We start from the raw sequence: 41,875 nt of genomic DNA, 5'->3' as shown, positions 1-41,875 counted from the left end.
TTCATTCGAAATCTCCTCGTTCATCTTGCCGAGAAAATTCTACGTTTGCAGCCCCTTAAAATCGGGGGGGATTACCAGGCAGCGGAGGCAGTCGCGCGCCCGTTAACCAGAGTTTGGTACGATTCGGCGCGAGTTTGGTACGAAACCCAGTCTGGTGATGATGAAATTTGGCGGGCGCGGCCTGACGTTGCGGAAGATCAGGTTAAAGCCGGTTTTGCCGGTCCAGAAAGATGTGTTGACGTACCTGATTAATTTAGTCAGATTAAAGTACGTGAAGCCAACCGAGGGATGCCATGCGGTATTCGGACATCGAGAAATCGGATACGGGTCTGCGCGGGCCGGAGCAGCGTCTGATCGCCATGCTGAGGCTATGGTCCCAAGGGCCAAAAGAGCAGGATGCGGCGTGGCGCGATCTCGCCCGGAGGCTTGGCGCGCGGCGGGCGCGGGCCTGCCTGAAAGGCTTCGAAGATATGCTCGATCTGCTGCACAAGCACGGCTGGCATGTGCCCATGGTGCTGAGCCCGGAGGCGACGGGCTATTCCGAGGATGAACTGGCGCTGGCCCGGTTTGTGATGGCCGCGACGGAGCAGCGCCGCGAGGTAGCGCTGGCGGAGGCCAGCTTCCTCGTCTCGCCCGCCGCGTTGCTGCCGCTGATGACCGCAGCGAGCCGCGCCGGGCTGCCCTTGCTCTGCGAAGAGTGCCGCTCGCGGGTCATGGGGCCCGGCACGGTGCATTGAGCGGGGCCGAGGTCATTCGAAGACTTTGGGCCGGACGCCATCATATTCCTGATCAGTCGAGCCAGCCGCTCAGATTGCTTTCGATCACGGCGGAGAGCGCGGTGATATGCGCATCGTCGTCATTGAGGCAGGGGATGTAGGTGAACTGCTCCCCGCCCGCATGCTCGAAGCTTTCCTTGATCTCTTCGTTGATCTCTTCGAGCGTCTCGATGCAATCGGCGGCAAATGCGGGGGCAATCACGGCGATCTTTTTCTTGCCCTGCTGCGCCAGGTCGGCAACGTGATCGACGGTGTAGGGCTTGAGCCATTCCTCGCGGCCAAAGACCGATTGGAAGGTTGTTGTGATCTGGGTGTCGTCCCAGCCAAGCCGCTCCTTGAGCAGGCGCGTGTTTTTCTGACACTGGCAGTGGTAGGGATCGCCCTCCAGCAGGTAGCGCTTGGGCATGCCGTGATAAGAACAGACAAGCATGTCGGGCTTGTCCTCCAGCGCGGCATAGGCTGTCTCGACGGATTGGGCGAGCGCGTCGATATAGAGCGGATGGTCGAAGTAGGGCGGGATGGTGCGCACGGCGGGCTGCCACTTCTCTTCCATCAGAGCGCGGAAGAATTCATCGTTCGCCGTGGCAGAGGTGGCCCCGGCCTGCTGCGGATAGAGCGGAACGAAGAGGATCTTCTGACAGCCGGCCTCGACCATGGCGCGAACCTTGGATTTGGTCGACGGGTTGCCATAGCGCATGCAGAAATCGACCATGACCTGATCGCCGTAGCGGGCCTGCATCGCCGTCTTCATCTTGGCGGTCTGATCCTTGGTGATGGTCATCAGCGGGCTTTCGCCCTTGTCGTGATTCCAGATGGATTTGTAGTTCGCACCGGAGGTGAAAGGCCGTTTCGTCAGGATGATCAGCTGAAGCAGCGGCTGCCACTTCCACGAGGCGATGTCGATCACGCGTTTGTCCGAGAGGAACTCGTTCAGATACCGCCGCATCGGCCAGTAGGTGTAATCGTCGGGGGTGCCGAGATTGGCGAGCAGGATGCCGACCTTTGCCGGTTTGATCGCCGGGTGATCGGCGGGCGCATGTGTGGGGCGCGTGGCGGCATTGGTGGCGTCAAGCATCGTGCAAATCCTGTTGTCCGTCGGGCTCTGGCGTAAGTATCGCCTTTTACGGATGGGTCAATCCTTGAGGGGCTTTTCAAGGGTGCCAAGTGCGGCAGCGAGACTTTGCGTCGCGGAGCCGGGGCGCAGCGGCTGTGGCTGGCTGGCGTCGGGGGCCCATCCGGTGAGGGTGATGATCTCGAATGTCGCGGGGATTCGCCCGTCCTCGGTGCCGTGGGTTTCGGCATAGATCTGCGCGGCACGGAGCAGAACGGTGCGGCGTGTGGGGCGGCGAAGGCGCTGCTGCAGGGCGTTGGTCTCGCCCATGGACCGGAGTTCGCGCATCAGGTGGAGCGGCGATTGATAGCTGGTGTTCAACGGCATGGCATCGGCCACGGGCAGGGCAAACCCGGCGCGTTGCATCAAGGCCCCGAGGTCGCGGATCTCTCCCATCGGCAGGACACGGGGCGACAGGCCGCCGGTTATCTCCGCCTCCGCGGTGGCGAGCGCGCTGCGCAGCTCCGACAGGGTGTCGCCGCCGAAGGTCAGGCAAAGCAGCAGCCCGTCGGGCCGGAGCGCGCGGCGACACTGGATCAACTGGCCGACGGGATCATTGGCCCAGTGCAGGGCGAGGGCATGGATGACAAGGTCGTGGGCGCCTTCGGTCAAATCGAGCGTATCTGCGTCGTCGAGGAAGCGGGCACCGGGCAGGGCATCTTTCCAGATGGTCGGGAAAGGGGTGATGACGGCGGGGTCCGTAAAGCTCCTGTTAACCATGGAGAGACGATCCTGCGCCTCGTCCCGCGCCAGATCATGCAGGAAAAGCGCGGCGGGATCGTGGACGCGCGCCCGATGCAGGGCGAGGGTCTTCCGGTCGGTCAGGAGAGGCGGCTGTGTCATGAGGATTGAGATATGAGCTGGGCTCAGCGGATGCAATCCGTCGTGCAGATGGTCTATCCCCCGCGCTGCCTGTCCTGCGGCGGGATGGTGGGCGAGGATTTCGGCCTGTGTACGGAGTGCTGGAAGGAAACGCCCTTCATTGCCGGGCTGTGCTGCGATCTGTGCGGGCGGGGTCTGTCGGGGCGGTCCGACCGGCAGGAGATTTGCGATGATTGCCTGACGGTCGCGCGGCCCTGGGATCGGGGGCGTGCGGCGCTGAGCTATGAGGGCCGGGCGCGGCGCATTGTTCTGGCGCTGAAGCATGGTGACCGGCATGACATTGCCCGCCCCGCAGCCCAGTGGATGGCTCGGGTGACGCGGCCCATCGTGGAAGCGGATACGCTGATCGCGCCGGTGCCGCTGCACATCGGGCGGCATCTGAGGCGGCGCTACAACCAGTCGGCGCTTCTTGCTGCGGCGCTGGGCCGTGTGTTGGACCGCGAATTCGTGCCGGATTTGTTGCGGCGGGACAGCCCGACCCCGATGCTCCGGGGGCGGTCCTATGCGGAGCGTTTCGACATTCTTTCCGGACGTTTGAGCGTGACGCCCCGCCATGAGGTGCTGGTGCGGGGGCGCAGTGTGCTGATTGTCGATGATGTCATGACCTCCGGCGCGACGCTGGCGGCGGCGGCGGAGGCTTGTCTTGCATCGGGCGCAAACGCGGTATTCGTGAGCGTACTGGCGCGGGCAGGCAAAGACGCCTAAGTAAGACGAGAGACAAAACGGGACAGGCGCCATGCAAGACGTTGAAATCTATTCCTCCCCACTCTGCGGGTTCTGCCATGCCGCAAAACGGCTGCTGCAACAGAAGGGCGCGGAGTTTTCCGAAGTCGATGTGCTCAAGGAGCCGGGCCGCAAGTCCGAAATGATGGATCGCGCCGGAGGCCGGCACACGGTTCCGCAGATTTTCATCGGCGGGACGCATGTGGGCGGCTGTGACGAGCTTTATGCATTGGAGCGCGCGGGCAAGCTGGACGCCATGCTGGCCGGCTGATGCGTGTCGGGCTGCTCCAGCTCTGCGCCACGGACGATGTGAGCGAAAACAGGGCAATGGTCCGGCGGATGCTGGACGATGCGGCTGTGCAAGGGGCGGACATGGTCCTGACGCCGGAAGTGACGAATATCGTTTCCATGGACCGCGCGCATCAGGCCGCAGTCCTACAGGCGGAAGCCGAGGACGAAACGCTGCAAATGTTGCGGGAGGTCGCGGCGGAGCGGGGTATCTGGGTGCTCGCCGGATCGCTTGCCCTGAAAGCGGAGCCGCCGGAGGAGCGATTTGTGAATCGCTCGCTGTTGATCGGCGCGGACGGGGCCATAAAGGCGCGATACGACAAGATGCACATGTTCGACGTGCAGGTCAGCGAGACGGAAACCTATCGCGAATCCAGCGGATACGCGCCGGGATCGCGTGCCGTCGTGGCCGAGACGCCGTGGGCGAAGATTGGTCTGAGCGTGTGTTATGACCTCCGTTTTGCCTATCTCTACCGGGCGCTTGCGCAGGCGGGGGCCGAAATCCTGACGGTGCCAGCGGCGTTTTCGCCCGGAACGGGCCCGATGCACTGGCAGCCGCTGTTGCAGGCGCGGGCCATTGAAACCGGCGCGTTCGTTATCGCACCGGCGCAAACAGGCACACATGCGGCGAGGACCGGACGGTCGCGCAAGACCTATGGGCACAGCATGATCGTCTCGCCATGGGGCGAGGTGCTGCTGGATGCGGGGACGGAGCCGGGGGTTTTCATGGCCGATCTGGATCTGAGCGCCGTGGCGGAGGCCCGTCGCAAGGTGCCATCCCTGACCCACGACCGCAGCTTTGAGGGGCCGATACGATGAGCGACGGCAGCCGCACCCTCGCCATTTCGCTGTTCAGCGAGCTTTTGACGGCGGATCAGCTTTTGCGCGCGCGGCTGAACAAGGTGCTGCCCAACCGCATGGAAATCTCGCATTTCTCGGTTTTGAATCACCTCGGACGCGGCGGCGAGCGCACCCCGGCACAACTGGCGCGGACGTTTCACGTCACGCGTGGCGCGATGACAAACACCCTCGGCAAACTGGAAGTGGCGGGTTTTGTGCACATTCGCCCCGATTGGGACGACGCGCGGCGCAAGCTCGTGTCCGTCTCACCGGCGGGCAGGGCCGCGCGGGATGCTGCACTGGCGGCGATCACGCCGCTGATCACGGAAATGGTCGGAGAGCTGGGCGAGGACAAGGTCCGCGCGGCGCTGCCGGTCCTGCGCGAACTCCGGGTCAAGCTCGAAGCGGAATAGGACGGGCCGATGGGATGAGGCCGTCGCCCGAAACACCGTTTCAGCCAAAGATCGCGCTGGAATGGGTGTCCAGATAAATCCGAAGCCACGGCGTAAAGGCTTCGGGGTCTTGCAGGACGCGGCGTTTGAGATCCCCGAGGGCAACCCAGTCCGTCGCCATGACTTCGTCAGGATCGGGCCGAAGGGGCATGTCCGGGCCTGCCTCCGCGATGAAGATATCGACCACTTCATGCTCGGTCAGGCCGGCGCCGACATCGGCACGGTATTCGACCTGCTGGCGGAAGATGGGCGACAGCGCGGTGATGCCCAGCTCTTCGCGCAGGCGGCGGGTGGCGCAGTCCAGGGGCGTTTCGTCCCAATGCGGGTGGGTGCAGCAGGTGTTCGCCCAGAGGCCGGGTGTGTGATACTTGCTCTGCGCGCGCTGCTGGATCAGCACCTGACCGTCCCGCATGACAAAGACGGATACGGCTTTGTGCCGGAGCCCGCGCCGATGCACGTCGAGTTTCTCGACCGGCACCAAGGTGTCATTGATCCAGGCGGGGATCATGGTGTTGATAGCGGTCGTAGACGTGTCGGGCATAGGCTCTCCTCCTCTATCGCGGCGGATAGGTCAAGCGCGGCATATTGAGCCGTATATCGTTCATGTATGATATGTTAGCACGCCTTGTGCGTATTGACTTCACGCCATGCGCCATAGGTAAAGGCGCACCCCGTTCTCAAGGAGACACCACATGAAACTGACCCTAGCCACCTTCTTCGCCACGGCTGCGCTCGCTACGGGCGCCTTTGCGGAAAGCCATGCGTCCGGTGATGCGGAAGCCGGCGAGAAAGTCTTTGGCAAATGCAAATCCTGTCACATGATTCAGGACGCGGATGGCACGGATATCGTGAAGGGTGGCCGCACCGGGCCGAACCTTTACGGCGTGGTCGGCCGCACCGCTGGCTCTGTTGATGGGTTCAGATATGGCGACGATATCGTTGCTGCGGGTGAGGCCGGGCTGGTCTGGGACGAGGAGAGCTTTGTGAGCTACGTGCAGGACCCCAAGGGCTTCCTCGCCGAGTATCTCGACAAGGGCAACGCCCGGTCCAAGATGTCCTTCCGTCTGCGCAGCGGCATGGAGGATGTCTATGCCTATCTCGTGTCGGTTGGTCCGGCGGCTGAGTGAGCCGGTTTCACGGCTGATCAAATGGAAAAGGCGCACCGCCTGGGTGCGCCTTTTTTCTGTTCCGTATCCCCGGAGGGAGCTTAGTTGCCAAGCGCGGCCGCGCGGGCGGTCAGCCCGAAGGCGGAGCCGACAAGGGCAAAGACGGTCTGGACCGCATTGACCGGGCTTTCGGTCGCGAGAACCGTGTCATCCGGATGGATCGGGAATTTCTTGGCAGCGAAGAGGCCGTCGGCGCTGGTCAGATCGAAGGTGAACACGACCTGCTGCAGATCCGGCCCCGCGCCGCTGTGCGAGAGGTGTTCCGGCGCATATTCCCGCAGCACCAGCACGCCTTTGGGATCGGCCCGGAAGTCCGACAGGCCGCCCATCAATGACATGGCTTCAAGCGCGGTGACGTTGTCCTTCGGGAAGTAGATCAGGCTCTCCTGTCCCGATGCGCCGAGCGCGGTAAAGGCGCGTTCATCCGCTTCCACGACGACCGTATCGCGCGGCTGCAGCAGGGCATTCCGGGAGCCGTCTTCAAGCAGTTTGTCGGCAGAGATCTCGTAGGTGCTCGACCCCCGGATCAGGCGAACCTGCGGATTGCGCATGGCGCCAGGAATGCCGCCCGCATCGGAAATCACGTTCAGGATCTTGTAGTTGCGCGAGGGCATTGGGTAAGCGCCGGGCTGGGCGACGCCGCCGACCACGTCGACCGAATGATCCCGGCCCTGACGCAGGCTCAGCTGGACCTGTGCTGAGGGCACGATGGGTTCAAAGCGGCTCTGGATCTTGGCGCGGGCGCCAGCGGTTGTCATGCCGCGCACGCCGACCTTGTTGACGTAGGGCAGGTAGATCGAGCCGTTGCTGTCGACTTCGAGATTTTCGATCTTGGTGAATCGCTGGCCGGGGTTGGTCAGCAGGGAATTGTCCTGACTGTCCCAGATGGTGACATCGAGCTTGTCACCGGTGCGGATGGTGGAGGAGGTCGCGCCATTCGACGTTTTCGGCCAGTGGTATGTGCCATAGCCGCTGTGCGCGGACCATGCGAGGATTCCGGGGATATTCTCGCGCGTGACGGCCACCACCTGAAACGTCGGATTTTCCGTTTTTCGCTCTTTCAGGATTTCCGATTGCAGGGCCGCGCCGCGCGGAAGACTACAGGCGGTCAACGCCAGAATCGCGGCGAAAACCGTCAGGAGTTTGAATCTAGCAGCCACTGTGCCCCCGGACATCTTTTACCGAATGTGTTGTCACGCTCATTGATACCGTTGATAGATAGTCCCGGTCCAGATTGGAAGAAGAATGACGGGCGCCGGGAGAGCGGACAATTGGCCAAGCGGGTACTGATGTTGGGGGCGAGCGGTCGCCTTGGGCGCATGTTGCGCCGGGTGTGGCAGGATGATCCCTCGCAAGAGTTTGAAATAAAACCTGTTTTTCGGGGATTATCGCCTGTGCGTGATGGTCTGCAATGGCAGGTTGGGGACGATGCGGCACAATTGCCACGGGTCGACGCAATTCTTGCGCTGTGGGGCGTGACGCGGGGCGATGCGGAGCAGCTTGACGCCAATGCCGAACTGGCCTGTGCGGCGATGGAGCTTGGCCGGGTCCTCGGCGCCGGACGGGTGCTGCATGCCTCGACCCAAGCGGTTTATCAGCCGTCAAATGTGCCGATCCCGGAGACCGGTGCAACAGAGCCTGCCGGGGCGTACGGGCAATCAAAACTGGCAGCGGAACGGGCCGTGGAGCGCTGGTGCGCAGAGCATCCGGACGGGCCAAGGGCCGTGCAAATGCGGATTGGCAATGTGGCCGGAGCCGAGAGCCTGTTTGCCAATCTCAAACCCGAAGGCACGGTCACGCTGGATCAGTTCGGGGACGGCACCGGCCCGCAGCGCAGCTATATCGCGCCGCAGGATCTGGCGCAGGTGATCGCGGCGTTGCTGAGGGCGGACATTGCGGGGGCGGTCAATGTCGCCGCGCCGCAGACCACCGCGATGGCGGCGATCGCCCGTGCCGCCGGGGCCGGGGTGATCTGGAAGCCGGCGCCGCAGGGCGCGATGCAATCCATGAGCCTCGACACCCGATTGCTGCAAGGCCTCTGTGCGCTGCCCGACACCGCCGCGGACCCCGCCCGCCTTGTCGACGGGGCGCGTGCATCAGGGGTCTGGCCATGACGCCTTTTCGCCGGTTGATCGATATTCTCAGCGCCTTTGTCCTTGGCACGGTGCTCATGCCGCTGATCCTTTGGGTAACGCTCCTGCTCTTGTTCAAGGAGGGGCGTCCGTTGCTCTACAAGGCAGAGCGCATGAAGACGCCGGACAAGGCGTTTTTGCTCTGGAAATTCAGAACGATGCGACCAGATGACGGGGATCGTGGCGTGTCCGGCGGGGATAAGGCAGACCGGATTACGGAAACTGGCGCGATGCTCCGGCGCAAGCGGCTTGATGAGTTGCCGCAACTCTGGAACCTGCTACGCGGAGACGTGAGCCTCGTCGGTCCCCGGCCGCCGCTGCGCCGCTATGTGGATATGTATCCAGCGATCTATCGCGAGGTGTTGAAATCGCGGCCGGGGATCACCGGCCTGGCCTCGGTGGTCTATCACAAACGTGAAGAGGTGCTGCTATCCCGATGCAGCACGCCAGAAGAGACGGAAGCGGTCTACTGTCGCCGCTGCATCCCGACCAAGGCGCGCATCGACCGGCTCTATGCGCCCAACCGCAACATATGCACGGATTTCCGCGTGATGTTTGCGACGGTGTTCAAGAAGATCAAGCCGCATTGACGTGAGCGACAGGGCCGCCGCGCGGGGTTGGGCCCGGCCGGATGACGCGGTCATCCGTAACCGGACCGCATCACAGGTTCAGCGCCGCAGGGCCTGATTCCCCACGTAGCCGATTTCGAAACCGAGCCACTGGCGACCGGCCAGGATCGTACCTTGCGGATCAACGACGTAGGTGTTGGTGAAGGTCACGCCCTCGCCCTTGCAATCGGCGGTCATGGTGATGCCGGCGCTGTCGATTTCGCCCGCCTTGATGATCTGCCGTCCCCCCGGCGTCACGCTGCAGGTAAAGTTCAGGGTGCGGGTCAGGTCTTCTGGCGTCAGGAAGCGCAGCTGGTAGGATGCCGAGCCGGGCTGCCGCGCCTGCACTGCGCGCAGGAGGGCGTCCTCTTCGCTGCTCATCAGATCCCCGCCGAGGCCCCGGGTGGCGGTGATCATGCCGCTGCGCAGAACCATGCCCTGCCGCGCCGCGCTGCCGTAGCTGTAGTAGGGGCCATTGCGTTCGATCCCGACCAGCAGACCCTGGCTCTCGCGCTTTTCGATATTGATGAATTCGACGGGTGCCGATGTGGCGGCAAGCATCCCGACCATCTGCTGTGCGATGGGGGCGGGGGCCGCGCCATCCGGGGCCTTTTTCAGGTTTGCCTGGGTTTTGAAGTATTCGAGGGCCGGGTTCTTCTCGGTGCCGCAGGCACTGAGTGCGAGGCCGGCGATGAGCGCGAGGCCGAGGCCAAACCGGCGTTTTTTCATGATGTTCATCGCCAGAACCTCCCCCAGGAGCGGGCCACGTCCGGTTCGTGATACTCGCGGACCTTGTTGTAAAGCCGTCCGCGAACGGCCAGTTTCGCGCCGCCATCGCGGGACAGGGACCGGAGCGTCGTGCTCTCGGTCTTGCGATCGGCCGATCCGATGAGCGAAGCGATCGGTATGGTGAAGCGCAGACCCTTGTCGAACGAGCCTTCGCCGAAGTCCTCTGCGGACACGTTGGTTTTGGTTGCGTAGGCCCCGATGCTCCAGCCGTTGGCAAATTCCTTGTCGATTGCGACCGTCGCGCCGTAGTCCCCGGCGAGGTAGCGACCGACGTCAAGCGTTCCGTGGAAGCCGTTTCCGAAGGCATAGTAGGCGGAGACGTGGCCGTTGACGTTGGGAATTTCGCGGCGGATGCCGGTGGCGGGATCGACCGTGATCATGTCCTGAAGGCCAAAGCCCTGGTCGAAATCGCGGCGCACGATGTAGTTCAGTTCTGCGCCCAGCGCGAGGCGGCTGTTGACCGGCTTCCAGAGAAGCTCGCCCGAGACGCCCGCGTACATGGTTTCGAGATAGCCGAAGGTCATGCGCGAGTAGAGGTTGCGCCCGGGGCGACCGTACATGGCGACCTGCAGGAATTCGATCGAATTGTCGGCTTCGAGATAGGCGGCGGCATCTGTCCGGACGCGGGGAAGCGCGCTGGAGCTGAGGCGCAGTTTGTCGTCGCCGTTGGAGAACAGCTTGCTGCGGACGGCGCCCGATATTTCGATGTTCGAGGTCACGTCGACCTTGGCCCAGGCCCGCAGGCCGCCGCGCAGGGCGACGGGGTTGTCCGGATCGAACAGCGTGCTTGAGATATAGGGGGCGAGGGACCAGCTGAACTTGGGATAGAGGTCCGGATCGACCTTTGGCAGCCGCCCGTAGGCATCGGTGATCGCGGTGCGCGCCAGCATGGCGTCGGCGCTTTCATGTTCGAGGCGTTCGAGATCGGAGCGGCGCAGCGTTACGGCGGACATGGCCATGCCGTTGACCACGGGGACGATGACGAATTCCTCGACCGACGTGGGCATGGTGCGGCTCATGGCGCGGGCGGTGCGGCCAATGGCCTGACTCGGGGCGCCGTAGGTCGGGTTCACGAGACGCACGGTGGCGCGCTTCGGCTCCAGCGTCAGGCCTTCGACCTTCAGTCCATCCTTGTCGGCGATGGATCGCAGAGACTGCCTGGCGTCGGCAACAACGGCGTCATTGCCGACCCAGCCGAGATTGGACGCCGAGCCCGCCGGACGCACGCGCAGTGGATAGGAGGCGGCTTCGTTGCCGCCGGGAATACCGAAGGTTTTCGGGTTCAGCGCGATGGTGACCTGCGCGCCGATCTCATTGCCGTTCACATGGTAGAGAGACAGCTGCGAGCCGCTGTTCCAGCGGTAATCGACGCCGAAGTTCCACGGGCTGTCCTTGGACATTTTTCCAAGCCGGGTTTCCTCGGTATAGTTGTCCGAGGAATATTCGAGCGAGAAATTCCATTTCTTGTTCGGGGCATAGGAGATGCCGCCAAATCCGGACACGGGTCCGCGGAACCAGCGGTCGTAATTCGGCACACCCCCGGTGTCGAGCACCACGTTGGGGCGGCTTCCGGTGGTTGCAAAGCTGTTGTAGCTGCCAAGGCGTCCCCAGCCGAGGCCGCCGGTCAGTTTGAGCCCCGGCGCGACGGATTTCGTGGCCACGATGTATTCGCCGCCAAGGATGCCGGTGCCGACAAAATCCTGCAGGCCAATGACGACGGAGGGCAGGATGTCGCCTTCGCGGATCAGCTGGTAGCGCAGATCGAAGGAGCGGTCGTAGTAGACGCCCGCCGAATTGCTGGCCGGGTGATTGAAATTGTCGATGCCGGTGTAGCGGAAGGTGCCCGACAGGCGCGGCGTGATCTGAAATCCAATGGTGGTTTTCGTGCTGTCGCCGACCTGCGATACGGTCGCGGTCAGGGTGCCGTCGGGATCGACCTCGCCGGTCGGCATGTCGACAAGGCCCGGCACACCATAGGTATTGTGGCTGGGAACGTAGGGTGCGTCCTGCGCAAGGGCACTCCAGGCGGTCAGTCCGGCGATGGCTCCGACGGCGGTTCCGGACACTTGCAGGGCGCGCCTTGCCCGTGCCGATTTACGTTTCGGCATGCCGTTCCCCCTTTGAAACTCAGTTTGCCTTTTCCTGTGCTAGACATTTTGCGGTGCGCTGTCCATTCCGGACCCTTCCACGGTGCGGCGATGTGGGAAAATCAGTACGGGATTGTTGCTCTTTGGTTTGGCCCGCCCGGCGCAGACCTGGACCCCGGCCCGCATTAACGAGACATTTTTATTTGTTAAGTCGCTGGTAAAGCGCGGGAGCCTATACCCATTCCGGTGGGAAAAGAGGTGGTGAGATGAGTGGCGACAACAAGGTTGCGCCGATCATAATCAAGCGGAAGAAAGTGTCTGGTGGCGATGGCCATCACGGCGGGGCATGGAAGGTGGCTTATGCTGACTTCGTGACCGCGATGATGGCATTCTTTCTCTTGATGTGGTTGCTGAACGCGACAACGGAAAAACAGCGCAAGGGTATTGCGGACTACTTCAGCCCGACGATCGCGCTGTCGCGCGTTTCAGGTGGCGGCGATGGTCCTTTGGGCGGGGAATCGGTTTTTGCCGAGAATGTGCTGCCTCGCATGGGAACCGGCTCAACGAGCCTGCGTGCAACGGCCGAAAACCGTCAGAAGGGCAGCATGTCCGAAGGCGAGCAGGCCGAGCAGGATGCGCAAGACGAGGTCTTTGAGCAGGCGGAAGACATGCTTATGGGCCGCGGCGGCGAAAGCATGGTCGCAGATGAGCTGATGAAGCACATCTTTACGGAAGTCACGGACGAAGGGCTTGTCATAGAGCTGTTCGGCACGCGCGAAGCGCCCTTGTTCGACGAGGACGGCCTTCCGACGCGGCTGTTGCGTGATCTTGCGGTTGTGCTTGTCCGGGCCTCCGCATTGGTGAAAAATCCGATTGCCATCGAAGGGCATACGGCGGCCTACCCCGTGGTGATCGCACGCAATCCCAAATGGGATGTCTCCGGGGAGCGCGCCGCGATGTTCCGGAAGCTCATGATCGAGGCGGAACTGCCGGAAAGCCGCGTGGCTCGCGTGACGGCACATGCCGACCGCGAACCGAAGGTGAGCAACAGGATGGATGCCCGCAACAATCGGCTGGAGATCATCTTCCTGCGCAGTGCCGCCAGCATGGAGTGAGGGGCCCGGGCGCTCGGGTAAGATTGGATTGATTTTTAGCTGTTAGCGCCCCGGTAACCTAACCGCACTATTTGTTGTCCTCGGATTAGAACCGAGACAGCAGAAAGGCGTGTCAATGACAATCTCCTCCTCCCTCAATGCCGGTGTATCTGGGCTTGCAGCCAATGCGACCCGGCTTGCGACGATCTCTGACAACATCGCCAACAGCTCGACTTATGGGTATCGCCGCTCAGAAACCGAATTCAACTCATTGGTCATGAGCAATGGCGGTCGCTCTTACACTGCCGGCGGTGTGACAACGTCGAACATTCGCCTGATCGACCAGAAGGGCTCGCTTGTCAGTACGGACAACGCGACGGATCTCGCAGTGCGAGGCCGCGGCATGATTCCCGTAGTGTCCCAGTCGCAATTCAACGCGACTGGCGAGCCTGATCTGCTGTTGACCACGACCGGGTCCTTTCGCCTCGATGAAAACGGGTATCTGGCGAACGAGGCCGGGTACTATCTGATGGGATGGCCGGCGTCTCCTGACGGAACGATCCCAACCTATCCCAGGGATACAACGGAAGGTTTGGAGCCGATTCGGTTCAGCCAGAGCCTGACCGGTGACCCGACGACGGCCGTTGAGGTCGCGCTCAACCTTCCGGCGACAGATACGGTTGAGGGTTCGAACGGCGATTCCTACTATCTGTCGGTAGAGTACTTTGACAACCTCGGCGTTTCGCAGTCGTTGGCTGTGAGTTTCACACCGACAGTGCCGGCGCCCGGTGGTGGCCAGTCGAACGAGTGGACCATGACAATTGCCGACTCGGCTCAGGCCGGCGCAATTATCGGCGAGTATACGATCGAATTCGACGACAGTCGTGCGAATGGCGGTCAGATCTTGGCCGTAACCACCGTGTCCGGCGGCGCGTATGATCCGTTGACCGGCGTTTCCATTGTGGACGTGGCTGGTGGACCGATCGCATTCAATATTGGTGCCGTCGGTGAAAACAACGGGCTGTCACAATTGTCCGACGGTTTCGCACCGATTTCGATTTCCAAGGATGGCTCTGAGGTGGGGAATATGGTGTCCGTCGAGGTGGACGCGAACGGTTTTGTCAGCGCGATGTACGATACCGGTGTGAGCCAGGTCTTGTATCAGGTGCCGCTGGCGGATCTGCCCAATCCGAATGGCATGATACCGATGGACAACCAGACGTTCAGACCATCGACGGAGAGTGGCACCTACTTCCTTTGGGATGCCGGTGATGGTCCGACGGGTGACATCAAGTCCTACTCCCGTGAAGAATCGACCACCGATGTTGCCCAGGAGCTGACCTCCATGATCCAGACCCAGCGGGCCTATTCGTCGAATGCCAAGGTCATTCAGACCGTGGACGAGATGCTTCAGGAAACCACGAACATCAAACGCTAATCCGTTTGATGTCAGCCCCTTAAGGAGGCAGTGTCATGTCGTTATCCGGAGCCTTGATGAACGCGTTCAGTGGCCTGAAGGCCACGTCGCGGGGCGCGGCCATCGTGTCGACCAACATCGCGAACGCCACGACCGAAAGCTACGGTCGGCGATCTCTGGCGCTATCGTCCGCTTCCGCGGGAACGATCGGAGGTGTTCGGATCGATGGCGTCGTTCGCCATACCGACCCCGCATTGGTCTCTGACAGGCGGGTGTCGGACTCCAGCCTCGGCTGGGCCGACAGCATGCTGGCCTTTGCCAGCCGTCTTGAAGCGACGGTCGGGGAAACCGGCAGCCCCGGCTCTCTGACCGATCTGGTAACCGCTTTCGAGAACGCCCTGGTGACCGGGGCGGCCAATCCCGCCTCGACCCAGCGATTGGAGACGATTGCAACTTCGGCAGACGATGTGGCGGAGAAGCTTAACGTGCTGTCTAACTTTGTTCAGGATGAGCGCGTAACAGCGGATACCGCGATATCCAAACAGGTCCAGACCCTGAACGACACAATGGTCCGGCTTGAAGAGATAAACAATGACGTGGTCAAGTCCGGAACCACCGGCGCGGATATCTCATCATTGCTCGACGAACGGGCGCGCCTGCTTGATTCGGTTTCGGACATCGTGCCGCTGCGCGTGATCGGCCGCGAAAATAACACCGTTGCGGTCTATACGCAGGGTGGGGCGGTGCTTCTCGACGGCAAGACCTTCGAAGTGGGCTTTTCGAAGACCAATGCCATCAGCCCCTATATGACAATGGCGGCCGGCGATCTCAGTGGTCTGACATTGGACGGTGTCGCGGTCAGTTCGCGAAATGGCGGGCAATTGTCGGGCGGGACTCTGGGCGCGGCTTTCGAGCTGCGGGATGTCACCTCGGTTGAACGGCAGGCACAACTTGACGGCATTGCACGGGATTTGATTGACCGGCTTGGCCCTGGCGGTCCGGACACGACGCTGGGTGCCGGGGATCCGGGCCTGTTCACGGATGAGGGCCTAGCTTTCGATCCGTTGCAAGAGACCGGCATCGCCCAGCGCATTCAGTTGAATTCTCTGGTTGCCCCCGGCAGCGGCGGGAGTTGGCGTCTACGAGACGGGCTTGGAGCGTTAACGCAGGGGGAGGTCGGGGATTCGACGATCCTGACAGCGATCTCAGCCGCGCTCGAAGAGCAGGTGGCTCCCGGTTCGGCGTCGCTCGATGCCATTCCGAGTAGCTTCATGAACCAGATTTCGGATTTCGCATCAGATGTCGTGGGGGAGCGGGTCCGGGCGGAAAATCGCCATGTCTTTTCGTTGTCACAGAACACAAATCTCAAGGAGGCGGAGCTAGCCAAAGGGGTCGATACGGATTTCGAAATCCAGAACCTGATGGAAATCGAGCAGCTTTACACCGCCAACGCCAAAGTGATGCAGACCGTCGACGAATTGCTTGAACGTCTGATGAGCATCTGAGGAGAAAGTAAATGGATTCAGTAGGTAACCTGGCGCGATCCCTGGTGCTGCGTACCAATCAGGTGCGACTGCGTGAAGAAATGGACAAGCTCGCCGTCGAGGTCTCGACCGGGTTGGTCAAGGACCCTGGTAAACATCTGAAGGGTGACCTCAGCAATCTGCTGGCCATCGACCGGACCCTGTCCAAGCTTGATGCGTTCAAGGTCAATGTGACCGAGGCCACCTATATAGCCAGCACCATGCAGACGACGCTGGATGAGATGCAGGTTCGGACGCAGTCGCTTTCTCAGACGCTGACCTCTGCCGAACTGACGCCGTCGGGCGAACTCCTGTCGACCATGTCCGAGGATGCGGAAAGTGCATTGGGTCAGGTCATGGGCGCATTGAACCGCTCGGTTGCCGGGCGCACGTTGTTCGCGGGCACGGCTACGGACCGGGCGGCGGTTTTGCCGGTGGAAGACATGATGACAGCTCTGACCACGGCGCTTGCCGGCCAGACGGATCTGGCGGGAATCGAAACGGAACTCGATCTGTTTTTTGGCCCTGGAGGCGCTTACGAGACAACGATTTACCTAGGTTCGAATACCGGTGTCAGCCCGATCCGGCTTGGCGAGAACGAATCCGCGAATGTGGACATTCGCGCAACGGACGACACATTCCGCGAGTTGTTGAAGCCACTGGCGTTGGCGGCCGTCGCATCGAACCCCTTGCTCGCGCTTGATGAGAACACGCAAGTCGATCTGCTTTCCAAAGCCGGACGGGACTTGCTCGCGGCGCAGGAGCCGCTGGTCGAGTTGCGCGCAGGCATTGGTTCTCTTGAGGCCCGGATCGAGGAGACGAAGACCCGAAACTCGGCCGAGCGAACCGCAACCAGTCAGGCCAAGCTCGAACTGGTCGGTGCCGAACCCTATGAAACCGCATCGCGGTACGAAATCATACGCGGTCAGCTTGAGAGCCTTTACACCATCACGGCCCGCTCCCAGCGGCTTTCGCTGGCGGAGTTTCTCTGATGCCAATTCAGAAAATTTTCATAGTTTTTTTAACACTTCTTCTTACCGCCGGCGTCGTGCATGCGCAGTCGGTACGGATCAAGGATCTGGTGGAAGTGGACGGGGTTCGCGCAAACGATCTGGTTGGATATGGCCTTGTGGTCGGTCTCAACGGGTCGGGCGACGGGCTGCGGAATGCGCCGTTCACAGAAGAGATCATGTCGAACATTCTCGAGCGGCTCGGCGTCAACGTCACGGGTGAGCAGTTTCGGCCTAAAAACGTGGCGGCTGTAATTGTCACAGCCAAGTTGCCCGCGTTCTCGCGGGTCGGCAATCAGATCGATGTGACGGTTTCCGCGATTGGCGACGCCAGCAGCTTGCTTGGCGGGACGCTGATCATGACACCACTTAACGCCGCAGATGGCGACATTTACGCGGTGGCGCAGGGCGCTGTTATCGCGGGCGGGGTTGCGGCGCAGGGCGATGCCGCGGCGGTTGTGCAGGGCGTTCCGACGGCTGGTGTGATCCCGTCGGGCGCACGTGTCGAACGGGAAATAGATTTCGATTTTACGCAGCTTTCGAGCTTGCGCCTCGCCCTGCGCGAGCCAGATTTCACCACGGCGGCCCGGATTGAAGACGTTATCAATCAACGCGTTGGAGGCAGGGCCGCAATGATGTTGGATGCGGGTACGGTCCAGGTTAATCTTGCTCGCACGGGTGCCTCGTCGCCCGCGCGGGCCGTTGTCGCCATTGAAAACCTCTCCGTGGAGCCGGAACGCAGGGCCCGCGTGGTGGTGGATCAGAGGTCCGGCACCATTGTCATGGGGTCCGACGTTCGTATTTCCCGCGTAGCCGTATCGCAAGGAAACCTGACATTGCGAATCCAAGAGGCCCCGTTGGTCGTTCAGCCCAACCCGTTTGCAGAGGGTGAGACCGTGGTGATTCCGCGCACGGCGGTGGGGATCGAGGATGAGCCCGGAATCGGTCTTGCGGAGGTGCCAGAGGGTACGTCCTTGTCCGAGGTGATTTCCGGTCTGAATGCGCTTGGTGTCAGCCCGCGCGACATGATCGACATCCTCAAGAGCATCAAGGCGGCGGGTGCCTTGCACGCTGAATTTGTCGTGATGTGACGGGATTTATTGCTGCTGGTGAGAGGTTCTTAACGGCTGCGTGGCATCGTCATCTCTAGGTTACTGTCGGGAGTCCGGAATGCTTGGAATCATCGGTATTGCCGTGATATTTATCATGGTATTTGGCGGGTATATATTGGCGGGTGGCAAGCTGGGGATTATTCTCAAGGCATTGCCATTCGAATTCATGATGATCGGTGGCGCCGCTGCGGGAGCGTTTCTCATCAGCAATGATGGCGGTGCCGTCAAGCACACGCTCAAAGATGTCGGAAAGGTGTTCAAGGGCACCAAATGGAAGCCGAGCGATTATCGTGATCTTCTGTGCCTGCTGTTCGAGCTTATTCGCCTGGCGCGGAGCAGCCCGGTGGCGATCGAAGAACATATCGAATCCCCTGAGGAATCAGCAATTTTTCAGAAGTACCCCAAGATCCTTGGCGACAAATACGCGATCGAGTTGATCTGTGACACTATGCGATCGGTATCAATGAACTATGACGATCCGCACCAGGTTGAAGAGGTGCTGGACAAGCGGATCGAGGGGATGCAGCACCATGCGCTGCACTCCAGTCATGCAATCCAATCACTTGCGGACGCTCTTCCTGCCTTGGGAATTGTTGCGGCGGTTTTGGGTGTGATCAAGACAATGGCATCCATCGATCAGCCGCCTGAAGTCTTGGGAAAAATGATTGGCGGGGCGCTTGTTGGCACCTTCCTAGGTGTGTTCTTGGCTTACGGCCTCGCGGCGCCTTTCGCAAGCAAGGTAAAAGCGGTGGTGGAGGAGGATATGCACTTCTATCAATTGATCCGGGAGGTCCTGGTTGCCAACTTGCACAATCATGCCACGAATATCTGTATTGAAGTCGGCCGTCAGAACGCGCCGTCTCACTCTCGACCGAGTTTTATCGATCTCGAAGAAGCTTTGAAATCTGTCAAGCAGGACGCAGCATGAGGCGACTGGCTTGTGCACTTCTTCTGGCAGTTTTTCCCATTCGAGCCGTGGCCCAAGACGTCGTTGTGCGAAGTGGTGAGCATGGTGACTTTACTCGATTGGTGCTCTCGGTTCCGGAGGGCACGGGATATGAAGTCATTGAACAGCCAGAGGCTGGGATCGTGCGCGTAGCGCTATCCCGCGCTGGCCTTAGCTTCGATACATCGACAATTTTCAACAAGATCAACACAAATCGAATTTCAGCGGTAACGCCTGTTCCCGGCGAGTCTGCAATCGATATCTCGCTGAACTGCCCCTGTGGAGCCGATTCGTTCACGCTTCGCGGGACCATGATTGTGGTTGATCTCAGTGAGCGGGAAGGTGCTACAATGCCTGCTCCGACAAACCAACCCGACCCGGCTCCTGAGGTCGTTCGGCGACTGCCGACAGCATCCGAACTGTCGCTGGCGCGCGAGTTGTCCACTGTTCGCGTGGATGGTTTGCCCAGCATTGGACCTGACCGATCACCAGAGCCCCTCTTGCCCAGCGTCGGTATTTTGCGTCCTCAAACCAATCGTTTGGATCAAGACCCGAAAGATCAAAGGGACTCAGATCCTTACGCCTTGGGGGATACGATCGCCGAACGATTGGCGCGTGCGGCAACCGAAGGTTTGCTCGATCCAGCGCTCGCCGCCAAGCCTGATGTCGCCAACCTGTCGCTGCGTCCGGTATCCACTCCGGAGCCAACTGGCGAAACGAGTGATGCAGTGAGTGACCTGGCTCGTCAGTTGACAGGTCTGGAAGCGACCGGAACAAAGAAGGGTGTCGTGTCGATCGGCGCAACGGAATGCACGCCAGACAGAGAGCTGACGGTGTCCGATTGGACTGATGTTGAGACTGTTAACGAGGTTCTTGCGGGAGGCCATGCAGAGCTCTTCGGTGAATTTGACGTCGTGAATGAACGCGCGGTCCGTAATTACGCGCGCGAATTGATATACTTTGGCTTTGGTGCGGAGGCGCGGGCGGCAATGCAGGCTTTGCCGGATGGAACGGACTCGGCCCTGCAGGCCATCAGTTATCTCGTGGATGGAGAAGTGGATCCGACGCGCTGGTTCGAATCTCAAGCGGATTGTGATGGTTATGCCGCCTTCTGGTCGGCGTTAAGCGGGGGCCTCCGCGTTGAAAACACCCATTACAACGCGGGAGGAATCTTGCGAGGTCTTGAGAACCTTCCGGAACATTTGCGGGATTTTCTTGGCCCGATAGTGGCTCAGAAGTTGTCGACGTCGGGCAAGACAGATCTTGCTCGTGACGTCCTGCGACGCCTTGAGCGGCTGCATGGCGGACCCACTGATAGCCTGACGCTGGGAGAAGCGCAGATTGCATTTCGCGAGGGGAAAATTGATGAGGCGCAAGAAGCGTTGCAATCCATCAGCGCGCTGAGTGAGCGCGACGCACCAAGCGCGATCACGACATCTGTTGACATTGCTCATGCCCGACAGGAGCCGGTCTCCGAGGGGGTTGTCGAATTGACGGCAGCCTATGCTTCCGAGCTACGGGATAGTGATCAGGGTCCGGATCTCTGGAAAGCCCATCTTCGCACTCTTCTGCTGAACGATCACTTTGCCCAAAGTTTTCAAACGCTGGCTGAAGGCGATTTCGTCCCTCGAGAGATGCAGAAAGATATGGCTATAGAAGTGGTTGCCGCGGTGACCGAGCGCGCAGATAATCTGGCTTTTTTGAAGTATGTCATGAGCGATGCGCTTGATACGACGCGTTTGGATAGCCCGGAACTAGAGTTGTCCATCATCTCACGTCTCATCGATTTGGGCATGCCTGATATGGCGCTCGACAGAATAGAAAGGCGACCTGATCTTGCGCCGGAACGGGAGTTTCGTCTGGCGCGTGCAAAAGCACTTCTTGCGCTGTCCAGACCTGAAGAGGCCGAGATTTTCCTCGTCGGGCTGCGCGGGGAAAACATCGACATTCTGCGCGCAGAAGCGCGTCGCAGAATGGGAGATTATTCTTACGCGCGAGAGCTTTACGACGGTATGGGTGAGACAGAGCAGGCGTTGAGCAGCGCTTGGCTTTCCGGCGATTGGGAACGTGTCTCGCAAGAGGCGGATACACCACTTGGGCAGGCGGCCCGGCTGCTCGAAGCCGATACCCCCGCGCCGGAGAGGCCCAGCCTGAACTACGCCGAAGAGTTGTCAAGCGATGCGGCAGAGACGCGCGAGACTCTGAGGGCCTTGTTGGAGGCGACGCGTATCGGTTCAGGCGGTTGAGAGAAACTTACTAAAAATCAACGCATCGGAATTAGCGTCATCTGTGAAATGCGGATGTTGGAAAAGGCCAAGAAATGGCGATAACACTCACTGTAGCCGACCAGCGTCGCGGAGCGCGGACCGGTCGGTGTAATGGCTGGCGCGTTACTTTCGGAGTACGCCGGACATGAAGCTGACACTGTCTTCCTTCACCCGGCCGACGATCCTTTTCGCGCTGGCTTTGATGGCAATCATTGTCATGATGATCCTGCCGATGCCGTCTTGGGTCTTGGACGTCGGGCTTGCGACGTCTTTCGGCCTCGCGATCCTGATTTTTACCGTCACGCTGTTCATTGAGCGGCCTCTGGATTTTTCCGCGTTTCCAACGATTCTGCTGACGTCCTTGATGCTGCGTTTGTCCTTGAACGTCAGCTCAACCAAGCTGATCATCGGAAATGGTCACACGGGGACTGGCGCGGCGGGCGAGGTTATCGAGGGGTTTGCGAGCTTCGTGATGGGGGGCAGCGTTTTCCTCGGTCTCGTGGTTTTTGGCGTCCTGATGATCGTCAATTTCACTGTCATCACCAAGGGCGCGGCCCGCATGGCCGAGGTCTCTGCACGGTTTGCGCTTGATGGGATGCCGGGCAAACAGCTCGCGATTGACGCCGATATGGCCGCAGGTGCAATCGACCATGCCGAAGCCAAGGCGCGTCGGGATCGGGAGCAACAGGAAACAACGTTCTTCGGCTCACTGGATGGTGCGTCGAAATTCGTTAAGGGCGACGCAGTGGCGGGCCTGCTGATTACCGGTTTGAACCTGATCATGGGCGTTGCCATGGGGGTTTTCGTCCATGGCATGGGGTTTGGCAATGCGCTTGAAACCTATGCGATTCTCACAGTGGGCGATGGGCTCGTCACGCAGATCCCGGCGGTGATCATTTCGATCGCGGCCGGCCTGCTGCTCGCGCGCGGGGGCACCACCGGAGCGACTGATCTTGCGATTCTCGGGCAGCTGGGCCGACACCCTTCGGCGCTTGCCACGGTTGGTATTCTGATGGCGCTGTTCGCACTGGTCCCTGGTCTGCCCTTTCTTCCCTTCATCGCCGGGGCAGGTGTGCTCTGCTTCTCGGCGTGGTGGTTGGCCAATCGACCGGAACCGGAAGAGGAGTCCGAAGCGCCGGAAAACGAGGACGATGGTCCGCGCGAACGGCGGATGGGCGACGTGCTGGATCTCGACGATATCCACGTGGAATTTGCACCGGATCTTGTGAACATGGTTCTGGATCCCGGCACTGGGCTCGATGCGCGGATTGCGAATATGCGCACGCATGTCGCCTCCCACTACGGTTTGATCCTGCCTGAAATGCGGTTGACGGACGCGCCGGAACTGCGGCCGGGCACCTATGTTGTAAAGATACACGGGGTAGAAATGGCGCGGGGCGAGTTGAATGCCGATCTTGTGCTTGCCCTGATGCCGGAGGATCGGTCGTCGCTGCCTGCCGGGCGTGATGTCACAGAGCCCGTTTACGGCGCACCGGCGCGGTGGATTCGACCTGAGGATCAGGAGCGTGCGGCGATCACCGGGGCGACCATCGTGTCTCCGACCGAGGTGCTTGCGACCCACCTTCTTGAGGTCATCCGCCGTAATTTTGGCCGCCTGCTGACGCTGAAATCGCTCCGCCGTTTGCTCGATGAAATGGCGACGCTGAGCAATCCGGCGCGGGCGGAAGCAAACCGCAAGCTGATTGATGAGCTGATCCCAGACAAGGTGCAGATTGACACGTTGCATCAAGTCCTGCGACTGCTGCTGGATGAACAGGTCTCGGTTCGCAACCTGCCCTTGATCCTTGAGGCGATCGCGGAAATGCGGGGCCATCAAAACCAGCCGGAAGCCATTTGTGAGCATGTGCGGAAACGCCTTGGGTTCCAGCTTGTTGCCGGGTTGCGGCGTGAAGACGGGACGATCCCGCTGATCCAGCTGGCGCCGGAGTGGGAAGAGACCTTCTTGTCTTATCAGATTGACGGCGGGCAGGGTGCGCTTGATGTTGCCTTGCCGCCGGAGCGGTTCGAGGCGCTGACAGAGGGTCTCGCTGAACAGATCGGCGAGGCTGGCAATCGGGGCGTGATCCCGGCGGTGGTGACCACATCCAGGCGTCGGCGATTCCTGCGCACCGTCATGGCGTCAAAGGGAATGACCAATCCGGTGATGTCCTTTGAGGAAATCGGGCTGGAAGCGCGTCCGGCGTTGATTGGCGTGGTGGCGGCGTGATTGCCGGGCTGGATGGGCTCGTCAATCTGACGATGTCGGCGCTTTGGGGCAGCCTGATCGTTTTCTTCAGGGTGGCGGCGGCGATGGCTGTCTTGCCTGGCCTTGGGGAGCAAATGCTCTCTGTGCGTATCAAATTGGTGCTGGCGATCGGGCTTACCTCTGTTGTTGCGCCGGCGGTTCTTCCGGAAATTTCCCTTCCAGAGCCGAGTTTTGGAAATTTCGTCGCTGCCTTGATGACAGAAACGCTGGCAGGTCTGTTCATTGGTCTGATGCTGCGTTTGTTCATTCTGGCGATTCAGATCGCCGGGTCGATCGCGGCGCAGTCAACCTCACTGGCGCAGATTTTCGGCTCCCAAGGACTTGATCCCCTACCGGCCATTGGACATATCCTCACGCTGTCGGCGCTGGCTTTGCTGATGGCGACAGGCTTTCACGTCAAGGCTGCAGCTTATATCGTGCTGTCTTATGATCTGCTCGCACCGCTGCAGTTCCCGGACCCCGTGGCCGTGGCGGATGCGGGGCGGCAGCGGATTGCACACTGTTTTACTTTGGGATTCAGCCTTGCGGCTCCCTTTGTGATCATGTCGGTGCTGTACAACCTGACCCTCGGCGTCATCAACAAGGCCATGCCGCAATTGATGGTCGCCTTCGTTGGCTCACCTGTGATCACTTTCGGGTCTGTCGCAATGCTGTTGCTCTGTTCGCCGATTATCCTGTCGGTGTGGCTCGCTGCGGTCGAGGCATTCCTCGCCAACCCGTTGCGGTAGACCGATGGCTGATGAAGAGGACAGTGGCGAAAAGAGCCACGAACCATCCCCGAAAAAGCTCGAAGACGCTCGCAAGAAAGGTGAGATTCCCAGAGCGCCAGATCTTTCGACGGCGATGTCATATCTTGGCCTGCTGCTTTGCGGGATAACGCTCGGTGGGCCGGTGCTGCGCGAATTCGCCAATGCGCTGTTGCCATTGATTGAACAGCCCGACCGGTTGGAATCGCTGTTCTTCCGGGATGGCGCGACCGAGGTCGCGGGAGAGGTGCTCAGCGCAACGTTGGTGCCGACGCTTCCGATCTTTCTTGTCCCGGGAGCGATGGTCTTGTTGACGCTCCTGGCATCGCGCGGGATTTTGTTCACGCCGTCAAAGCTGGTTCCGAAGGGGCAGCGGCTCGATCCGATTTCCAATGCCAAGAACAAATACGGCCGGCGGGGGCTCTTCGAGTTCTTCAAGAGCTTCGTGAAGCTGGTGGTCTATTCAATCTGCCTGGCGCTGTTCTTGCGAAACAAGCTCGGGGAGATCGTCGGTAGTATTTACGCCAGTGCCGCGGAAAGTGCGGTGATGATGATGAACCTCATGATGGATTTCCTCATCCTCGTGGTGATTATCGCGATGGTCATCGGCGGGCTCGACTTTTTCTGGCAGCGCGCCGAACACATGCGGAAAAATCGTATGACACTCAAGGAGTTGCGGGACGAGTTCAAGGAATCGGAAGGTGATCCGCACTTCAAACAGGCGCGCCGCAGCCGCGCACAGGAACTGGCCATGGGGCAGATGATGGCTGAGGTGCCGAAGGCGGACGTCATTATTGTGAACCCGACGCATTATGCGGTGGCGTTGAAATGGAGCCGGATGCCGGGCGCTGCACCGGAATGCGTGGCCAAGGGTGTGGACGAAATTGCCTTGAAAATTCGAGAGCTCGCAGCAGAGAACAATGTGCCGATCCACTCCGACCCGCCGACGGCGCGCGCACTTTATGCGACCACGAACATTGGCGACCAAATCGCATCAGAGCATTACCGCCCGGTCGCGGCGGCGATCCGCTTTGCTGATGCCATGCGGGCCAAAGCACGACAGAGAGGCTGGTAAATGACTGATAAATTTAGTGATATTATAAGCGTCAGCAGCATCTTGCAGGAGCGGGCGTTGGATAAGCACCGGCAAAACCTTGCGACAAGCAAGAGGCTTCAGGATGAGTTGACCCAAATTGACACGCTGCGCCAGGCGATTCAGGCAGACGGGGCATCGCTGGGTGCGCGGCAGCTTTCGGGAGCAGACACCCTTTGGCAGACGTGGCTGGTGACAAAACGGGCGCGGCTGCTGCAGGAAATGGCCATGGCGCGGGCGCTTGAAGCGGATAGCCTGGCGCGGGCCCGCACTGCCCAGGCCCGGTATGATGCCGCTAACGCTCTGGAAAAAGAGGAAAAAAAACGTATTCGCGACAGGCGCATATTGGCCCAGACCGAAGCGCTTGAAGATATGGGCCGTTTGCGGCAAGCCCTGTCGGACAATCTGTAACAGCGAGGCCTCTTGGCGATCGCAGCGAAAGCGCCTACTTGCAGACCATGCGCCTGTTTCGAAAAAAGAAATCAGATTTGCCCGCCTTCGATGCGCCGGTGGCTCCCGATGTGCCGTTTTATGCCGTCGGGGATCTGCACGGTTGTGATCGGCTTTTTCAGAAACTGATGGCGCAGCTTGAAACGGAAGCGCATCCTGATGCGCGGCTGGTATGTGTTGGCGACTATGTCGATCGCGGCGATGACAGCGCCGCGCTCTTGCGGCGGCTCTTCGAACTGCAGGTTGACTCAGATGGGTTGATGATTTGCCTTATGGGAAATCATGAGCGTATGTTGCTGAATTTCCTGTCTGATCCGGCGCAACAGGGATTGCGCTGGCAACGGAATGGCGGTCTGCAGACGTTGGCCAGCTATCATATGCGGGGCGTACCGGAGACGGGACGGCCGAAGGAATGGATTGATCTCGCGGCAGCACTGCGCGCCAAGATGGGCGAGCCTCTTGTTGCATGGCTTGAGAATCTCCCGCTGTTCTGGCGGTCAGGCAACGTGATTGTAGCTCATGCTGGCGCAGATCCAGAGCGGCCCGTTGACGTGCAGGGCGAGAAAGAGCTGCTCTGGGGGCGGTCGAAATTTTATGAACGAGTGCGCACGGACGGGATTTGGGTGGCCCATGGTCATGTGATTACGCGCAGCCCGAAGGCTGAAAGTGGTCGAATTCCCCTTGATACCGGCGCTTATGCCACCGGGCGCCTGACGGCGGCGTTGGTCGAGGCGGGCAAGGTGCGGTATCTGAGTACCTGAGCCGCCGACCTCAGAGTCCAGGAAGCCCCTTCAGCGTCAGATCGCAGACGAGCCGTGCATAGCTTTCGCGTGCTTCACGGCCCGCACCGGTGTTCCACATATGGTACCAGTTGAGCATTCCAAAGAGTGACATGGTCGCGGCGCGGCGCTTTTCCCTGTCATCGGCGAGGCTCGGCGGCGCGCAGGCGCAAAGCGTGTCAGCGGTAAACCGAACGAGATCGCGCTGATAGCTGCGCAGCAGGTCCTGCTGATCCTCGGGCAGGGAGCCAAGCGCATTCATCTGAACCTTGTGCTCGTAATCCTGGCCTTGATAGGCCATCAGAATTTCACCCACGACCCTGCGGAAGCGGGCCTCTGCGTCCATGCCTTCGAGCGGCAGAGTGCATATCCGGTCGCGCAGAGCGGATAGGTAACTATCGAGAATATCGAAGAGAATCGCGTCCTTGGATTCGTAATAATGGTAGATGTTCGCCTTTGAAATCCCACATTCGCGGGCGAGCAAGGCCATGGAGGCGCGATCAAACCCCTCCGTGGCAAAGACCTTGGCCGCAGACTTCAGGATCTGGCCACGCTTCTCATCATAGTCTTTTGCAATGGTGCGCGCCATCAGCCGGCGCCCCGGTTGTCGATCACGCGGCGGGCTTTGCCCTGACTGCGTTCGACGCTGCCGGGATCTCCAACGAGGATTTCAGTGGAAACACCGACGATGTCCTTGATCCGCTTGGACAACATACGTGCGGCAGCATCCCGCGAGGCGCCATCGGCGGCCTCGACCTTGGCTTCGACCATCACGCGCATCGCATCCATACGCCCGGATTTATAAAGCTCGATCTGGTAGTGTGCGGCGAGGCCGCCAGTGGCCATGACCTGCTCTTCGATCTGGCTGGGGAAGACGTTAACCCCGCGCAGGATCATCATGTCATCGCTACGACCGGTGATTTTGGCCATGCGGCGCATGGATCGGGCGGTACCGGGCAGCAGGCGCGTCAGATCGCGGGTGCGGTATCGCACCATGGGCAGGCCTTCCTTGGTCAGCGTGGTAAAGACCAGTTCCCCCATTTCGCCATCGGGGAGGGCTTCGCCTGTAACCGGGTCGATAATTTCGGGATAGAAATGATCCTCCCAGATCACCGGGCCGTCCTTTGTCTCCACACATTCGTTTGCGACGCCAGGCCCCATGATTTCGGAGAGACCGTAGATGTCGACGGCGTGCATGTCGAAGGCCTCTTCGACTTCGCTGCGCATGGCATCGGTCCAGGGTTCGGCTCCAAAAATACCGACCTGCAAACTGCTTTCACGCGGATCGAGGCCCGCCTTGTGGAAGGCTTCGAGAATGTTGAGCAGATAGGACGGCGTGACCATGATGGTGGTCGGTTTGAAATCCTGAATGAGTGTGACCTGCCGTTCGGTCATGCCGCCGGAAACCGGAACGACCGTACAGCCGAGCCGCTCCGCGCCATAGTGCGCGCCAAGACCGCCGGTGAAGAGACCGTACCCATAAGCGATATGAACGATGTCGCCCGGGCGCGTGCCCGAGGCGCGCATCGACCGGGCTACCAGATCGGCCCAATTGTCGAGATCGGCTTTCGTATAGCCGACAACCGTGGGCTTTCCCGTGGTGCCGGAGGAGGCGTGGACGCGGGCGATCTGTTCGCGCGGTACGGCGAACATGCCGAACGGGTAATTGTCCCGCAGGTCGGCCTTGTAGGTGAAAGGGAATTTCGAAAGATCTGAAAGAGTTTGCAGGTCGTCGGGGTGCACGCCGGCCTCGTCGAACCGCTGTTTGTACATCGGAACGTTCGTATAGGCGTGTGTCAGGGACCATCTTAGGCGGTCCAATTGTAGAGCGCTGATTTCATCGCGGGAGGCGATTTCGATCGGGTCTAGTGTGCGGCGATCCGGGGTGAGATCAATCATGTTCACTCCTCCTCAGTGAAAAGTTGACCTTGGATGGTGCGGGAAGCGCCGCGAAATTCGGCGATTGTTTCGCCGGATTCGGTGCTGACGGTCACATCATAAAGCCCGCTACGGCCACGGAGAGAGACCTCTCGGGCGGTGGCCGTGAGCGTGTCGCCGCATTTTCCGGGCGCTACGAAACTGATGGTGTTGTGCTGGGCGACGGTGACGGCGTTTCGGCTGTTGCAGGCGAAGGCAAATGCGCTGTCGGCGAGTGTGAAAATGAAGCCGCCGTGGCAGATGCCATGGCCGTTGCAATGATGGGGTTCGACCGTCATCGAAAGCGTGGCGGTGCCTTCGTCAACGGCCTTGATTTGAAGGCCAAGCCATTGACTTGCCTTATCATTTTTCCACATCGTATCGGCTGATTTCCGGGCGCGGTCTTGCGGGGTCATTGGCCTTTGAACTCCGGGGGGCGTTTGTTCAGAAACGCGCTGACTCCTTCGGCGTAGTCCTGGCTTTCACCGCAGCGTTTCATGAGGTCTGCTTCGAGTTCGAGATGGTCGTGGAGCGAGTCCGCTGCGGAGGCCTGAATGGCCTGTTTGGTCAAGGCAAAGCCGAGTGTCGGACCGCTGGCGAACTTTGCCGCCATGGCGCGGGCCTCGGAAAGCAGATCCTCGTCCGGCAGCGCTTTCCAGATCAGGCCCCAGTCTTCGGCCTTCTGCGCGGGCAGTGGCTCGGCAGTGAAGGCCAGTCCTTTGGCCCGCGCCTCGCCAAGCAGACGTGGCAAATGCCAGGAGCCACCGGTGTCGGGAATGAGGCCAACCTTCGAGAAAGATTGGATGAATTTCGCAGACCGCGCGGCAAGCACGATATCGCAGGCCAAGGCGACGTTGGCCCCGGCGCCTGCGGCAACACCGTTTACCGCGCAGATGACCGGTGCCTCGATCGAGCGGATCAGGCGGACAAGCGGGGCGTAGAAGTTGCGAATTGTCTTGGATAGGTCCGGGGGGCCGTCCATTTTTGATGGGTCGCGATCGGACAGGTCCTGACCGGCACAAAACCCGCGACCGGCGCCGGTGATCAGGATGCAGCGCTTGCCCTCTTCGGCAGCCGCTTCCAGCGCGGCGCGCAATGCCAGGTGCATTTCTTCGGTGAAACTGTTGAGGCGGTCGGGGCGGTTGAGCGTGATTTCCACCCAGTCCCCATGGTCCGCCACCAGAATGGTGTCGCTCATCATCAAGTCCTCCCTGCACGCATGAGGTTGCATAAACCGAACGGTTGGTCAATAAATAACGCAAGCCAAAAGGGAGTACGGCATGGGACTTCAGGATGTTCAAAGTTTTGTGGCAGGACGCTGGGTCCAGCCGGGTGCGGGCGCCCGCGAGATTGCCTGCGCCTTTGATGGCCGTTTGATCGCGCGCGCTGGCGACGGGGATTGGGATGTTGCGGAAGCCCTTGCCCATGGGCGGAGCGTTGGCGGGCCGGCGCTGCGGGCGATGACGTTCCATGATCGCGCTCGGATGCTGAAGGCCTTGGCTGTTCGGCTGCAGGAACACAAAGATGCTCTGTATGATCTAAGCTATCTGACGGGTGCGACGAAGAGCGATCATGCCTTTGATATTGATGGCGGGATCGGAACGATGTTCGTCTTCGCCTCCAAGGGGCGGCGAGAGATGCCCGATGCGACGGTGTATCTGGATGGCGCTCCGGAACAGCTTGGTCGGACGGGGGGCTTCCTTGGGCAGCATATCTGCACGCCGCTGACGGGCGTCGCGGTTCATATAAACGCGTTCAATTTTCCGCTTTGGGGCATGCTTGAGAAGCTCGCTCCGACGCTTCTGGCTGGTGTTCCGGCGATCGTGAAACCGGCGACGGACACCTGCTATGTCACCGAACTCGCTGTGAAGATCATGATGGAGAGCGGCATCCTGCCGGATGGGGCGCTGCAGCTTGTGACGGGCGGGATCGGTGACATGCTGGATCGGCTGACCTGTCAGGATGTTGTCGGGTTTACCGGTTCTGCTGCGACGGCGGGCAAACTGCGGGCCAATCCCAATCTGTTGACGCAGGGTGTGCGTTTCGTCGCGGAACAGGACAGCCTGAATGCGTCGATCCTTGGGCCCGATGCGCAGCCCGGATCGCCGGAATTCGACCTCTTCGTCAGGGAGGTCAGCCGTGAAATGACCGTGAAGGCGGGACAGAAATGTACCGCGATCCGGCGTATCCTCGTGCCGGAGGCGAGGATGGAGGCGTTGCAGGCGGCATTGAGCGCGCGGTTGGCGAAAGTGACCGTCGGCGATCCACGGCAGGCAGAGACGGGCATGGGCTCTCTCGTTTCTCTGGCACAGCGCGCGGATGTCCTTGAAAAAATTGAATTGCTGCGCAGCGAAGCCGAGCTGGTACAGGGCGATCCATCTGCCTTCGAAAGTAGCGACGGCGCCTTTCTGACACCGATTTTGCTGCGCTGCAGCGATCCGGATTCGGCGGAACGCCTGCATGACACGGAAGCCTTCGGCCCCGTCAGCACTTTGGTGCCGTATCGCGATCTGGATCATGCGATTGCGCTGGCCAATCGCGGCGGTGGCTCGCTTGTCACATCGGTCATCACCCATGATCCCGAGATTGCGGTGCAGGCGGTGACGGGTGTGGCGGCCTGGAACGGGCGGGTCTATCTGAACGATCGCGACAGTATGAAGGAAAGCACCGGCCATGGCGCGCCGATGCCGCAAATGATCCACGGTGGACCGGGGCGGGCCGGCGGTGGTGAAGAGCTTGGCGGCGTGCGGGCGGTCAAGCATTATATGCAGCGTACAGCGGTGCAAGGCTCACCGAGGCTGTTGAGCAAAATTGGCGGGCGTTGGATGCCTGGTGCGCCGGAGGTGGATGGCGGCGCGCATCCCTTTACCCGGCGCTTTGCAGCACTGCAGATCGGTGAGACCATCGAAACCGCAGAGCGCACCATAACCCTCGAAGATATCGCGCATTTTGCTGAATTCACGGGCGACACCTTCTATGCTCACATGGATGATGAAGCTGCCAGTCGCAACCCGTTCTTTCCCGGGCGCGTGGCCCATGGGTATTTGTTGCTGAGCTTTGCTGCAGGGTTGTTCGTAGAGCCGAACGAAGGTCCGGTACTGGCCAACACTGGCCTGGATCGCCTGCGCTTCATGAAGCCGGTAAGCGCGGGGACGGCAATCCACGTGCGCCTGACCGTCAAGGCCAAGACGCCACGCAATGCAGAATATGGCGAGGTGCGGTGGCATGTGACGATTCTCGACACCGAAAACGACAAGGTCGCGGAGTATGAATTGCTGACCATGAACGCGGTCTGATCCGAAGCATGTGACCATCACGCCCGGCCGGGATCAAAGCCAATTCAGCCGGGCAATTTGGCGTTGCATTTGGTGCGCCAATCAGCCCATTTTGCCCCATGTCCGATTTGACTTGTCCCAATTGCGGTGACGCGGTTCCGGCGCAGATTTCTTATGTGACCATGCTCACCTGCCCGTCCTGCAGCACGACGCTTTACCTTGACGGTGCGCAGCTTCGAAACGCTGGCCGATCGGGCGACATGCATGATGGACCTCAGCTCTTCGGTGTTGGCGATACGGTTTTTCTGGGTCTCGCGCAGGTGCAGATCCTGGGCCATGCGCGCTATTCCTATGGTCGGGGCTGGTGGGACGAGTACTGGGGATTGGATGAGGAGCAGCGCGGCGTCTGGGTCTCCGTCGATGAGGGCGATGTGGTGTTGCAATACCCGATGCGCGAGGTGTGGTGGCCTGCGGTGCCGGCCTCGGCGGGTGTCGGCATGGCATTCGAGCACCGCGATGAAACCTGGCGTGTGGTCGAGGCGGACAAGGCGGAATGCGTGGCTTTGCGCGGGTCCTTTGGCGAGCAGTTGACGGTGGGCGAAACCTACCGGTTCCTGAACCTGCAATCGGCTGGCGGCGCGCTCATGTCGGGCGAGTTCTGGCAGGGCGGCAAATCGTGGTATCTTGGCTTCTGGCATGATCCCTTCGACATCCGGGTGGAGGCGCTGCCATGACGCGGAGCGCCACGCTTCAGTCGATCAATTGCACGGCTTGCGGCGCGGGTCTCGATATTCTTGGCGGGGGGCGGGTGACGACCCACGTGTGCGGCTACTGCGGGACGGAGCTCGATGCGCCGCACGGCTATCGCGCGCTGAGGACATTCTCCGACATGCCGCGTCCGCATACCCCGTTCACGCTTGGGATGACCGGGGTCATCAAAGGCGTTGAATGGACGATCATCGGCACAATGGGCCATCGCGAGTCCTGGGGCGAGTCGATCTGGGAGTGGGTGGAGCATCAACTCTTTTCGCCACTCTACGGCTATGCTTGGCTGACCGTCGAGGATGGGCATCTGATTTGGTCGCGGCGACTGCGTGGCACGGCGCAGGATTTGTGGATCGGCGAATACTGGGTCGAAAACGCCGAGAGTACGCCTTTGGTTAATTTCGAAGGCGAGACATTTCGCTACCTCCAGACCACCAAGAGCCGCCTGACCTTTGTCGAAGGCGAATTCACCTGGTCGCCGACCGTGGGCGAAGACAGCACGACGGTTTCCGCCATGTCGCCGACCGCGGTGCTCGACTTTTCGGAGACCGGGACAGAGCGGGAAATCTATCGCTCTGAATACCTGCCTCAGACGCAGGTCAAGAAGAGCTTCGGTCTGAAGCCGGGGGATCTCAAACCGCAGGGCGTGCACGCACTCCAACCGTACAAAGCCGGCGAAAACACCGGGTTCGTCGGCTTCGTCAGCGCGGTGGCGGCCGCGTGTTGTCTGATCGTTGCGATCACGCTGTCTTCGCTGCCCGGCTTCGAGGTCTTGCCCGCGAAGGAAATCAGCGTGCGGGCGCTGCCCTACGATCTGACTTTCGATCTTCGCGATACCCGTAAACTGGCGACAATCAGGATTGCCGCGAACGTATCCAATGCGTGGTCCTACTTCGAGATGGAGCTGAACGATCCTGAGGATGTGCCGGTGTTCGAGGCGGGCCGGACCGTGGAGTATTACTTCGGTGTCGAAGGCAACGAAAGCTGGAGCGAGGGCAACCGTTCTTCGCGGATCACCTTCCGCCCGCCGGAAGCCGGCACCTACACGCTTACGATCGACCAGCCGGAGAACGGCACCTGGGGTCGCGGCAATAATGCGACGGCCGTGACTGTTTCGGTCCGTGAAGGGCAATCATCCGGGTTCTGGATGTATTTCCTCTCGGCGGGCTTTCTTCTATTGGCGGCGGTGACTTACGGGCGCAAGCACCTGCATCGGATGCGACGGTGGAAGCACAGCGACTGGGATGATGACTGATGAACCTTTTTCGCGTGGTATTCCTGATCCTGACAACCTCTGCCGTCGCGGGCACAAGTTATGTGTCCTACTATGGCGCGGGCGGCGAGAGCGCGGATCTCGATCAATCGGTACGAACAGGCTCCGGCGGGGGCGTCATCGGCGTCGCGGGTCGGGTCAAATAACAGGGGGATCTCCATGGATCTGTTTTCGGCAATTCAAGTGACCGAGGTGGTCAGCACCATCTTCTACACCATCCTGGGGGTCGTTCTGATGTCCATTTTCTGGTGGATCATCAACATCATGACGCCGTTCTCCGTGATCAAGGAGATCGAGGAAGACCAGAACACCTCGCTCGCCATTCTGATCGGATCGGTGTTCGTGGCGCTGTCTATCATCATCGCGGCGGTCATCCTGTCGTGAGTGAGGCGCCTCTGGCGCCGCGCGTTCGGGAATTCTGGCTGCTGGCGGCAACCTTTCTGATCGCTGTCGCCGGGCTGATCTACGAGCTCATTGCGGCAACGGTGTCGAGCTATCTGCTGGGCGACAGCGTACGCCAATTCAGCATCGTGATCGGCGTTTTCCTCTCGTCGATGGGGCTTGGCGCGTGGCTGTCGCGCTATGTCGGTGAGGCGATGCGCGGATTTGCCTGGGCGCAGATTGCGCTCGGGGTTGTCGGCGGATTCATGGCGCCCACGCTGTTCTTTGCCTACGCTTGGCTCGGAGAGGTGGCGATGCCTCTTTACGCGATGCTGATCGCGGTCGGCGTCTTGTCCGGCATGGAGATCCCACTGATCGCTCGTGTGCTCAAAGGCATAGGAGCGCCGGACTTTCGGTTCGAAAACGTTCTGACAGTGGACTATGTCGGGGCGCTGGTGGCGTCGCTGGCCTTTCCGCTTCTTGTGATCCCGCATTTGGGATTGATGTCGGCCAGCCTGGTGTTCGGCGGGCTGAATCTTCTCGTCGCAGGTCTGTCGCTCTACCTGTTTCGCGAGATGGCCACGCGCACGCAGTGGGGTGTCTGGGCCTTGGCTTTGGCATTGACGCTCGGCGCGCTGGCACAGGCAGAGCGGCTCGTCGCGATCACAGAGACGCAGCTGTTCGAGAATGACGTGATCCTGTCGGAGGCGACGCCCTATCAGCAGATCACGGTCACGCGCTACCGCGATCGGGTCAGGCTGTTTCTGGATTACTCCATCCAATTCGACTCCATGGACGAGCACCGGTATCACGAAATGCTGGTGCAACCGGCGCTTGGCTTGGCGCCGCGCGTGGCGTCGGTGCTGATCCTTGGGGGCGGGGACGGTATGGCAACCCGCGAAGTCCTCAAACATGATGATGTCGAGCGGGTCACGCTGGTGGATCTCGATCCGCGCGTGACCGAGCTGTTCCGGGACACTGCGGATTTGGCCGCCCTCAATGACGAGGCGCTCCGCGATCCGCGTGTCATGATCATCAATCAGGATGCGTGGCAATTCGTTGAAGAGAGCGAGGAGACCTTTGACATCGTAATCCTTGATCTCCCCGACCCCAAGAATATCGCTTTGTCCAAACTGTACTCGCACGAATTTTATTCCATGCTTGTACAAAGGCTCTCAGGCGCCGGGCTGATCGTGACGCAGGCCGGCGCGCCGCTCTTTGCCCGCGAGGCGTTCTGGTCCGTGGCGCATACGCTGGCCGAGACAGGCAACCCGCTCTCCCCGGGCGAAGGTCTGGCTGTGCTGCCTTATCATGCGCATATCCCGAGCTTTGGCGAATGGGGTTTCGTGATGGCCAGCTTTGCCGAATTGGCACCGCGGACCCTCACGTTGCCGGACGGGATGAAGTTCATTACCCCAGAAATCTGGTCAGCGGCCCGCGTGTTCGGCGCCGATACCAGCGAGGTGCCTGCAGAGGTGAACACCATCCAGAGCCATGCGCTTGTCGGATATTACATCGAAGGTTGGGACCGCTGGTTCCGTTGAAAACGCTCAAGAATCCTGCCTTGCGATTTCGGTGATCAGCACGTCGCTGACAATATCTCCAAGGACAGGCCGCGCCGCTTCGAGCAGGCCGCGCCGGAGGTCCTGCATGCGGTTGCCATTGGTAAAGTTGCCTTGAAAGCCACCGGTGTTGGCATGATCAAAAAGCACCTGAAGGAACACATCCCGCAGTTTCGGTTCGCGCGAATACACCGCTTCGGCAGAGCCGATGGTCGTTTCCACGCTGAGTGCGGCGACGACAAGCGCGCTGACCCGATCTTCCGTCATGATCGGAATGACGAATTGATTGTTCAATTTGACGTATTCGCGCGTGGCCGGTTCGTGCTCTGGTTCGGGCGGTGTTTCCGCCTCCGCCGCATGGCCGTCCACGGGGACGCAATCGACCGCTGCGCCCTCCGCGTGTTCTTCGGCCGGGGGCATCAGGAACAGACCCGCGCCGACCCCCGCCCCCGTGCCGAGCAGAGCCAGAATGATGGGCAGGAGTTTACGCATGGCGGCCTCCTCAGAAGGGCAGGATCATGTCCAGCACTTGCTGGCCGATCCGAGGTTGTTGCATGTCGGTGATCTGGCCGCGTCCGCCATAGGAAATCCGCGCCGACGCGATCTTGTCATAGGTGATCTCGTTCTGCCGCGAGATGTCTTCCGGACGCACGTAGCCTGTGACAAGCAATTCACGCAATTCGAAGTTCACCCGCACTTCCTGGCTTCCTTCGATGGACAGGACGCCATTGGGGAGAACGTCAACGATGGTTGCGGCGACGCGCAGGGTCAGCTGCTCACTGCGTTTGACGGAGCCGTCACCGCTGGACCGGCTGGAACTGTCAAGCGACACCGCACTGTCGAGGCTCGCGCCATCGGTGATCGTCTGGTTGATCCGTTCGGGGACGCCGAATAGATCCGGAATGCCGAGCGATTCCGAGCCGGAACGGGATCGCGATGTGCTGTTGTTGATCGCGGCCTGCTCTTTGATATCGATGACGACAGTCAAGATATCCCCGCGATTAATCGCCCTGCGGTCGCCCAGAAGAGAGCCCTGACGGCTGCTCCAAAGCGAAGCGCGGTCCGTCACCCGTGACGGCGGCAGCGCCTCGGGCAGGCCCTGAGCGATCATGGCAACGCGTTCGGGACTTTGTGTCTGCGGCGTAAATTTCGGTTCTTGCCCGATGTGTTTGGCCCGCTCGCAGGAGGCCGTCACGAAGATCAGGCCAATAAGGCAAATTTTTTTCAGCATTTTTTCCTCATTTCGAGACGATCACCGACCCGTTCGGAGCGATTTCTCCAAACAGGACGGTGCGGGAGCCGGTATTCATGACGCGAATGCGCTCTCCAACACCTCCGCGGCCGAGTGAGCGACCTTCGGCAATGATGCGCAGACCACCTTGGGAGTAGATCAATTCGACCACCTGGTTTCGGTCGACCACAGCCGGTTCGCCGACCGCGCCGCGCATGATCGCGCGTCCCGGATAAAGCGCAAAGCGGGCTTCCTGACCGATGACCTCTTCTACATTCTGAAAAGCGCCAGAGACCTCCGCCTGATCGAGTCGGACATCGCCCGGCATGATGATCTCCTGCGGCCGGATCGTGCGCGTCGCGATCACGGTTTCGGCAAGGACAGGCCCGGCGGTGAGAGCAATCAAAATGGCGAGGAGTCGCATCAGCGCACCTGACTTGTGGCGGCCAGCATCTGGTCGGCCGCCGAAATGACCTTGGAATTCAGCTCATAGCCGCGTTGCGCTTCGATCAGGTTGGTGATCTCCCGGACAGGATCGACGGAACTTTGTTCGAGAAAGCCTTGCCGCAGGGTGCCGAGGCCGTCCTGACCGGGTGTCGTCTGCAGAGCGGGCCCGGAGGCTTCGGTTTCGGTGAACAGGTTGTCCCCGATGGCCTGCAGCCCCTTCGCATTGGTGAATCCAACGAGGTTGAACTGCCCCAGAAGCTGCGCTTCCGCCGTGTCCTGGAAGTAGGCGTAGACTTCCCCTTCGGGGTTGATCGAAATGCTCACGGCGTCGTCAGGGATGGTGATTTCCGGCGCGACGGCAAAACCCTCCGATGTCACGATAAGCCCCTCGCCGGTGCGCTTCAGAGCGCCATCCCGGGTGTAAGCCTGCTGTCCGGACGGCAATGTCACTTCGAGATAACCGGAGCCTTCGATCGCCACGTCAAGATCACCGCCTGTGGCCGCCAAAGCGCCCTGAGACAGCATGACCGAGACGCTGGACGGGCGCACACCAAGGCCAAGCTGGACCCCTGTCGGCAGGACCGTCCCGTCCGACGCGTTGATGGTGCCTGGCCGCGTCGCCTGCTGATAGTGCAGGTCGGCGAATTCGGCACGGCGCGTGTTGTAGCCCGTGGTGCTCATGTTGGAGAGGTTGTTCGAAATAACCTCGACCCGTGTTTGCTGAGCGGCCATGCCAGTTGCGGCAATCTGTAGTGCTCGCATCGGTTTACTCCCGTTACTTGATCATTGCATTGAGGGCCGAGCGAATGCGTTCGTCCTCTTTGTCGAGAAAGCTCTGACCCATTTCATAGGCGCGCTGTACTTCGACCATGCGTGAGATTTGCAGAATTGGATTGACGTTGGAGCTTTCAACGAAGCCCTGAATCACACGCGGTTCCTCAACCGGTTCAAATCCACTCTCGGACCGGAACATGACGCCGCCCTCGCGCACCATTTGCAGGGAGTCGACCGGACGAACCACACCGATGCGGCCCAGCGGCACGCCATTGCTGCTCATGGTCCCGTCCGCGGCAAAGGCCAGATCGCTGGCGTCGGGGGGCACAAAGAGCGGCGCGCCGCCTTCATCGAGCACGTCATAGCCATCGGCTGTGACAAGCGTGCCGGCGGCGGAGGGGGTGAAAGAACCTGCACGGGTCACCCGCTCGCCGTTGGGCGTGCCGATGAGGAAAAACCCGTCGCCTTCGATGGCGAGGTCGAATTGACCGTTGGTCTGTTGCAACGTGCCCTGTTCAAAGGAAGTGTTGCGCACCCGTGCCGCCGACATCGAAACATTGGCACCGTCGTCCGCCTTCTGGACATATTCGGAGAAGATGATCCCCTCCTGCCGAAAGCCGGTGGTATTGGCGTTCGCGATATTGTTCGCGATTACCTGCATTTCGCGTTTCAGCCCCGAGAGGCGCGAGAGCGCGGTATATCCTGTGGATTCCATGGTCAGCCCCCGATGATGATTGGGATGATTTGCGCCTGGAAAAACTCGACAAGCGTTCGGGTCATGAAGCTCATCGACATCCAGAAGACGACAACGATTGCCATGAGTTTCGGCACGAAAGTCAGGGTCATTTCCTGGATCGAAGTGAGGGCCTGAAACAGGCCGACACCGACACCGGCAAGCAGCGCAGCGGTCAGGATCGGCACAGACGTAATCGTGGCGATCCAGAGCCCCTGGCGCAGGGTGTCAAAGAAGATGGCTTCAGTCAGCATGAGTCAGACCGGCATCCGCAGGATTTCCTGGTAGGCCTCGACGACCTTGTTGCGCACGGCAACGACAGTCTCGACGGCCAGCTCGGACTGGGCCAGAGCCTCGACAAGCGCGTGAGGATCGGCACCGCCAGTCATGCTGGCCTGTGCCGTTTGCTCAGCCTCGCGTAGCGTACCGACAAAGTCCTGGGCCGCTTGCGAGAACTTTTCCTGAAGATCGGGCTTTGCGACCTCGTCGGGCTCGGTTGCGGGGCGGGAGGCTGCATAACTTTGTGCAGCATAAAGTGATCGGACGTCCATTCTGGTCTCCTCTCATGGGGTTTCGGGATTGGTTGGTGTCAGCGTCTGAGGAGTTCCATCAGACTCGACGACATTTGCCTTGTCTGGTCGAACATCTTGAGATTGGCCTCGTAGCTGCGTTGTGCTTCACGGGCGTCTGCGATCTCGATTACCAGATCGACGTTGGAGCCTTCGTAATTGCCGGTTTCATCCGCAAGCGGGTGTGCGGGATCATAGATCTTTTCCAGCTCGGAGCGGTCCAGCTGAACCCTGCCGGTTTCAACAAGGTCAAGCGCCCCGTCGGTGCGATCCACCTTGAATGGCGCAGTTTTTCTGTGAAAGCCGGGCGTATCGACGTTGGCGATGTTCTCCGAAACGAGGCGCAGACGCGTGGCCTGTGCCTTCAGTCCTGCGGCGGTAACACTAAGTGCGTCTGAAAAGGCGCTCATCAGTTAGGTCCTTCAATTGCGTCCAAGGCTTGCCCGAATCACGGACAGGCTGTTGCGGTAGATGGCGAGGGCGCGATCATGCTCACGTTTGGCATTCACGGCAGTGACCATCTCAAGTTCGAGCGAAACGGTGTTTCCGTTCGGGTCCATTTCATCTTTGGTCTCGAAAATCTGAACGGACCGTTCAGTGGAGCCATTGAGGTGTTTTTCCCTGGTGGCGCGCTGGGTCACCAGGGCGCCCCGCAGCGTGTCCTGAAAATCAGGCAGGTGCTTTGCGCGATACCCGGGGGTATCGGCGTTTGCGATGTTTTGGGCGCTGTATGCCTGCCGTTCGCCCGCGTGTCGGGCCATGGCCATCGCCGTTCTGAAGACGTCCAAATTTTGGAACATCGGGGCTTCTCCCTCGATTGCTTAAGCCAAAACTTAACCCTGATTCCTTTAGAAACGGTTTGCGGAAACCTTTAGGGAGCGCACGATGGACAAGAATGTCATTTCAGGCCTGAGCAAGAGAATCGCACAGATGCAATCTGTACGAAGCGTCGGGCGGGTGCGTTCCGTGGATGGGACCACTATATGGATCACCGGTTTGGCGCATACTGCCTGTATCGGAGATCGATTGAGACTTTTTCACCCTGAAGGGACTTTGGAGGGTGAAGTGCTTCGAATTCGAGACGAATTGGTTGCTATGTTGCCCGATGAGGCCGCTGATGGCGTCAGTCAAGGCGACCGGGTTGCGGTGCTCGGCGCGCCAGTGCTCGCGCCCTGTGATTCGTGGATTGGTCGGGTGATCGATCCCTATGGACGGCCCCTCGACGGAGCGCCGCTTGGTCCGGGTCCTCAGCGCCGCCCGTTTCGCGCAAGTCCGCCGCCTGCTGCCGCGCGCCGCGGTCTGGGTGATCGCTTGAATACCGGTTTGGCAGTGTTCGACACCTTGCTGCCTATCGTCAAAGGTCAGCGGATCGGTTTGTTTGCCGGATCCGGGGTTGGCAAATCGCGCCTGCTCGCGCAGCTGGCGCAGGGAATGCAAGCCGACGTTGTTGTTCTGGCTCTGGTTGGTGAGCGAGGCCGCGAGGTTCAGGATTTCGTCCGGACGGTCCTGGGGCCTGAGGGCATGGCGCGCAGCGTTGTCGTGGCGGCGACGTCTGATCGCTCTCCCATGGAGCGGCGCAGGTGTCCCTTGGCGGCGATGACAATAGCGGAGCATTTTAGGGATCAAGGAAAACACGTCTTGTACCTGGCCGATTCGATTACCCGCTTCGCGGAAGCGCACCGCGAGGTGGCGATTGCATCCGGCGAGCTTCCAGCGTTGCGCGGCCATCCTCCATCGGTTGCGCATCAGATCATGCGCTTGGCTGAACGTGCTGGGCCGGGCGGTTTGACTTGCCCCGGCGATATAACCGCAATTTTCAGCGTTCTTGTTGCAGGCTCTGACATGGACGAACCTGTGGCGGACATATTACGCGGAGTTTTGGACGGTCATGTGGTTATGGACCGACAAATTGCCGAACGTGGTCGATTTCCCGCCATCGATCTCTTGCGCTCCGTCTCGCGGAGTCTGCCTGAAGCCGCAACGCCGACTGAAAATGACGCGATCGCGCGTGTAAGACAGCTGCTTGGCGCCTACGCCCGGTCGGAGACAATGGTGCGTGCTGGCCTATATCGCGATGGGGAGGATCCGGTGCTCGATCAAGCTATTCGTATTTGGGGCGAGCTGGATGGGTTCTTGGCGGAGCCATCGCCGGGCGGCTCGCAGAACGCATTCAAGAAACTGGAATTGTTATTGCGCCGCGCAGGGGCAGCGAAAGTGGCTGCTAAAGGCGGTGCGGCACGTGGCAGTCACACTGCGCTGGGCGGTGTACGGCGTCCACCCAACGGATAGACACGAGTTCAAAAAAATTGGAGGCGACGAAGGCGCGTCGCGCCGTTGTTGCAAAACTCCGGCCGCGAAGGATTCACTTCGGGAATCCATGCGGTTGGACGG

Annotated in this window: 47 protein-coding genes; 28 read left to right on the top strand and 19 right to left on the bottom strand. The window is 60.5% G+C overall.

Features of this window, described 5'->3' with window-relative positions:
- Both ACN2XU_RS22695 and ACN2XU_RS22690 read left to right on the top strand, forming a co-directional pair.
- Nucleotides 1–252 (top strand): hypothetical protein (locus ACN2XU_RS22695; RefSeq protein ID WP_419412636.1); only part of this gene is annotated, 252 nt, incomplete at its 5' end.
- Between the two features lie 41 nt (nucleotides 253–293).
- Nucleotides 294–737, top strand: coding sequence for a hypothetical protein (locus ACN2XU_RS22690; protein WP_419412635.1), 444 nt, complete (start codon nucleotides 294–296; stop codon nucleotides 735–737).
- A gap of 52 nt (nucleotides 738–789) precedes the next feature.
- On the opposite strand, the gene hemH is transcribed toward ACN2XU_RS22690, so the two are convergent.
- Nucleotides 790–1,851 (bottom strand): ferrochelatase, encoded by a 1,062-nt coding sequence (gene hemH, locus ACN2XU_RS22685; RefSeq protein ID WP_419412634.1) that lies wholly within the window; start codon nucleotides 1,849–1,851, stop codon nucleotides 790–792.
- 57 nt (nucleotides 1,852–1,908) lie between these two features.
- Nucleotides 1,909–2,730 carry a methyltransferase domain-containing protein gene (locus ACN2XU_RS22680; protein ID WP_419412633.1) on the bottom strand — a complete coding sequence of 274 codons (822 nt, stop codon included), beginning with the start codon at nucleotides 2,728–2,730 and terminating at the stop codon, nucleotides 1,909–1,911.
- Between the two features lie 12 nt (nucleotides 2,731–2,742).
- Here ACN2XU_RS22680 and ACN2XU_RS22675 point away from each other — a divergent pair, with 12 nt between their 5' ends.
- The 4 genes from ACN2XU_RS22675 to ACN2XU_RS22660 are packed head-to-tail and all read left to right on the top strand — an operon-like array spanning nucleotide 2,743 to nucleotide 5,033.
- On the top strand, nucleotides 2,743–3,474 hold the full coding sequence (locus ACN2XU_RS22675; RefSeq protein ID WP_419412632.1) for a ComF family protein: 732 nt from the start codon (nucleotides 2,743–2,745) through the stop codon (nucleotides 3,472–3,474).
- A 31-nt stretch (nucleotides 3,475–3,505) separates the two neighbouring features.
- Nucleotides 3,506–3,763: a glutaredoxin 3 gene (gene grxC, locus ACN2XU_RS22670; protein ID WP_419412631.1), complete on the top strand. Its 258-nt coding sequence runs from the start codon at nucleotides 3,506–3,508 to the stop codon at nucleotides 3,761–3,763.
- Nucleotides 3,763–4,599 (top strand): carbon-nitrogen hydrolase family protein, encoded by an 837-nt coding sequence (locus tag ACN2XU_RS22665; protein WP_419412630.1) that lies wholly within the window; start codon nucleotides 3,763–3,765, stop codon nucleotides 4,597–4,599. The genes grxC and ACN2XU_RS22665 overlap by 1 nt, the downstream gene beginning before the upstream one ends.
- Nucleotides 4,596–5,033: a MarR family winged helix-turn-helix transcriptional regulator gene (locus tag ACN2XU_RS22660; RefSeq protein ID WP_419412629.1), complete on the top strand. Its 438-nt coding sequence runs from the start codon at nucleotides 4,596–4,598 to the stop codon at nucleotides 5,031–5,033. Before ACN2XU_RS22665 ends, ACN2XU_RS22660 begins: the two co-directional genes overlap by 4 nt.
- Before the next feature lie 40 nt (nucleotides 5,034–5,073).
- On the opposite strand, the gene idi is transcribed toward ACN2XU_RS22660, so the two are convergent.
- On the bottom strand, nucleotides 5,074–5,589 hold the full coding sequence (gene idi / locus ACN2XU_RS22655) for an isopentenyl-diphosphate Delta-isomerase (RefSeq protein ID WP_419412639.1): 516 nt from the start codon (nucleotides 5,587–5,589) through the stop codon (nucleotides 5,074–5,076).
- 175 nt (nucleotides 5,590–5,764) lie between these two features.
- Between idi and ACN2XU_RS22650 the strand changes: the two genes are divergently transcribed.
- On the top strand, nucleotides 5,765–6,199 hold the full coding sequence (locus tag ACN2XU_RS22650; RefSeq protein WP_419412628.1) for a c-type cytochrome: 435 nt from the start codon (nucleotides 5,765–5,767) through the stop codon (nucleotides 6,197–6,199).
- Between the two features lie 80 nt (nucleotides 6,200–6,279).
- Here ACN2XU_RS22650 and ACN2XU_RS22645 read toward each other — a convergent pair whose 3' ends face one another.
- Entirely contained in the window at nucleotides 6,280–7,398 is a 1,119-nt protein-coding gene (locus tag ACN2XU_RS22645) for a polysaccharide biosynthesis/export family protein (RefSeq protein WP_419412627.1), read from the bottom strand.
- Between the two features lie 234 nt (nucleotides 7,399–7,632).
- Between ACN2XU_RS22645 and ACN2XU_RS22640 the strand changes: the two genes are divergently transcribed.
- Nucleotides 7,633–8,352, top strand: coding sequence for an NAD-dependent epimerase/dehydratase family protein (locus tag ACN2XU_RS22640; RefSeq protein ID WP_419412626.1), 720 nt, complete (start codon nucleotides 7,633–7,635; stop codon nucleotides 8,350–8,352).
- Nucleotides 8,349–8,960 (top strand): sugar transferase, encoded by a 612-nt coding sequence (locus tag ACN2XU_RS22635; protein WP_419412625.1) that lies wholly within the window; start codon nucleotides 8,349–8,351, stop codon nucleotides 8,958–8,960. Before ACN2XU_RS22640 ends, ACN2XU_RS22635 begins: the two co-directional genes overlap by 4 nt.
- A 78-nt stretch (nucleotides 8,961–9,038) precedes the next feature.
- On the opposite strand, the gene ACN2XU_RS22630 is transcribed toward ACN2XU_RS22635, so the two are convergent.
- Together ACN2XU_RS22630 and ACN2XU_RS22625 are read right to left on the bottom strand one after the other, a co-directional pair.
- Nucleotides 9,039–9,716, bottom strand: a complete 678-nt coding sequence (locus tag ACN2XU_RS22630) for a YjbF family lipoprotein (protein ID WP_419412624.1) — start codon at nucleotides 9,714–9,716, stop codon at nucleotides 9,039–9,041.
- Nucleotides 9,713–11,875, bottom strand: coding sequence for a YjbH domain-containing protein (locus tag ACN2XU_RS22625; protein ID WP_419412623.1), 2,163 nt, complete (start codon nucleotides 11,873–11,875; stop codon nucleotides 9,713–9,715). The genes ACN2XU_RS22630 and ACN2XU_RS22625 overlap by 4 nt, the downstream gene beginning before the upstream one ends.
- 245 nt (nucleotides 11,876–12,120) lie before the next feature.
- Between ACN2XU_RS22625 and ACN2XU_RS22620 the strand changes: the two genes are divergently transcribed.
- From ACN2XU_RS22620 to ACN2XU_RS22565, 12 genes are all read left to right on the top strand, one after another.
- The gene (locus ACN2XU_RS22620; protein ID WP_419412622.1) at nucleotides 12,121–12,969 is read left to right on the top strand and encodes a flagellar motor protein MotB; all 849 of its coding nucleotides are present in this window, start codon (nucleotides 12,121–12,123) and stop codon (nucleotides 12,967–12,969) included.
- 115 nt (nucleotides 12,970–13,084) lie between these two features.
- Nucleotides 13,085–14,386 carry a flagellar hook protein FlgE gene (locus tag ACN2XU_RS22615; RefSeq protein WP_419412638.1) on the top strand — a complete coding sequence of 434 codons (1,302 nt, stop codon included), beginning with the start codon at nucleotides 13,085–13,087 and terminating at the stop codon, nucleotides 14,384–14,386.
- Nucleotides 14,387–14,421: 35 nt separating this feature from the next.
- Complete coding sequence (gene flgK / locus ACN2XU_RS22610) at nucleotides 14,422–15,870, top strand: flagellar hook-associated protein FlgK (RefSeq protein ID WP_419412621.1); 1,449 nt, start codon at nucleotides 14,422–14,424, stop codon at nucleotides 15,868–15,870.
- 11 nt (nucleotides 15,871–15,881) lie between these two features.
- Nucleotides 15,882–16,880, top strand: a complete 999-nt coding sequence (locus ACN2XU_RS22605; RefSeq protein WP_419412620.1) for a flagellin — start codon at nucleotides 15,882–15,884, stop codon at nucleotides 16,878–16,880.
- Nucleotides 16,880–17,989, top strand: coding sequence for a flagellar basal body P-ring protein FlgI (locus tag ACN2XU_RS22600; protein ID WP_419412619.1), 1,110 nt, complete (start codon nucleotides 16,880–16,882; stop codon nucleotides 17,987–17,989). Before ACN2XU_RS22605 ends, ACN2XU_RS22600 begins: the two co-directional genes overlap by 1 nt.
- Nucleotides 17,990–18,068: 79 nt before the next feature.
- A complete protein-coding gene (motA, locus tag ACN2XU_RS22595; protein ID WP_419412618.1) occupies nucleotides 18,069–18,938 on the top strand; it encodes a flagellar motor stator protein MotA in 870 nt (289 codons plus the stop codon).
- A complete protein-coding gene (locus ACN2XU_RS22590; RefSeq protein ID WP_419412617.1) occupies nucleotides 18,935–21,202 on the top strand; it encodes a hypothetical protein in 2,268 nt (755 codons plus the stop codon). The genes motA and ACN2XU_RS22590 overlap by 4 nt, the downstream gene beginning before the upstream one ends.
- Before the next feature lie 166 nt (nucleotides 21,203–21,368).
- Complete coding sequence (flhA, locus tag ACN2XU_RS22585; RefSeq protein ID WP_419412616.1) at nucleotides 21,369–23,450, top strand: flagellar biosynthesis protein FlhA; 2,082 nt, start codon at nucleotides 21,369–21,371, stop codon at nucleotides 23,448–23,450.
- Nucleotides 23,447–24,217, top strand: coding sequence for a flagellar biosynthetic protein FliR (locus ACN2XU_RS22580; protein ID WP_419412615.1), 771 nt, complete (start codon nucleotides 23,447–23,449; stop codon nucleotides 24,215–24,217). The genes flhA and ACN2XU_RS22580 overlap by 4 nt, the downstream gene beginning before the upstream one ends.
- Before the next feature lie 4 nt (nucleotides 24,218–24,221).
- Nucleotides 24,222–25,310, top strand: coding sequence for a flagellar type III secretion system protein FlhB (gene flhB / locus ACN2XU_RS22575; RefSeq protein WP_419412614.1), 1,089 nt, complete (start codon nucleotides 24,222–24,224; stop codon nucleotides 25,308–25,310).
- On the top strand, nucleotides 25,311–25,739 hold the full coding sequence (locus tag ACN2XU_RS22570) for a hypothetical protein (protein WP_419412613.1): 429 nt from the start codon (nucleotides 25,311–25,313) through the stop codon (nucleotides 25,737–25,739).
- Nucleotides 25,740–25,786: 47 nt separating this feature from the next.
- Nucleotides 25,787–26,539 carry a metallophosphoesterase gene (locus ACN2XU_RS22565; protein WP_419412637.1) on the top strand — a complete coding sequence of 251 codons (753 nt, stop codon included), beginning with the start codon at nucleotides 25,787–25,789 and terminating at the stop codon, nucleotides 26,537–26,539.
- 10 nt (nucleotides 26,540–26,549) lie between these two features.
- On the opposite strand, the gene ACN2XU_RS22560 is transcribed toward ACN2XU_RS22565, so the two are convergent.
- Genes ACN2XU_RS22560 through paaG form a run of 4 tightly spaced genes read right to left on the bottom strand, consistent with a single transcriptional unit; the run spans nucleotide 26,550 to nucleotide 29,672 of the window.
- Nucleotides 26,550–27,146: a TetR/AcrR family transcriptional regulator gene (locus ACN2XU_RS22560; RefSeq protein WP_419412612.1), complete on the bottom strand. Its 597-nt coding sequence runs from the start codon at nucleotides 27,144–27,146 to the stop codon at nucleotides 26,550–26,552.
- The gene (gene paaK / locus ACN2XU_RS22555; protein WP_419412611.1) at nucleotides 27,146–28,456 is read right to left on the bottom strand and encodes a phenylacetate--CoA ligase PaaK; all 1,311 of its coding nucleotides are present in this window, start codon (nucleotides 28,454–28,456) and stop codon (nucleotides 27,146–27,148) included. The genes ACN2XU_RS22560 and paaK overlap by 1 nt, the downstream gene beginning before the upstream one ends.
- Nucleotides 28,457–28,458: 2 nt before the next feature.
- Nucleotides 28,459–28,890, bottom strand: a complete 432-nt coding sequence (paaI, locus tag ACN2XU_RS22550; RefSeq protein ID WP_419412610.1) for a hydroxyphenylacetyl-CoA thioesterase PaaI — start codon at nucleotides 28,888–28,890, stop codon at nucleotides 28,459–28,461.
- On the bottom strand, nucleotides 28,887–29,672 hold the full coding sequence (paaG, locus tag ACN2XU_RS22545) for a 2-(1,2-epoxy-1,2-dihydrophenyl)acetyl-CoA isomerase PaaG (RefSeq protein WP_419412609.1): 786 nt from the start codon (nucleotides 29,670–29,672) through the stop codon (nucleotides 28,887–28,889). The genes paaI and paaG overlap by 4 nt, the downstream gene beginning before the upstream one ends.
- Nucleotides 29,673–29,754: 82 nt before the next feature.
- Between paaG and paaZ the strand changes: the two genes are divergently transcribed.
- The 6 genes from paaZ (at nucleotide 29,755) to ACN2XU_RS22515 (ending at nucleotide 35,712) form a co-directional block, all read left to right on the top strand.
- Nucleotides 29,755–31,770, top strand: coding sequence for a phenylacetic acid degradation bifunctional protein PaaZ (gene paaZ, locus ACN2XU_RS22540; protein ID WP_419412608.1), 2,016 nt, complete (start codon nucleotides 29,755–29,757; stop codon nucleotides 31,768–31,770).
- A 98-nt stretch (nucleotides 31,771–31,868) separates the two neighbouring features.
- On the top strand, nucleotides 31,869–32,483 hold the full coding sequence (locus tag ACN2XU_RS22535; protein ID WP_419412607.1) for a DUF4178 domain-containing protein: 615 nt from the start codon (nucleotides 31,869–31,871) through the stop codon (nucleotides 32,481–32,483).
- Nucleotides 32,480–33,769: a DUF4178 domain-containing protein gene (locus tag ACN2XU_RS22530; RefSeq protein WP_419412606.1), complete on the top strand. Its 1,290-nt coding sequence runs from the start codon at nucleotides 32,480–32,482 to the stop codon at nucleotides 33,767–33,769. Before ACN2XU_RS22535 ends, ACN2XU_RS22530 begins: the two co-directional genes overlap by 4 nt.
- Nucleotides 33,769–33,933: a hypothetical protein gene (locus ACN2XU_RS22525; RefSeq protein ID WP_419412605.1), complete on the top strand. Its 165-nt coding sequence runs from the start codon at nucleotides 33,769–33,771 to the stop codon at nucleotides 33,931–33,933. Before ACN2XU_RS22530 ends, ACN2XU_RS22525 begins: the two co-directional genes overlap by 1 nt.
- Before the next feature lie 13 nt (nucleotides 33,934–33,946).
- The gene (locus tag ACN2XU_RS22520) at nucleotides 33,947–34,171 is read left to right on the top strand and encodes a DUF350 domain-containing protein (protein WP_419412604.1); all 225 of its coding nucleotides are present in this window, start codon (nucleotides 33,947–33,949) and stop codon (nucleotides 34,169–34,171) included.
- Nucleotides 34,168–35,712: a polyamine aminopropyltransferase gene (locus tag ACN2XU_RS22515; RefSeq protein WP_419412603.1), complete on the top strand. Its 1,545-nt coding sequence runs from the start codon at nucleotides 34,168–34,170 to the stop codon at nucleotides 35,710–35,712. The genes ACN2XU_RS22520 and ACN2XU_RS22515 overlap by 4 nt, the downstream gene beginning before the upstream one ends.
- A gap of 6 nt (nucleotides 35,713–35,718) precedes the next feature.
- Here ACN2XU_RS22515 and ACN2XU_RS22510 read toward each other — a convergent pair whose 3' ends face one another.
- Genes ACN2XU_RS22510 through ACN2XU_RS22470 form a run of 9 tightly spaced genes read right to left on the bottom strand, consistent with a single transcriptional unit; the run spans nucleotide 35,719 to nucleotide 40,284 of the window.
- Nucleotides 35,719–36,222 (bottom strand): flagellar basal body-associated protein FliL, encoded by a 504-nt coding sequence (locus ACN2XU_RS22510; RefSeq protein WP_419412602.1) that lies wholly within the window; start codon nucleotides 36,220–36,222, stop codon nucleotides 35,719–35,721.
- 10 nt (nucleotides 36,223–36,232) lie between these two features.
- Nucleotides 36,233–36,961 (bottom strand): flagellar basal body L-ring protein FlgH, encoded by a 729-nt coding sequence (flgH, locus tag ACN2XU_RS22505; RefSeq protein WP_419412601.1) that lies wholly within the window; start codon nucleotides 36,959–36,961, stop codon nucleotides 36,233–36,235.
- Between the two features lie 7 nt (nucleotides 36,962–36,968).
- Entirely contained in the window at nucleotides 36,969–37,385 is a 417-nt protein-coding gene (gene flgA / locus ACN2XU_RS22500) for a flagellar basal body P-ring formation chaperone FlgA (RefSeq protein ID WP_419412600.1), read from the bottom strand.
- Complete coding sequence (gene flgG / locus ACN2XU_RS22495) at nucleotides 37,385–38,170, bottom strand: flagellar basal-body rod protein FlgG (protein ID WP_419412599.1); 786 nt, start codon at nucleotides 38,168–38,170, stop codon at nucleotides 37,385–37,387. Before flgG ends, flgA begins: the two co-directional genes overlap by 1 nt.
- Nucleotides 38,171–38,183: 13 nt before the next feature.
- Nucleotides 38,184–38,897 (bottom strand): flagellar hook-basal body complex protein, encoded by a 714-nt coding sequence (locus ACN2XU_RS22490; RefSeq protein ID WP_419412598.1) that lies wholly within the window; start codon nucleotides 38,895–38,897, stop codon nucleotides 38,184–38,186.
- Nucleotides 38,898–38,899: 2 nt separating this feature from the next.
- The gene (locus ACN2XU_RS22485) at nucleotides 38,900–39,169 is read right to left on the bottom strand and encodes a flagellar biosynthetic protein FliQ (protein WP_419412597.1); all 270 of its coding nucleotides are present in this window, start codon (nucleotides 39,167–39,169) and stop codon (nucleotides 38,900–38,902) included.
- A gap of 3 nt (nucleotides 39,170–39,172) precedes the next feature.
- Nucleotides 39,173–39,466 (bottom strand): flagellar hook-basal body complex protein FliE, encoded by a 294-nt coding sequence (fliE, locus tag ACN2XU_RS22480; RefSeq protein WP_419412596.1) that lies wholly within the window; start codon nucleotides 39,464–39,466, stop codon nucleotides 39,173–39,175.
- Between the two features lie 38 nt (nucleotides 39,467–39,504).
- Nucleotides 39,505–39,894, bottom strand: coding sequence for a flagellar basal body rod protein FlgC (flgC, locus tag ACN2XU_RS22475; RefSeq protein ID WP_419412595.1), 390 nt, complete (start codon nucleotides 39,892–39,894; stop codon nucleotides 39,505–39,507).
- A 12-nt stretch (nucleotides 39,895–39,906) separates the two neighbouring features.
- Nucleotides 39,907–40,284 carry a FlgB family protein gene (locus tag ACN2XU_RS22470; protein WP_419412594.1) on the bottom strand — a complete coding sequence of 126 codons (378 nt, stop codon included), beginning with the start codon at nucleotides 40,282–40,284 and terminating at the stop codon, nucleotides 39,907–39,909.
- A gap of 85 nt (nucleotides 40,285–40,369) precedes the next feature.
- On the opposite strand from ACN2XU_RS22470, the gene ACN2XU_RS22465 reads away from it, so the two are divergent.
- Nucleotides 40,370–41,773 carry a FliI/YscN family ATPase gene (locus ACN2XU_RS22465; RefSeq protein WP_419412593.1) on the top strand — a complete coding sequence of 468 codons (1,404 nt, stop codon included), beginning with the start codon at nucleotides 40,370–40,372 and terminating at the stop codon, nucleotides 41,771–41,773.
- Nucleotides 41,774–41,875: the final 102 nt, after the last annotated feature.

It is taken from the genome of Pacificoceanicola niger, assembly GCF_048553275.1.
Classification (GTDB): domain Bacteria; phylum Pseudomonadota; class Alphaproteobacteria; order Rhodobacterales; family Rhodobacteraceae; genus Pacificoceanicola.
Note: the sequence above shows the minus strand (reverse complement) of the source record. Positions and strands in the feature narration are given on the sequence as shown.

What these genes read in the sequence shown, in the direction of transcription:
- flgA (WP_419412600.1), bottom strand. Translation starts at nt 37,385, where the DNA reads ATGCGACTCCTCGCCATTTTGATTGCTCTCACCGCCGGGCCTGTCCTT.
- ACN2XU_RS22470 (WP_419412594.1), bottom strand. Translation starts at nt 40,284, where the DNA reads ATGTTCCAAAATTTGGACGTCTTCAGAACGGCGATGGCCATGGCCCGA.
- flgC (WP_419412595.1), bottom strand. Translation starts at nt 39,894, where the DNA reads ATGAGCGCCTTTTCAGACGCACTTAGTGTTACCGCCGCAGGACTGAAG.
- flgH (WP_419412601.1), bottom strand. Translation starts at nt 36,961, where the DNA reads ATGCTGAAAAAAATTTGCCTTATTGGCCTGATCTTCGTGACGGCCTCC.
- ACN2XU_RS22510 (WP_419412602.1), bottom strand. Translation starts at nt 36,222, where the DNA reads ATGCGTAAACTCCTGCCCATCATTCTGGCTCTGCTCGGCACGGGGGCG.
- ACN2XU_RS22530 (WP_419412606.1), top strand. Translation starts at nt 32,480, where the DNA reads ATGACGCGGAGCGCCACGCTTCAGTCGATCAATTGCACGGCTTGCGGC.
- flgK (WP_419412621.1), top strand. Translation starts at nt 14,422, where the DNA reads ATGTCGTTATCCGGAGCCTTGATGAACGCGTTCAGTGGCCTGAAGGCC.
- ACN2XU_RS22660 (WP_419412629.1), top strand. Translation starts at nt 4,596, where the DNA reads ATGAGCGACGGCAGCCGCACCCTCGCCATTTCGCTGTTCAGCGAGCTT.
- ACN2XU_RS22605 (WP_419412620.1), top strand. Translation starts at nt 15,882, where the DNA reads ATGGATTCAGTAGGTAACCTGGCGCGATCCCTGGTGCTGCGTACCAAT.
- ACN2XU_RS22615 (WP_419412638.1), top strand. Translation starts at nt 13,085, where the DNA reads ATGACAATCTCCTCCTCCCTCAATGCCGGTGTATCTGGGCTTGCAGCC.
- ACN2XU_RS22675 (WP_419412632.1), top strand. Translation starts at nt 2,743, where the DNA reads ATGAGCTGGGCTCAGCGGATGCAATCCGTCGTGCAGATGGTCTATCCC.
- ACN2XU_RS22630 (WP_419412624.1), bottom strand. Translation starts at nt 9,716, where the DNA reads ATGAACATCATGAAAAAACGCCGGTTTGGCCTCGGCCTCGCGCTCATC.
- ACN2XU_RS22565 (WP_419412637.1), top strand. Translation starts at nt 25,787, where the DNA reads ATGCGCCTGTTTCGAAAAAAGAAATCAGATTTGCCCGCCTTCGATGCG.
- ACN2XU_RS22490 (WP_419412598.1), bottom strand. Translation starts at nt 38,897, where the DNA reads ATGGAATCCACAGGATATACCGCGCTCTCGCGCCTCTCGGGGCTGAAA.
- ACN2XU_RS22590 (WP_419412617.1), top strand. Translation starts at nt 18,935, where the DNA reads ATGAGGCGACTGGCTTGTGCACTTCTTCTGGCAGTTTTTCCCATTCGA.
- paaZ (WP_419412608.1), top strand. Translation starts at nt 29,755, where the DNA reads ATGGGACTTCAGGATGTTCAAAGTTTTGTGGCAGGACGCTGGGTCCAG.
- ACN2XU_RS22535 (WP_419412607.1), top strand. Translation starts at nt 31,869, where the DNA reads ATGTCCGATTTGACTTGTCCCAATTGCGGTGACGCGGTTCCGGCGCAG.
- motA (WP_419412618.1), top strand. Translation starts at nt 18,069, where the DNA reads ATGCTTGGAATCATCGGTATTGCCGTGATATTTATCATGGTATTTGGC.
- ACN2XU_RS22625 (WP_419412623.1), bottom strand. Translation starts at nt 11,875, where the DNA reads ATGCCGAAACGTAAATCGGCACGGGCAAGGCGCGCCCTGCAAGTGTCC.
- ACN2XU_RS22680 (WP_419412633.1), bottom strand. Translation starts at nt 2,730, where the DNA reads ATGACACAGCCGCCTCTCCTGACCGACCGGAAGACCCTCGCCCTGCAT.
- fliE (WP_419412596.1), bottom strand. Translation starts at nt 39,466, where the DNA reads ATGGACGTCCGATCACTTTATGCTGCACAAAGTTATGCAGCCTCCCGC.
- ACN2XU_RS22620 (WP_419412622.1), top strand. Translation starts at nt 12,121, where the DNA reads ATGAGTGGCGACAACAAGGTTGCGCCGATCATAATCAAGCGGAAGAAA.
- hemH (WP_419412634.1), bottom strand. Translation starts at nt 1,851, where the DNA reads ATGCTTGACGCCACCAATGCCGCCACGCGCCCCACACATGCGCCCGCC.
- ACN2XU_RS22520 (WP_419412604.1), top strand. Translation starts at nt 33,947, where the DNA reads ATGGATCTGTTTTCGGCAATTCAAGTGACCGAGGTGGTCAGCACCATC.
- ACN2XU_RS22690 (WP_419412635.1), top strand. Translation starts at nt 294, where the DNA reads ATGCGGTATTCGGACATCGAGAAATCGGATACGGGTCTGCGCGGGCCG.
- grxC (WP_419412631.1), top strand. Translation starts at nt 3,506, where the DNA reads ATGCAAGACGTTGAAATCTATTCCTCCCCACTCTGCGGGTTCTGCCAT.
- ACN2XU_RS22525 (WP_419412605.1), top strand. Translation starts at nt 33,769, where the DNA reads ATGAACCTTTTTCGCGTGGTATTCCTGATCCTGACAACCTCTGCCGTC.
- ACN2XU_RS22570 (WP_419412613.1), top strand. Translation starts at nt 25,311, where the DNA reads ATGACTGATAAATTTAGTGATATTATAAGCGTCAGCAGCATCTTGCAG.
- paaK (WP_419412611.1), bottom strand. Translation starts at nt 28,456, where the DNA reads ATGATTGATCTCACCCCGGATCGCCGCACACTAGACCCGATCGAAATC.
- ACN2XU_RS22635 (WP_419412625.1), top strand. Translation starts at nt 8,349, where the DNA reads ATGACGCCTTTTCGCCGGTTGATCGATATTCTCAGCGCCTTTGTCCTT.
- ACN2XU_RS22465 (WP_419412593.1), top strand. Translation starts at nt 40,370, where the DNA reads ATGGACAAGAATGTCATTTCAGGCCTGAGCAAGAGAATCGCACAGATG.
- ACN2XU_RS22600 (WP_419412619.1), top strand. Translation starts at nt 16,880, where the DNA reads ATGCCAATTCAGAAAATTTTCATAGTTTTTTTAACACTTCTTCTTACC.
- flhB (WP_419412614.1), top strand. Translation starts at nt 24,222, where the DNA reads ATGGCTGATGAAGAGGACAGTGGCGAAAAGAGCCACGAACCATCCCCG.
- ACN2XU_RS22485 (WP_419412597.1), bottom strand. Translation starts at nt 39,169, where the DNA reads ATGCTGACTGAAGCCATCTTCTTTGACACCCTGCGCCAGGGGCTCTGG.
- flhA (WP_419412616.1), top strand. Translation starts at nt 21,369, where the DNA reads ATGAAGCTGACACTGTCTTCCTTCACCCGGCCGACGATCCTTTTCGCG.
- ACN2XU_RS22665 (WP_419412630.1), top strand. Translation starts at nt 3,763, where the DNA reads ATGCGTGTCGGGCTGCTCCAGCTCTGCGCCACGGACGATGTGAGCGAA.
- ACN2XU_RS22560 (WP_419412612.1), bottom strand. Translation starts at nt 27,146, where the DNA reads ATGGCGCGCACCATTGCAAAAGACTATGATGAGAAGCGTGGCCAGATC.
- ACN2XU_RS22650 (WP_419412628.1), top strand. Translation starts at nt 5,765, where the DNA reads ATGAAACTGACCCTAGCCACCTTCTTCGCCACGGCTGCGCTCGCTACG.
- paaI (WP_419412610.1), bottom strand. Translation starts at nt 28,890, where the DNA reads ATGACCCCGCAAGACCGCGCCCGGAAATCAGCCGATACGATGTGGAAA.
- flgG (WP_419412599.1), bottom strand. Translation starts at nt 38,170, where the DNA reads ATGCGAGCACTACAGATTGCCGCAACTGGCATGGCCGCTCAGCAAACA.
- paaG (WP_419412609.1), bottom strand. Translation starts at nt 29,672, where the DNA reads ATGAGCGACACCATTCTGGTGGCGGACCATGGGGACTGGGTGGAAATC.